The organism is Vibrio crassostreae, assembly GCF_041439375.1.
Classification (GTDB): domain Bacteria; phylum Pseudomonadota; class Gammaproteobacteria; order Enterobacterales; family Vibrionaceae; genus Vibrio; species Vibrio crassostreae_D.
The window spans coordinates 1-57,671 of sequence record NZ_JBGONY010000009.1; the positions used below are offsets into that span (position 1 = coordinate 1).

The following is a 57,671-nucleotide window of genomic DNA, read 5'->3' on the forward strand; positions in this document are numbered from 1 at the left end:
TAATAATCACCCATACTGGCCGTTTCTATCTGAGATCCAATTAGGAAACAAAGCCTCCGCGTACTTGAGTGATCCTATGGTAAGCCACTCTCATAAACAGTCCAGCGAAAGCGACTAATATTAAATACCAAGCCAAATTAGGAAGACCAATCGTTAATTCAAAGAGTTCTGTCGTCGTGACTAATGAGATGAGTGTCACACATAAAAAAGCAGCGGGTAAGGCTGACACCATATACAAGGTGAAGTTTTTTAGTGGTCTATAAAAGTACTCTCGCAATCGCTTTGCTTCATCAACGTATTGCTCTTTGAAGCGAAACTTCCCTTCATCACAAACCAAGTACTCACAGCCATCTTTATACAATTCGACCGTGCTAGTTGGCTTTTGACTTGATAACAAAACACAGATTTCATCATAGTTAGCTTCATACTTAAAAAGTAACCGAAACTGTTGTTCGACGACCAACTTTGTTGCAAGGTTAACTTCCTTATCAAAACTATGGAACAACAATTCTAAGTTCTTCACCTTGAACTGCTTGTGAGACGAAACAAGCTCATGAAAGAATTTCAAGAACGGTAACAGACCCACTAAAACAGCTATCGCAGCTCCAGTTGAAAACCAATCATTGTTCAATAAATCCATGTATTATCCTTTTGTTAGAACAGTTGTTGCTGAGGACTTTCTTTTTTCTCTTGAACTTCTTGTTCACTAATTTCAATTACCTTAATTTCAAATAATTTGCTTTCAATTGCCGGTCTAAAGCTCTCTCGTAAACGTTCAACGAAGTTTCGTCGTTCTTCTTTTTCATCGAAATCTGTGCTGGTTACTAATAGTAATAGTAATAGTAATAGTAATAGTTTTGCATCTACTTTCTTGGCTTGTCGATATAAGTTTACCTTGTTAAGCATTATGTATAGGCGATCCATATACATAATCGTGAGCATGTTTTTTTGCCTTACCTCAACAAACACCTCTGTTTCTGATGATTGGATATAACCATCAAAAACGGTTCTTCTATCCATTATTGGGTCAACTGCATGAAACGCACTTGTAAATTCAACTCGCTTAACAAAACGAGTATCCGATATAGGCAAGCTTTCAACATATTTTTTTAGTGTTAGTTCTTCAGCAACTTTCTTTTGAAAACGAATATCTTTGCGCATTCTACGGTCTGTCGCTTCAGAGTCCGTATCATCAACAAGATTCTGGTTACTTTGTGAGTCATCAACATCGTTTTCCTCTTCAATGTCTTCTTCGTCTTCATCTGCCTTAATAACACCAAGTAACTTTGACCATGCTTCCGGTGGAGCATTAAAGGTATTATTAACTTGAGACTGTTGAATATTAGAAACTATTTTAAAAAGCTCACTTTTTAACTCTTTATTCTCATTTGTGAGTTGAGTTTTTTTCTCTTTTTCATCATCTACTTTTCGTGACAAACTTAAGATCTTACCAAGACTCAGGTTATTAAATGACTCTGATAGAGTAAGTATTACAATAATTAGAACGATCGTAATTATACCATTCGAAATCTGATACTTAGGGGTTGCCAATATAAAACTAGCAATGGTAATCCCCATAAGTACGATACTTAGAGCAATGATTAAGGTTCTAACAAAGTAATTCGGTTTTTTTCCACGTAATTCCCTCTAAATACTTCCACCCCGCCTAAAGGGGTATATATGTGTAGCCACATATGAGTGAGTCGTAAATGGCACGCGTTTACGAAGCTCTCATGTATAAATTAACTTTTATGCATCTATCTCAATTTGAGCGGCTCGTGGTATATGACGGCGTACGGTTTTCACTTCATATTTTGAGTTTGTATAAATACCTGTATCTTCATCTCTAACTTGTGAAATAGTTAAAATCGCATCTAATGAGTCACCAGGAGCTACGGTAATTTTGTGAGCAAAGAAATCATCATAGAACTGATGATCTGATACTGGCGCTGATATCTTAATACCCCTCCAGATAAATTCCCATTTCCTTTTAGAACGTTCAAGAATTGCCCTTTTGATCTGAAGTTCAGCGACTTCATTGATTTCTCTCTGAGGTTCTTCAATTTCTATTGGTGTTGTTAGCAAAGCGAATTGACTACGAGAAATTTCAATATCAGGTGAACGATCATCAATATTACGAGTAAAACCAAAACTAACTATATGCTTGTCTTTATCAACAGCCTGTATTGATTTAGAAATACTTTTTCTGAACTTTTCGGATTTTTCTACTTCTTTTTGAGCGTCATATACTGTTTTAGGGACAATTATTGTCTTATTACCTTGTACGATAATAACTTGAGTGTCATCAACAGTCACTCTAACGTCTGAGTCTGGTGCTAAAGTATGCTGGTAGATAAATGATGTAACAATGCCTATAGCGACTGCTTCAACGCGGTTAACAGTGAAAATATTTTTTAACTCACCGTAAACGGTTTTGACTTTAGCTCTAAAGCTCCCCTCACCAAAAGCCTCTACGAGTATCTCAACCTCGTAGCCTGGATTGATAATCGCATTAGCTTCCTTGATTGCATCACTCAATGAAACTAAAGAAGTAGCAAGAGTGTAAGCATTGATTTTCTTGCGCTCACCACCAAAATGAAGAACTATTTCTTCACCATATTCTGCAATATTTACAACTTCCACTACAGTTCCTTATTCATTAAACGGTTCTTAGACAGAAAATTCGGGATTTAGGGAAGGGATTTTTTGTCTAGTTTGATTTATAGAAATGGATTATAACTATAAATTCCTTTTATAACAGTGATTTAAATCATTAGCTGTGAAACTGCGCGCCTAAAATTCAAAGGTTGAGGTAAAAATACAGAAAAAGACTACTTTCCTAGGAAAATAGTCCTTTCAATTAATGTAAATTATCGGCGTTTTTTGTAGCGTTTTCGTGTAGTGTTCGCCCTCACCACTCGCCCGTTCTTGAGCGTGTAACCTTTCTTAAGTTGGCCGTTTGGTCGGCGGCCTTTGCACTTGTATCCTTTCATTGGGTATCTCCAGTTTTCGTATCCGTTGCTCTTGGTCTTGCTGTACTCGCTTTATCCAGTTGATGTCCGTTTTCAAAGCCGCAATCGTGCCAAGGCTTGAGACTCCGCCGGTCATGAACGCAATAACCAATGTGTCGAGAAACCCCATCATTTGCCCTTCCATCGCGAGACGTAAAACTGGAGATAACGCACCATGGCACGCATCCCGAGCGTATCGACGACGACAGCACCCACCACAAACCAATACGGATTCGGGATACGCTGCAGCGCGTTAAAACCTTGCTCAACATAAGGGGCGTAATTGGGGATGAATGATAGGATTAGCGGCACAAACACCACTAAGAGAATGAACTCGTCTTTGAGTCCCCGCTCTCGAATGCTGACTTCATCGAGGCTACTGGCCTGCTCTTCACCATTCTGCAGTCGACGCACCCTCGCCTGATGCTTTTCATTTTCGAGTTCGTCTTTACGCTTTAACGCCTCAGCTTTGTTTTGATTGAGCTGCTTATACGTCGCTACACCGCCGGTCACAAGATTCAATAATGCGCCAATCATGGGTACACCAAACGATTCAATTCAACGTGTGGGCCGTCTCTTAGGCTCTTCCAGTCACCGCCCCAAATGATAGAGACTTCTAGCTCCCTAGCCGCTTGTTTAAAGGCTTTGCTAATTGCTTCGTAATACTTAAAGTCCCATGTCACCTTGCTGTTTTCATCGTAAGCCACGAAATCAATCGCATGGCCGGATTGATGGCGACTTGGGCGTTTGTGGCCGTCTAGTTGGCTCAAGCCCTCCTGATAGAGCTAATGTTGGTTGGTGTAGAGAACTTAGGTCATAAAGAGACATTTTCAGAACACTATAAAAGCCGATTGACATAAGTCACACAGAGCTTGACTGAGAAACACCAAATACACGGCTTTTTTACTCATCAATCTAATCAAAATAACTAATTAGATAGTTAAAATAACCATTTTAAATCAATGATATAAAATTAGTTGCAAGTTTCATCTATACTCCGCGCCTTTATTAAACGGAGCCCTAACTTTGCAAACAAACAATTATCAAAAACAAGCGATGATCTTATTTGCACTATTAACAATTGGGTCGGCTTTCGTTAACGCTTACGGAATGAACGCGACCATAGGTGAACAGCTCATAGCCTTCATTTCGTCGCTTATCAGTTATATTGTTATTGTCTCTCTGTTCTTAAGGTTCGCTAACGTAGACGTTATTAATTCCAAATATCGAACCTTGATTGGTGCAAGTTTTGTTTGCATAACCATCTTAGAGAATGTTTATCCTATGGTAATATTCAGCAGCCATGCACTTACTAGAGAGTACTATGTCATTTTTTCCATTAAGCTAGTCGTCAATAGCTATGTAGCGAACGTGATAGTTAATGAAATCAATGTACTTGGCCAGTTTTTAAAGGCACCACTATTAGATTCCATACTAATAAAGATCAAAGCACGTTTAGACTCAAAAGCGGATGCTAGTCGAGTATATAAAAAGCTATACCCTGTATTAGAGGTGCTTCTTGAGCAAGGCTATAGTTTTGATTCACAAGAAGTGAGTAGGATTGTCAACGTGTTGGGAGAACTGCCGGCATCAGGAACAAAACGAAAGAACTTCGCCAATTTATACTTAAGAGATGAAATCACTTTGCGTAAGTTGCCTCGTGATCCTTCATACTTCGACGGCCAAGCCCTTTGGCATTAAACTTCTTAAAAAAACACGCTCGATGTTCATGTGGTGGTTGATTTATAACTCGTTGAATTTGAGGGATTGATGTTTCTGTTAATAGCTATCTAATGGCAAGGAAAGATCTGAGCTTCGCCTTTTTATACAAAACTAATCAACTTAAACCTTATTCATAACTCCGTAATGGACAACATTCACCTCACAACTTTCAAATGCTGAAACTCAAGCAGTTAAGCCAAACATAAAAGTTACGTTGTATCTTATTTTCAACAAGCGAATGTTAGATTACTGTCGCTCAGCTGCCAGATAAACCACTTAAACAGGCTACTATTTCATGTTTAAATTTTGATCTATCAAACAGTTATATGAATATATTTGGTGATTAGGCAATCAAATGCTATGCATTCAGGTATCAGCTATGAATTAAAGTGTTAACATCAGGCAATTTTGTAAACTAGGTGTTTGATATGTTGCCTAAACTTTATAAGTTCAGATCCCTCCATGATAGAAACATACAGTCGATTGCCGAGTGTTCGCTGTGGTTCGATTATGCTAAAACTTTCAATAACCCTTTTGAATCTAACCACATATTCAAGAATGAACTTCAAAACAATTTCAAGGTTATGTGTTTTTCTCAATCCAGCGACCACCCTATACTATGGTCTCAGTATGGCGACAACTTTAAAGGTATGTGCATCGAGTATGACCTCAACTGCTATAACGGTGAGGCCAATCTCAACTGTTTCGAAGTCCAATACGAAGATGAGCCAAGCATGTTCCACTCAGCATCGTTGGGGGAATTGCAAGGATCTGAATTGGGATCTGAAATGTTCAAGGTTAAGCACTCTAATTGGTGCTACGAAAAGGAATACCGTTGGGTGCTATCTGATGAGGAAATGATCGGTAATAAGCTCTACCTTAATAGAGAATGCCTAAGCTCGGTGATTCTGTCAGAGCACGCTCCTGCCGACAGGAAGCTGAAAGTTCTGATGACTTGCCAGCGCCTTGGTATACCCGTTAAGCATGCAATTGCCAAGCAGGAGTCGTTTACATTCGAAGTGGTCTGTTAAACGGTATACAGCAAAATTTATATCAATAAGTCAGACACTTTCATTAAGTTACAGTGCAACGAAAAAGGGAGCCACATTTAATGTGGCTCCCTTTTTACATGTTCGTCGTCAGTTTTCCAGGCACTTTATCTTGCATCTGCTCAATCGTCGCTATAGACATTTGAACAGTTGAAAACCAATAAGGTCGGTGCTTAACGTTAAATAACTCACTATTCTCTAACGCTTCGAAAACAGAATACTTCCTACCTTGAGCCAAAGCTGCCCCATAAACCGTTCGCTCAAGTACAGGAATGTCATTCACTTCCTCTAGAAGTGCCCTCTTTATGAACTGGTTTCCAGGGCTCCAATCTATAAATTCAACGAGGTTTTTTAGTAGTTTAAGCTCTAACTGCTCGACCATCGCTTCGAGAAACTGTGTATTTGGCATCACCTCAGTACAAGCATAATATTCGTCATGTTTGTCACTTGCTTCACGATAACCAAGCATCGTTTTTACCAATGCGTCTTCAAACGTGGAAGAAAAGTGGTTACAAATTAGAAACAAAGGCAGAACTCGCAACACGCCAAGTAAAATTCCTACGTTTGGGTCTTTAACCGACGTTTCTTGAAGTCGAATTCGAGTCGCATTTGACGTCACGACCAAGTGCTGCCAAACCTTAGGTGTGATGTGTTTAATGTTGCCATCATTCCACTTGATCAGCTGTTGACTCATTAACAATGGGAACAATAAACGACAATTTTCAATACCTATCTGTCGTGCTGCAATTTTTGGATCGAGAATCACCTTAGATTTCTTTCCATATTTATCTGCAAACTCTTGATTGGAAACAAACTCGATTAAACTTGAGCTCAATGGCCTACTTTTCGCGGATATTTCATGGAGTTTGGAAAAGTTTAAAGATGGCGAATACGCAACACTAGCGAATTGATTGTAATCGGGTAAGTCTGAAAACAACGAACTTATTAAGGTACCTTGAAGCTTCTCAAGCATTAGCGCAGAAGCGGCATTGCTGACATCATCGATAACGTATCGTAAGGTTTGTTGCTTCGCGTCGACTTTCTCACGATGAGCATTGACTCTATCCTGCTCGCAGCGCAATAAAATACGTTGGTTGTGAGATATGCGGTCAGATTCATCAAATATGACGCTATCACAATACCTATTTTCCAAACTTAGTAACGTGTCTACTGTAGATTGTGCGAGCTTATATTCAGGTGAGATTAACCATCGATTAAAGCGAGCTTCAACGTTGATTGAGACCTTCCTTGAGATATCAACTACTTCAGGGGTATAACTTTTATTTGCTAACAACAACCGTGACTTTCCTTTGCCGTAAATGCTCTTGTATCGGCATATCCTGCCTTTATAACAAAACTAATATTAATAGAAATTAGAGATTGGTTCACGAAATTGTTTCAATAAAATTAAGGGTATTTAGTTATAGTGCGTTGAGAGTGGCTAGTGTGTGATATGTAGCCGGATATACTTTTCTGGAAAGCTGTATTTGAACCTTTTCTTCTTCGGTAGATATTTTTTCGCCTGCTTGCAAACTTTACTATCTCCAGACGTTCTCACCTTTTTGATTCTTGCGTAACCTTTAGAGTGCTTCATCTCAATCATCAGATCGCAATAACCCTCGAAATCAACATTACTCTTGTTGAGCCCTTTCATGACGGTGACTTTTATCTTTTTAGCTACAGGATTAACCAATGCATCGTCGGGAAAAGCGACTGGGGATAAAAAACATAATAGTAAGACTAGATATCTCATACTGCTCTCTCTTTGTTGAGGGTGAGAACAGTATGCGGAGATTTAAGAGAAATGAAGGATTAACTTAGTATGAAGATTGACTAGCTAGCGCGTAACTCTCAACGATTACGCTTTCTTTGAGCCTTTAGACTTAAAACCATTATGCGGGAACACGTTACGAATACGCTGCTGTACGTTTTTAGGTACATCTTTAGTGAACTTGAGATTGTAGCCAGAACGTTTTGCATACACTTTTAGCTCACCTTTAAAGGTATTGTTATGACCAATCTCTTGAAGGTTATGCTTAAAGCTCGGTGGAAGATGCCCTTTAACTTGTTCGATCGCCCCGTCACTAAATTTAATTTTCAACACCGGTCGATCGACTGCTACTAACCAAAAAACTAATACCGCACCGATTAAGATTACGTACATCATAATGTCACCACTACTGTTGATGGTTATTTATCGTCAGAAAGGAGTTTGCTTAAGTCTTCTTTAAGGCTAGTCACCGTCTTGCTGGCCTGTTCACTACGAGACGCTTCGCTAACCAAATACTCGATGGCGTCGGAAAGCGTACAACCTAGCTCGTTCGCTCGTTGAGATAGTTTTTCCCATACACGATAATCAAGGTCGATTGATTTCTTTTTGGTGTGAACTTGTTCAGCATTGAAGTGGCGCTTTCGCTTAGCTCTGATCGCTTGTTTAAGCTTGTTATCGAGCTCAGGAGACATGTTGTTAGAGATCCACTCAAGAACACCCGTAGGCTGGTGTTCCAGCTTCAATAAGGCTTGAACAGCAACATCAGCTTCACTTGAATCAATATGGCAAGTGATCGATTCACCTTCTTTCCATTTTTTGACCAGATAGTTCCATTTCCAACCACATTCCAAGTTTTCAAGTTGCTGATATTTCATGTCTAGTCTCGAGAGTTAATCCTAGTGACAGCGTAACCCAAAATAGGCTATTTAACAATTATTGTCTTGAAAGAATAGACCAAGATCATACTTATATTAGCTTAGTGATTAGTAACTACCACATAGAGCTACAAGCGAGATCGGTTTTTCTATATACTCCCTACCTCATTATCATAATCAGAAACTTAAATGACTCAAGTAGATTGGCGACATGTTACGCCTCAGTACGACGAATATAGCGCTCAATTAGAGCAATTCCCTGACATCTCGCCTTTCCCGTTTTCAGATATTCAACATAGATTCAAAGATGCGCTAACCCGCTTTGTCCGTTTGTCTAACCTTTCGCGTGTTTTACTTGTAAACGCTCCGGACAATTCGATCTATCGTCAAATGATTGTTGAATCTCTGGTCACTGCTTTAGATGATCACACTCTACCGGTTATAAAAACTGAATCTTTAAATGCTGCCTCTCTTTTTGACCAAGTTCAATCGAAAGACGGTAAGGTTGTTGCGACAAAACCTGGCCTCCTGGCTAGAGCAAACAACGGTTATCTGATCGTTTCAGCAAACTTGATCTTAGCAAACCCAGGAAGCTGGTTACTGCTTAAATCTGCGCTGCTTGGTGAAGCCGTAGAGCCTATCAGTAGTAATCCTGAGCACTTGAACCAATCTCCAACTTTGCCTCTTACCTACAACATTAAGTTGATTGTGGTTGGTGATAGAGCTCAATTAGGTGACCTTGATTATCTAGACAGCGATATTCAAACCGGTTTTTGCCTATTTAGCGAAATTGAGCAAGATATCAAGATCTCTGAAGAGAATTTGACTCAATATCTTGGTTACCTTAAGTGGCTTCAACTACGCTATGAACTGCCAACCATCACGCAACAAGCGTTGACGGGCATTCTTACTGCCGGAGCAAGAGAGACTGAAGATCAAAGCTATACTCCATTATGCCCTATTTGGCACAATGCGTTATTGAACGAAGCTTTGATTGAAGCTAACAATGGTGAGATTGATATTCACCATATCCAACAAGCTCAACAACACAAATACAACCGAGAGTCGTACCTACCAGAACGCGCTCTTGATGATATTCGAGATGGCCAAGTCATTATTGAAACTGAAGGTGAACAAGTTGGTCAGGTTAATGGCCTAACAGTCATCGATGTTCCTGGACACCCGATATCGTATGGTGAACCTGCACGAATTTCCTGTGTTATTCACTTTGGTGATGGTGATATTGCCGATGTTGAGCGCAAAGCCGAACTTGGTGGTAATCTTCATGCAAAAGGTATGATGATCATGCAAGCATTTGTGAGCAGCGCACTCAACCTTGAAGATCCGCTACCTTATGCCGCTTCTGTGGTATTTGAGCAATCGTATTGCGAAGTAGATGGCGATAGTGCTTCTCTTGCAGAGCTTTGCTCTTTGGTGAGTGCTTTGTCTGAATACCCTATCAATCAACAAATTGCGGTTACTGGTGCAGTGGACCAATTTGGTCGTGTACAAGCGGTTGGTGGGCTAAACGAGAAAATCGAAGGCTTTTACCATGTGTGTAAGCACAATGGCTTAACTGGCGAACAAGGTGTGATCCTTCCAAGATCGAATTTAAGGCACCTCGCACTGAAGCCAGACCTTATTGAAAGCATTAAGAATGAAGAATTCCATATTTGGTCTGTGTCTAATGTAGATGAAGCAATTCCTCTCATTATGAACAAACCATTTAGAGACGATGAACAAGAAAGCGTTCTGAGCAAAATCGCGGAACGTATTGAAAACTTTGAAAGACATGAGCACCCTATTGGAATCGTTGGACGCATTAAAAACTGGTTTGTCTAGTACTGATCGGACTTGTTTAGCGTACACCTGTTCACTAATATGCACCTATCAAAAATCGGAGTAATTGATAATGCAAAACAAACGTGATTCTTACACTCGCGAAGAGCTTCTAGCATCAAGCCAAGGCGAACTATGGCCACAAGGTCCTCAACTACCAGCACCGAACATGCTAATGATGGATCGCATCACTAAAATGTCTGAAACTGAAGGTGATTACGGTAAAGGTTTAGTTCTTGCTGAGCTGGACATTACTCCTGACCTATGGTTCTTCGATTGTCACTTCCCAGGTGACCCTGTAATGCCGGGTTGTCTAGGCCTTGATGCTATGTGGCAGCTTGTTGGCTTCTACCTTGGTTGGGTTGGCGGCGAAGGTAAAGGTCGTGCTCTAGGGGTTGGCGAAGTGAAATTCACTGGTCAAATTCTGCCTACAGCGAAAAAAGTAACTTACGAGATCCACATGAAGCGTGTTGTTAACCGCCGCCTAGTTATGGGCCTTGCGGATGGTCGCGTACTTGTTGATGGCAAAGAGATCTACGTTGCTAAAGATTTGAAAGTTGGCCTTTTCCAAGATACGTCAGCATTCTAATCTGTTAGTTAGATTTTTAATAAAGCAGCCCATGGCTGCTTTATTTTCACTCCAATAAATTTAGTTATAGTGCATTAAAGTATCACGTATTTAATTTGAAACAGAATAAATCCACCAGCGATACGCTTATGATAGCGAAACTAGAATGCTAAATAGCTCTGGGAATCTTTGTATTGTTCTGAAACTAACAAGGCTCCAGTTGTTGTATCAACAAACAATGGAGCCCTGACCTTTAATTCTTTGCGGCCTATCTATTTATAGAGACCTGATTGCTTATCATCTTTGGCATCACGCCAACCACCTAACCAATAAGACCGAGAATCCATTTGACTATATGGGCAAGCTTCTTGCGACCTACCATTTAAACCAGCTTTGTAGCCTTGAGATTGTGCTCGTTCTAGTCGATCACGCTTTTGTCTCTTCATAGTGCAGTCCTCATACGGGTGTTCCATTTACTAACATACAATGATTACAACTTTGCGGAGTTTTTGTGACTCCAACTTTAAGAATCGATCAGATTTTCACTTTTCTCAAGGCGAAAAAAAGCCCGAGTTCAGAATTGTGAACTCGGGCTCAAGAGATAAAATTATTTAAATTTTCTGCGGAACCCTAACAGACCAAGTACAGTCAAACCCAGCCAACCTAGGCTACCGCCTTGACGATCAACTTTTTCTGAGTCAGCGCTACGAGTTTGGATGTCGGCTTTCGTAGCACCAGCAATCGGAATCAGCTTAACAGCAACAACCTCTTCGACTGCATTAGATGATGCACCAGCACAGTATGAGTTGTGAGAGGTAGTATCGTAGGCTCGTTCATCGTTACCTCTACCGTCTCCATTTGTATCGATCATACATTTTATAGCTGTTGCCGAAATAACACCCGCGTCATTAATATCTGTTGCATCGATAATTCGGAACTTATTGTTTTCTCCAGAAGCGTTGCCATCATTCGTTAGATCATCTAACCACCAAGCTTTGCTCTCAAACAGCGCAATTCTTGTTGCGTCAGTACCAGTCGCTTGATACGGATAAATAAAACCACGATGACGACGCTCACTGCCATCTACTTCTCGGGTTGTTTCGGCGTCAATTTGACCAACAAACTCGTTAAAGTTGTTCACCGCTTTAGCTTCACCGCTAGCACCACCAAAGAAGATACCACCAGACAAGTACGTTGCAGTCGGGTTTTTAGCATCAGTGACAACAAAAATCTTGTTACCTGCACTACCGCTCTCAGGAACATAGCCATTACGCTTAGCATAGCCAACAGCAAACAAGTTCTGGTTAATATCAGTCGCAACGGAGTTACTGTATCTAGCATCGTCATTCGATGAACCAGACTTAACCTCTGCACCGCTAATCTGTTTAGTTGTCCATGTTGCGCTGGTAAGGTCAAGTGAATCGCTCACAAAAACACTGGCATTCATGTCTTGTAGGTCGCCATTACCATCTGCTGTATTATAGCCAACACCATAGAAAACAGAGTTTGATTCAACAATTGAACGCATACTGCCTTGAGCAAAGTATTCATCTTGTTGAGCATTTCCACTTCTGATCCAATCAATCTCTTTTGTTGTAGTACCATCCCAGATAGCAGCTTTTGAGCTAAATGTTGTATCCGAAGTATCTGTTTTTGGACCTGCCGTAGATACACTACCTACATTATAAACAGTACTGTTGCTTGCCGTAATCGCTTTCCATGCACGAGTTTCAGAGGTGCCAGTAGGCCCAGCCGTCGTCGTAAACATCGCATTATTACGGATACCACCTTCAGATTTAACACCTAGTGGTTGAGCATTATTATCTAGAGAGTTAATGACCGTATTACGAGTGTCAAATGTCGCGCCGCCTTCAACAAATGCTTTTGCATTGACGTAAGTTAGGTCGAACCTTTCCTTACTCCAAGTATCATTCCAACGGTTTTGCGCCCAACTCTCACATGTAGAGTATCTTAGCTCTCTATAACAATAGTTTTCGAAATCATCGAACTCTTGGATGTATTGGAACGGAGCGTCCATCGCGAATGGTACTTCTTCACGATAACTTACAGCCTCGACCGTATTGCGAGTTTCACCAGCCAATTTAAAGCTATCACATGCAACTCCGCCAACGGTACCAGTCGTAAAACAACTTTCAGTGTCTGTAACTGTTGCTGGCTGAATCGCTACACCAAAGATTTCAGATGCACCAGTAATCGAAGGCGTTACTTCAACTACTTTGTAAAGCGCAGCGTTGGCGTTAGTTGCAGCAAAAACTAATGCTGCAACTGTTGTTAATTTAAATTTAGTACAAGTCATTATTACTTCTTAACTTTCCTGTTGTAGTGCCTCGAGCTCTTCCCAGCGCTCAAAAGCAACTTCAAGCTCCTGCTCTGCTGCAGATAGCTTATCTAATACTGGTTGTGTCTGCTCTACAGATTTTGAAAAGAAGCTTGGATCGTTGACTTCTTCCTGAAGAGTTTCAATTTGAGTTTCCAATTCTTCCAAACGCATTGGTAGCGCTTCTAGTTCTCGTTGTAGCTTATACGATAACTTCTTAGGTTTAGCCTTAACTGGCGCAGTTTTGGGAGTTTCCTCAACTACTTTCTCAGGCTTTGATGGCTTTTCAACCTGTCGGTACTCTAATGCTTGCTTTCTTTGCTGCTGAGCATCGTGATAGCCGCCAACAAATTCTTCAATCACACCGTTACCTTCGAAGATCCAACTTGTCATAACTGTGTTATCAACAAACTGACGATCGTGGCTCACTAAAAGAAGCGTACCCTGATAGTTGGCAAGCAAATCTTCTAAAAGTTCCAAAGTTTCGATATCTAGATCGTTGGTTGGCTCATCGAGAATCAATAAGTTGTTCGACTTAAGGAAGATACGAGCTAATAACAGGCGGTTTTTCTCACCACCAGATAGTGCTTTAACAGGAGTACGAGCACGTTTTGGAGAGAATAAGAAATCTTGTAAGTAGCTTAGTGCATGACGCTCACGGCCGCCTACAGTGACTTCTTGCTTACCATCCGCTAGGTTATCAATTACAGACTTCTCAGGGTCTAGGATTTCGCGGTATTGGTCGAAGTAAGCGACTTCAAGCTTAGTACCGCAATGCAGACAACCTGAATCTGGCTTAAGCTGATCAAGAAGCAGTTTAAGTACCGTACTCTTACCACAACCGTTAGGTCCAATCAGAGCGATACGATCGCCACGCATAATGTTGAAGCTGAAGTCTTTAACAATCTCTTTGCCTTCGAAGCCAAAGTTAATGTTCTCAGCTTCAAATACAATCTTGCCTGAACGCTGGCCATCGTCGATTTGGATGATCGCTTTTCCTTGCACTTCACGACGATTCAAACGTTCTTCACGTAGCTTCTTAAGCGCACGTACACGGCCTTCGTTACGAGTTCGACGAGCTTTAATACCCTGACGAATCCATACTTCTTCCTGAGCGAGCTTCTTATCGAATTCCGCGTTCTGCATCTCTTCAACACGTAGCGCTTCTTCTTTTTCAACTAGGTAGTTTTCGTAATCACCTGGAAACGAGCTTAGTTTGCCGCGATCAAGATCAACAATGCGTGTTGCCATCGATTTGATGAAAGCACGGTCATGCGAGATAAAGATAATTGAACCACGGAAGTCTTTCAGGAAGCCTTCTAACCATTCAATAGTCGCAACATCCAAGTGGTTAGTCGGTTCGTCTAGAAGTAAAACGTCTGGGTCACATACAAGTGCACGAGCAAGCGCCGCTTTACGTTGCCAACCACCAGATAGATCCGTCAGCTTTGTTTCAGCAGTCAGCTTAAGTGCCGCTAATACGTTACTTACGCGATCTTCAAAGCGCCATGCATTCGCATGATCCAATTGCTCTTGAACGCGAGTAAGACGGTTTAGATTCTTTTCACTTGGGTCTGTCGCGATGAGATCCAGAAGATCATGGTAGATCTTCAGCTGTTCGCCGATTTCAGCAAGGCCACCAGCAACGTAGTCATAGACTGTACCTTGTTCATTACGCGGTGGATCTTGTTCCAAGCGAGACACAACCACATCTTGCGTGATTTGCATCTTGCCATCGTCCATGATGATGTTCCCAGACAGGATTTTCATCAACGTAGACTTACCAGCGCCATTGCGCCCTACTAAACACACACGTTCGTTTTCTTGCAGCGCAAAGTCCGCACGATCTAATAACGGGTGATCGCCAAACGCTAATTGCCCATTATGAATTGTAAGTAATGCCATTCTTCTTTAACCAATCATTAAGTTCTAACAAGCCAAATGGCCAGTTAAGTTCTGAGCTTTGAGAAAGATCAGAGCTTTCAAATTTGAGCACAGGAATAGTGACCCCGTAACGGGAAAAGAGCTCATCATCAAATGCAATGTCGACAACGTTGACGTGATGGCTAATATTTAACTGTTCCGTGAGTTGGAATGCCATCTCACATAGATGGCACCCTTCTGTACTGTAGAGAGTCAGCACTATATATCCTTATACAATCTCTTAACTACTTGTGAGTAATCAACCAGCAGTTATGAATGTGCTTATTGCGAGAGAAGTCCAATGGAAGCGTCTTAGCAGAGATGTTCTGAGCCTTAAGACCTAATTCATCCAGAGCTTCCAAGTCCATTTTGAAGTGACGCTTGTTGTTAGAGAACACAATCGTGCCTTCTTCACGAAGAAGACGCTTAAGGTTTTCCATCAACTGAATATGATCACGTTGAACATCGAAAGATTGATCCATACGCTTTGAGTTTGAGAACGTAGGTGGATCAATAAAGATCAGGTCGTAAGAACCCTGCTCTTTAACCAACCACTGTAAGCAGTCAGCTTGCACAAACTGATGTTGACGACCAACACGGCCATTAAGCTCCATGTTCTGTTTTGCCCACTCAAGGTAGGTGTTAGACATATCAACCGTTGTTGTAGAGCGCGCACCACCGACAGCAGCATGAACAGATGCACTGCCTGTGTAAGCGAACAGGTTTAGGAAATCTTTACCTGCGGCCATCTCACCGATGCGACGACGAGTGATCTTATGATCTAGGAACAAGCCTGTATCTAAGTAATCATGAAGATTAACAATCAGCTTAACGCCGTATTCGTTCACTTCTAGGTTAGATGAGTCTTGAGCCATCTTCTGGTATTGAGAACGGCCTTTCTGCTTCTGACGGACCTTAAGAACCACGTTGTTTGCTTCAACGCCTGTTACTTGGATAGAAGCACGGATGATATCGGTTAAGCGACGTTTTGCCTTCTCTTCCGGTACATCTTTAGGCGCTGCATATTCCTGAATCACAAGGTGACCTGGGTATACATCAATCGCTACATTGTATTCAGGTAAGTCAGCATCATAGATACGGTAACAATCTAATTGCTCTTTCTTAGCCCACTTGCCAATTTTACCGATGTTCTTTTTAAGACGGTTCGCGAAATCAGGTGCAATCAATTGTTCTTGTTCGCCTGTTGGGCGCTCTGACATCGGACGATCTGAAATTGAGTAGTTCTTTTGGTGACACGGTAACGCACCGTTATTCAATTTGAACTGTTTGTCTGCACGCATGCGTAAGCAGCTAAGTAGTTCGTCTGAACTAGAGAAGATAGACGCGTTGCAGCCACCGAACTCAGCTTTAAGTTGTGCACCGAATGCCGTGTAAAGTGCAATTAGACCCGGCTCTGTACCTAGACGCTCACCGTAAGGTGGGTTAGAAACAATCACACCATCAGTAAACTCTGTAGGACGCTTAAGTTTTGCAGCATCACCTACTTCGAATTCAATTAACTCTTCAACACCAGCACGGCGAGCGTTATCACGCGCTGTTTTGATCATGCGTTCATCATTATCGTAGCCATAGAACTTACATTCTACTTTCTTAACTCCACGACGGCCTTGAACGTTAGCTTCTGCTTTAACTTCAGCCCAAAGCTCAGGTTCGAAATCTTCTAGTGATTCAAAGCACCATTTCTGACGTTTAACACCTGGTGCTAGGTTTGCAGCCATCATTGCAGCTTCAATCACTAACGTACCTGAACCACACATAGGGTCTAAGAAAGGTTTCGTTGCATCCCAACCACTACGAAGAAGGATTGCAGCAGCTAGCGTTTCACGCAGCGGAGCACGACCTGATTCTGGACGGTAACCACGTTGGTGAAGACCGCTACCCACCATATCAACACCAAGAATCGCTTTATCACGGTGTAGACGAACGTGAATACGAACATCTGGGTTCTCTTTGCTGATAGAAGGACGAGGCAAAGACTTCTTCTCGAAGCAATCAACAACGGCATCTTTTACTTTCATCGCACCGTATTGGCTATTACGGATTTCGTTGTTCGTACCATTGAAGTCAACAACAAAACGCTTAGAGCTATGGAATTGATTTACCCAGTTAACCGCAGTGGTTGATAGGTACAAATCCATGTCATCCATACAAGTGAATTCAGAAAGGACACGTACAAATCGAGAAGCCAAACGGCTCCACAAACAACAACGATAAATTTGCTCATTGGTCGCTTTGAATTTAACACCTGCTTGAACAGGTTTTGCGTTTGAAATCCCTAGTTGGGTTAGTTCTTCAACTAATAAATTCTCAAGGCCGTTTGAGGTAACCGCTAGATATTGATTCATAGTGTTCTTTTATTGATAAAAATGAGCTCGATTATACCTGAATTTGTAACTAGAGCATCACACTAAACACGTCTTTTCATTGAATCTTTCGACTAACTGGCTAGCAAATGTACAGTCTTGAAGCGATCGCTTACCCACATCCCCTTAGAACACAAGACCTATCAAACCAACTCCATTTCGGACCATTTCTTAACCAAAGTAGCAGTGTGAATTTATATTCACCTCAAAACTGGTATATACCAATGGTAATTTATGGGTGAAATTTAGCTACAAAAGACCAGAAACAGGGAATAAAGACGGGGAATTTACTCTTCTGGTGATGAAAACAGGCAGAAATTAAGGTGAAAAAATAGTCGTAAGTTCACTATTTAAATGGTTAAGCAGTGATGTATTTATCAGGATGAGGTTTTTTAGGCACAAAAAAATCGGCTATTAAGCCGATTCTGAGGAAGGTTTATCACTTGTGTGCTGCGATGCGTGGTAGAAATGATGTACTAAATTGGAGGTTAACCCACCATCGCTATGTGTGCTTGATGAAGGATAGCGTTCGCGTCTACCATTCTATCGTGCATCACCTTGATTGAGTCTCCAAATCGCAGCCCTTTTGAAGGCGTTAATAGGAACTCTTCTAGGTCGACAAATGCACATAGGCTCGCACACTCTCCCACTTCTAATACAATGAAATACCCTAAGCTATGCTCGTTATTCATTTGTACAATATCCCCTTCTTGAGGATATTCATGGCCAGTGCCTTGTGAGTCGAAGAACCAACTCTTAGGCTGTACAGGCTTATGGAAGCGCTTTGCTGCCACACAATAGAGTGCAAGTTCAGCTTGGCGAGGCTCAGACAGTTCTAAGCCAGAAATTTGTTCTTTGAAGGTTTGGTATGAAGATGCGTCATCAACGGTGAATTCATTATCTCTAAACGCGCAGTCCACCAGCTTATTACGGACCAGATTCGTTTTGAAAATCATATCCTCTCCGAGGTTTAGCATTAATGAACATTGCTGCTCATCGTAATACCAACTCCATGTATCGCTAGGTTTAAGCATCATTTCGTCTCACACTGTTGAACCATTCCATTAGGTAAAACGCAAAATTACCTTCAATTACAGTAATTTTACTGAGCAATAGGCAAAAAAAAAGAGGAAATGAATTCCTCTTTCTTGTCGCTTTTCTCTACAACTCAGTGAGTTACAGTGTCTCTTTTATTAAGACGATGCCAGATTGTCGCTTTTCAGAAATAAAAGCGTCTTGCCGTTTAAAGATTTTTAACGATGTCGCCTACAAGACCTGGACCTTTGTAAATGAAACCAGAGTAAACTTGTACAAGCTTAGCGCCTGCCATCATTTTCTCTTTTGCAGCAACATACGAATCAACACCACCTACTCCAATGATCGGCAGTTTGTCACCCAGCTCTTCGTGAAGTTTACGAACTACTTCAGTACTGCGAGATTGAACAGGACGTCCACTTAGACCACCCGCTTCATCGCAATGTTTCATGCCTTCAACGATTGAACGATCCAATGTTGTGTTTGTTGCGATCACACCATCGATCTTATTTTTGATCAATGACTCACAAATTTGGCTAATTTCGTCGTCGCTTAGATCCGGAGCAATCTTAAGAGCAAGAGGTACATATTTACCATGCTTCTCTTCTAGTTCAGATTGTTTCGTTTTCAGTTCAGACAATAGATCGTCTAGTGCTTCGCCGTATTGAAGAGAACGAAGTCCTGGAGTGTTTGGTGAAGAGATGTTCACAGCAATGTAACCAGCGTATTGATATACCTTCTCCATACAGATCAAGTAATCTTCAGCGCCCTTTTCAATTGGTGTGTCTTTGTTCTTACCGATGTTGATGCCTAAGATGCCGTCGTAGTTCGACTTCTTAACATTCTCAACAAGGTTATCAACGCCTAGGTTATTAAAACCCATGCGGTTGATGATACCTTCAGCTTCAACAAGACGGAACAAACGAGGTTTGTCGTTACCCGCTTGCGGACGCGGAGTAACAGTCCCTACTTCTACGAAACCAAAACCCATTGCGCCAAACGCATCAATACATTCGCCGTTTTTATCTAGGCCGGCAGCAAGGCCAACTGGGTTTTTAAAAGTAAGACCCATGCACTCTACAGGTCGGTGAGGTAATTGTTGGCGATACAAAAGATCAATAGGCGTGCCTGTGAAGCGTTTGAAATTTTGAATTGCTAGATCATGTGCCTTTTCGGCATCAAGTTGGAAAAAGCCAGTTCTGGCTAGACGGTAAAGCATTGTGCCTCCGATAGAAAAAAGCCCCGTGTAAACGGGGCGATATTATTTACTTATTTACCCAACTATTCAATCTATTACTGTCTGTAAGGGTAAGATAATCGAGTTTGCTAACGAATGCGGTTCATTATTAAGCAAACGTTATCGTTTCTTCAGGTTATTAGCTCATTTCTAGCCTTTACCACATTACGGCCACCAGCTCACTTAACAACAAGCAACTCACTTAACAACAAACAACGTGTGCGTCGAGATTGCCCCTTCAAAAATCGTTAGACCAATGGATCCCACTTTACCGAAACGAAAAAGGCAGACCTTATGGCCTGCCCTCATTTTTTTCGTTTTATCTAGTGACTAGTCTTTTGACATGCAGTTTAGATTCAACAGCATCAATTCACGCAATGCTACTGAGAACTTAGCAAACTCATGAACCGAACCCACTTTGAATTCGTTTAAGATGCTTTCCCAACGATGTAGGGAAACAGAGTTACTTTCCATCCAGTCATCAAGCGCTTTAATTACATCAATATCTGAAGCACAACCACAGTTAAGTACTTGGCCAGTTAACTGACGTTGCTGCCAATCCAGATCTTCTCTGAATGCTGCACGCGCCAGTGCTTGCCAGTTGTTGTCTACAGCTTGGCCATTGATTTGCTTCAAGAACCAATGCAGTGACAAACGATCACCGAGGTTGAAGTAAAGCTTAGAAGCTTGTTGTACTGTTTTACCTGTTTCACGAGCCACTGTGGATATATCCAGTGCTGAGTACAAACTAGACAAACGAGCCACGGAATTAGCCAGCTCAGCGTTGACACCTTGGTCAATCCATAGTTGAGCCATTGCTTGATGCTCTTCTACTTCTGAAGCTACTAGGTTTTCATCCAGCTTCTCAGTAATCGCGACTACATCACCTTGGTAAAGCTCAATCAATGCATTCACTGACTGTTTACCCGTACGGTTTCTTAGTAACCAACGTGCTAGACGACGAAGCGTACGGCGTACATGGTAAAGCAATTCGTATTGAGCTTCAGAACTTGAGATGTTGTCCAGTTCACGGATGCTCTTCAATACCTTACCCAGGCCGTAGATTTCACGTGATGCCGCGTAAGCATTCGCAATATCAACAATGTTCGCGCCCGTCTCTTCTTGCAAGCGAGTCACAAAGTTACAGCCCATCTCGTTAACCATTTGGTTAGCAAGCGCAGTCGCAATGATCTCTGCACGAAGTGGATGGTTATCCATGTGCTGAGAATAGTTACGGCGTAACTCTGTTGGGAAGTATTGCATCAGTTGTTGAGCATGGAACTCATCATTCGCAATATCATCACTCACAAGATCTTCTTTTAGAACCATTTTACCGTAAGCGATCAATACTGATAATTCAGGTCTTGTTAGTGCTTGGCCCTGCTTCTCACGCTCTAGCAGCGTTTCGTCATCTGGGATGTATTCCAAACCACGGTCTAAGTATCCTGCTTTTTCCATTGTGTGGATAAAGCGGATTTGCTCTTTCACTAAGCCAACGCCTTGATGCTCAGTAACAGAGATAGATTCAGCTTGGCAGTATGCGTCGTCTAGTACGATTTCGCCTACTTCGTCTTCCATAGATTCTAGAACTTGGTTACGTTGCTTAACGGTCAGATCACCATTAGACACCAAGCCATTCAAGAAGATCTTAATGTTAACTTCGTTATCCGAGCAATCTACACCACCAACGTTATCAACAAAGTCAGTATTAACTCGACCGCCCGTTAGAGCGTATTCAATACGACCCAACTGAGTCATACCCAAGTTACCACCTTCACCAACAACCTTAGCTTTCAGGTCACGGCCATCAATACGTAGCACGTCATTTGCGCGGTCACCCACATCAGTATGAGTCTCGTTAGAAGACTTAACGTAAGTACCGATACCGCCATTCCAAAGTAGATCAACCTGCATAGACAAGATCGTTTTGATCAAGTCATTGGGTGCCATTGATGCTTTCTTGGTACCAAGCATTTTCTGAATTTCAGGCGTTAAAGAGATAGACTTCGCTCGACGAGAGAAGATGCCACCACCTTGAGAAATCAGCTCTTTATTGTAATCTTCCCAGCTTGAACGAGGCAGATTAAACAGACGGTCACGCTCTACCCAACTGGACGCTGATTCTGGATTCGGGTCAATGAAGATGTGCATGTGGTTAAACGCAGCTTGTAAGCGAATATGCTTAGATAGCAGCATGCCGTTACCAAATACGTCACCTGCCATATCACCCACACCAATGGCAGTGAAGTCTGTGCTTTGACAGTTGATGCCCATTTCACGGAAGTGACGTTTAACAGATTCCCAGCCACCTTTCGCCGTGATACCCATAGCTTTGTGGTCGTAACCGTTAGAGCCACCAGAGGCAAACGCGTCACCTAACCAGAAGTTGTACTCTTCAGCTACTGAGTTCGCTAGGTCTGAGAATGTCGCTGTACCTTTATCGGCAGCAACAACCAAGTACGGGTCATCTTCATCGTGACGAACAACACTCTTAGGTGGGATAACCTCACCTTCAATGATGTTGTCTGAAACGTCTAGCAATGCACGAATGAATCGCTTATAACAACGTTGACCTTCCGCGAAGATCTCATCACGGCCAGACATGGTGTGTTGACGCTTACAAACGAAACCACCTTTAGCACCGACCGGTACGATAACCGTGTTCTTAACTTGTTGCGCTTTAACTAGGCCTAGAATCTCAGTACGGAAGTCCTCTTGACGGTCTGACCAACGTAAACCACCACGTGCTACTTTACCGCCACGTAGATGCACACCTTCAATGTCTGGTGCGTAAACGAAGATCTCAAACGCAGGAACCGGCGCTGGGATATCTGGAATCTCGCTTGGTCTCATTTTCAGAGCCAACCAAGGCTTAGACTGTTTGTTTTCGTCTACTTGGTAGTAGTTAGTACGAAGCGTTGCAGTGATCATTTCCATGTAGCGACGAATGATACGATCATCATCCAAGCTCTCTACATGATCCAACTGTTCAGTGATCTTCTTAATAAGATCTTGTTGGCCTTTTGCGCTGCCCTTCAGTTTCGGGTCAAAACGCTTGCCGAATAGGCTTACTAACCCTTTCGCTAACTCTGGGTAATGAGACAATGTGTCTTCAATGTATTGTTGGCTAAATGGGAAACCAACTTGACGCATGTAACGAGCATAAGCACGTAAGATTGAGATTTCACGGCCAGAAAGACCAGCGCCAAGCACTAAGCGGTTGAAACCATCGCTGTCTAACTCACCCGCCCAAATTGCCGCAAAAGCTTGTTGGAAAAGATCGCGCGCTTCACGAAGATCAATGGTCTTGTCGCTCTTGTGCAACATCGAGAAATCAAGGATCCAATATGTCACACCATTAGTTTTACGCACTTCATAAGGTGATTCACCAATAACGCGTAGGCCAAAGTTTTCAAGCATTGGCATAACATCAGAAAGGTGAATTGGCTCATCGCTGTGGTAGAACAACTTCAAACGAACTGCTTTTGAATCTGCCGCCTCTTCTTGAGGACGGTAGAAAAGCATACCCAATTTGTTGTCTTCACTTAGTGCTTCTAAACGTTCAATATCCGCAACTGCAGAACCTGGCATCATGTCTTCTTTGTACGAACGTGGGAATGCACGCATGTACTCTTTCGACAATGGAAGACCTTTGCTCTCACCGAAGTTTGCAACGATTGATTCAGACAGGCGGTCATCCCACGTAGACGATACTTCCATTAAATTTTGCTCAATTGTTTTCACGTCCACATCCATGTTGTTGTTATCAACACGAACAATATAGTGCGTTCTCGCCAGTGGGCTTTCAGAGAAGTAAGTTGTGAATTCAACCTCTTCTTCACAACCAAAGTACTGCTTCAAGATGCGTTGTGTTTGGCGACGAAGCTCAGTGTTGTAACGATCTTTTGTTACGTAAACCATGCAGCTAAAGAAACGGCCAAACGGGTCTTTGCGAACGAACAGACGCAGAAGATCGCGATCTTGCATTTGTACTACGCCTGTACCCACTTCAAGTAACTCTTCTTCTCGAGCTTGAAGCAGTTCATCACGTGGGTAGTTTTCAAGAATGTTGTGCAGTGCTTTGTAAGAGTATGAACCCTCACGGTAACCACTCGCGTCTAAGATTCGGTCTACTTTCTCACGAACAAGAGGAATCGTTTCAACGGTTTGGTTATAAACAGCAGACGTGTAAAGACCAGTAAAGCGGTGCTCACCAATGACCTTACCGTTCTTATCGAACTTCTTAATACCGATGTAATCGTTGTAAGCTGGGCGGTGAATGCGTGAAGCCGTGTTGCCCTTGGTTACAATAAGTACATAAGGCTTTTTCGCTTCAAGTCGTGCCGAATCAGAAAACTCAGACAACTTAACGTTGCGTACACGATCTGAATTCGCAAACAAACCAAGACCTTGCTCCTTGGTCGGTTGCAGTTCAGTGTCGCCGTTAACTGAAACTAGGTCATATTCCTTATAACCCATGAATGTAAAGTTGTGTTCACCTAACCAACGAAGAAACGCCAACGTTTCATCAAAACGTTGGCCATCTACAGGAATGCTCTCTTTCTGCTTTTCTACTTGATTGGTTACTTCTTCAAGTCTTTCAACCATCTTCAACCAATCGTTCACAACTAAGCTAGTATCGGTAAAGATATCCAGTAGCTCCGTTTTAAGAGCTGTCATTTCAGCTTTACTGCTAAGACGGTCTACTTCGATATGGAAAAGCGATTGGAATGCACCTTCGTTATTGCTAACACCCACAACACTGCCCTTATCTGAGCGAGAGATTTGTGTTGGGTTATGAAGCATAAGGTGAGAAGAAAGGTCTAGGCGAGTAAGTGCCATTTTTACAGAATCAACAAGGAACGGACTGTCTGGAACGACTATCTCAACGATAGTATGAGTAGACTGCCAACCTTGACGACTTACCGTCGGGTTGAAAACGCGTACAGAGATTTCGTCGGCTTTCTTTTCATTGATGTGATGCCATAAGCTAACTACAGCACCATATAAATCGGATTCGTTTCTCTGAGTCAGATCGTCGTGAGAAACGTTACTAAACAAGTGTTGAGCAAGTTGAGTTACGAGAGGTCGATGAGCAAGGTCAAGTTTGTCTTGAATCAGCTTGTAAACTTTTTCAAGTAAAACTGGAACCACAGTTTCACGTGCGGTCATAGTCACACTCCACAATTAGAATTATATTTTATTATTAGGGGGATCACTTAAGCTAGTGTTTGAAACGTGCCGCTGAGCGCTTTTCTACTAACGAGTTAAGCAAAGGTAATGCATTCATTTATTGTAAAAGCATTATTGAAAAATAGTTAATTGTTTTGGAGGTGGTAAGAGGTGAAATGTTTGATTATGTGATTAAGATTCCTTTTAACTCACTAGGCACGCCAAGGTTTACAGAGCTTCCAACTTAATAAACTTATTTTTTTGGTCAGTTGTCAGCCTAAACTGCCCTCTAACCCCTATTTGTGTAAGAAATGGTCTGAATCGAGTTGCAGGTAACTGTAAACGTAAACCTGTTGTTGTTATCACTTGAACTTTACTTGCCACACCAGAATAGCTGGCTAAAAACTGCTGATATGAGATGTTAAGTTGGAAAATATAGCGATTCATACGATACCTGTATAAATATACAGTGCCAGTATTTTTTGGCACTTGACGATGTCTGACTGTGAAACCTAGCTTGAAACTGAACTTGAAACTGCTCTAGCTTATCGAAAATTCGATGAACCAGAAACAAAAAATCAGTGGCAGATATTCTCTACCACTGACGACTTTTCTTGATAAGTAAACAGATTTAAGTAAACCGTTACTTGAGAACGTTGAACTTAAGCTTCTAGTGCCTTCGTTACTTTCTCAAATAAGTCTTTAGCTAGGTTGTCCATCCCCTTTAAAGTCTCAAGTTCTTTCTTGATCAGAGCTTGGCGTTCATCATCGTACTTACGGAATTTAAGAAGCGGGTCAATCAGACGTGAAGCAACTTGCGGGTTACTGCTGTTAAGCTCACGCAAGATCTCGCCAGCAAACTCATAGCCCTGACCTGACTTGTCATGGAACTGTACCGGGTTCATGTTTAAGAATGAACCAACCAAGTTACGAATTCGATTCGGGTTCTTCAAACTAAACGCTTGATGTGACATCGATGCTTTGATCACTTCAAGAGCATCGGAACTTGGGTTTGTACCTTGTAGAGCAAACCACTTATCCATAACCAGACCATCGTGTTTCCACTTGTCGCTGTAATCCGCCATCAAGGTTTCACGACATGGTAGTTGCGCACTGTTTGCCGCACCCATTGCTGCCATTGTATCGGTCATGTTGTTTGCTTGTTGGTACATTGCAACAACCAAATCGTTACCCTGTTCTGTGTGCGCTAAGTAACTTAGGCAAACTTTACGTAAAGTGCGCTTACCAATCGAATCGTGATCGATTGTGTATTCAGTGAGAGCATTGCTGTGATAAACCGCAGCTAACTCGTCTTCAAGTTCAGCGGCCAATGTTACTTTCATTGAGTTAAGAACAGATGCGACCGCATCAATATCAACACGCTCGTACCAACCTGATACTTCATTATGGCTTGGCAGTGAAAGCATTTCTGCGATAAACGCAGGCTCTAGTGAATCACTCAGCAGTACGCCACGGAATGCATCAACAACAGAATCAGAAAGCTCAAATGCTTGACCCTGTTGAACCTTCTCAACGTTGCTGCGAATGTACTTAGCCAATAGCATTTGACCAGCATCCCAACGAGAGAACTCATTGCGCGCATTCACCATCAAGAAGATAAGCTCTTCATCTGAATAGTCGTACTCCAATTTCACTGGCGCAGAGAATTCACGAAGTAGTGATGGGATTGGTTGTTCAGAAACGTTTTCAAACACGAAGGTTTGTTCCGCTTCTTTGACATCTAATACGTTATTAACTGGCTTTCCGTTACATTGTAACTCAACAACATCACCTGAAGCCGTGTACAGCTCGATATCCAGAGGGATATGCAAAGCCTGCTTTTCAGTTTGCTCATGCGTTGGTGCCGTTACTTGGCGAGTTGTTAACGTGTATTGTTTGTTTTCTGCATCGTAATGGCTTTCAACAGATAGCGTCGGCGTACCAGACTGGCTGTACCATAAACGGAACTGAGACAGATCAACACCCGATGCATCTTCCATTGCGGCAACAAAATCTTCACACGTTGCTGCCGTGCCATCGTGACGTTCGAAGTACAGTTTCATGCCTTTTTGGAAACCGTCTTCACCCAACAATGTGTGGATCATACGGATCACTTCACTGCCCTTTTCGTACACGGTCAATGTATAGAAGTTATTCATTTCTATCACTTTTTCAGGACGAATTGGGTGAGACATTGGGCTTGTATCTTCGGCAAATTGTGGACCGCGAATGATACGCACATTGTTGATACGGTTTACTGCGCGAGAGCCAAGATCCGATGAGAACTCTTGGTCACGGAATACCGTTAGACCTTCTTTCAAACTCAGCTGGAACCAATCACGACAAGTCACTCGGTTACCTGTCCAGTTATGGAAGTATTCATGGCCAATTACCGCTTCAATACCTAAGTAATCGGTATCCGTTGCGGTTTGGTCGTTCGCCAAAACAAACTTAGAGTTAAATACGTTCAAGCCTTTGTTTTCCATCGCACCCATGTTGAAGAAATCTACCGCGACGATCATGTAGATATCTAGGTCGTACTCTAAGTTGAAACGCTCTTCATCCCACTTCATTGAGTTAATCAAAGACACCATTGCATGGTTTGCACGGTCTAGGTTGCCTTTATCAACAAAGATTTCTAGGTCAACTTTGCGACCCGATTGCGTGGTGTATGCGTCACGAAGTACATCGAAGTCACCGGCTACGAGTGCAAACAAGTACGCTGGTTTTGGATGCGGGTCTTGCCATTTCACCCAATGACGACCATTTTCTGCCTCGCCTTCATCTACACGGTTACCATTACTTAATAAGAATGGGTTCTCTGCTTTGTCTGCAATTACCGTTGTAGTGAATTTCGCCAACACATCTGGGCGATCCATGTAGTAAGTGATACGGCGGAAACCTTCAGCTTCACATTGAGTGCAGAACGCGCCACCCGACTTGTACAAGCCTTCAAGTGCACTGTTCCCTTCAGGGTTAACTTCGGTAACGATGGTTAGAGTAAATTCTTTTGGAAGGTCATTCAGCGTAAGTTGAGTTTCAGACTGCTCGTACTGAGTCCATTCGTTGCCTTCAACCAAAACAGAAACCAACTTCAAGCCTTCACCATCAAGTACTAATGTCGTGCTGTCTTTCTCCTGCTTAACACTAGAAACAGCCGTAACAATGGATGCTGAGTCGTACAAATCGAAAGTAAGATCGATTTCAGAAATCGTGTGAGATGGTGATTGATAATCTTTACGATACTTGGCTTGAGGTGTATGTGCCATGACGGGTTCCTTTTGATCGTTATACGTAATTATTTTTTAACTGTATATATCTAAAGGTTGAGCGCCAATAAAACAAGGGGAATATTAAAAAAAGGAGGCATTGTAAGAAAATGCCTCCATGTTTTGCTATTTTATCAATCAAATCAGACAGGAACGCCTAAGAAATGAACTGTGCACAATATTATCAACGAGTACGCCGTTACTGCTAAAACTCACGATTATCGAATGCGATTGAGTACCGCAAACATATCTCCCTCTTCACCTTGCAGCGTTAACACATCGCTGTTCAGTGTATATCGAGTGCCGTGTTCACCGTTCTCATAAAGTAACACTAGTTGATCGCCTTCTGTGTAATACACCCCGCGACGAATGACTTCACCACCTTCTTCATCTGATACTCGGAACATGAATATAAAGTCCGGCTGAAGGACTAAATCCATTTTTTGAATGTTACTCGCACGTAGATCGCTTCCAGACAGTTGGGCACTTGACCAGATTCCCGCCAATGCATTTGGCAAGGCCTTGGTGAACATAACACCGTTAAGATTCAGCATGTTGTGATTACTGCTGTACGCGTAAACCTGAGGTTCTGAGGTATTCAAACCCAAAATAATCGTGTCTTCATTGGCGTTATACAAACCTTCCCAATGATCGACACTGTAGTCTTTCTTTTGGATATCGATAGTGAATGAGTAGTTTGAATCAAGAGTGAGCTTGATCGCTCTAAAGTTTTCAGTGCCTTGCTCAGGATCAGGATTCATCAAATACCAATCACCAAGCAACAGAGGAAGGTCAAAATGAGATAGATTACTATCACTTTTTGATTGTTGGCTACTCGAAGCGACCTCGCTCCCAAAAGCCACAAAACTTAAACAAGATAAAAATAGTAGAATCCATTTCATAAGCGTCCCCTCGTTTTCTTTAAGCTTAGGCACGTAATGAATAGAAAGCGAAAAAATATGATCTAAGTCACTAAATTTTAAGTGCGAAGTAACTTAAATGTCATTATCACTCGAAAAATAATACTTAAGTTTAGTTATTTTTACAGTGTACTTCACAGCCGAAAATCAAATAACAATGGTTCTGCAGCAAGTTAAAAAGCGAGGAAGCATGCCGTTAACATGACATTATTCGAGGCAAGAACACAGGTACAAAAAAAGCGAGCCTAAGCTCGCTTTTCAAATAGTACGTCTTTAAACAATCACCTTATAACAGGTATTTTGTTTATTTCTTGATCATATCCAGCATGATAGCAACTGATTCATCAAGATAAGCATCCGGGGCTTCGTAGTCTTTTGGAATATCATCCAACGTTTTAAATGCCTCTAACTTAGCGGCTTTTTGACGTTGGTTAATACGCTCTAGACGAAGCGCATCCGCATCATCACTCTCTTGTTGACGAACCTTTTCATTCAGAGAAAGGTCATTGTCGTCTTTATCTGCCTTATATTTTTCAATATCTTGCGCGATAAAGCCAAATTCCATGTCTGTTGCGATACGAGCTTCGTGTTTAGCCGTCAACGCTGCGATCTGCTCATCGTTACGCTGTAACACTGAGTACTTCGCTTTGTCGATGCTGTCCCAAGGAAGAGCGTTGTCTTCAACACTTTCACCAGTATCTGCAGGATCAATTGGCGTTGGGTAAGCAATATCAGGTACTACACCCTTGTTTTGCGTACTACCACCATTGATGCGGTAGAATTTTTGGATTGTGTATTGAACGTAGCCTAACTCTTTATCGAACAAATCATAAATATGATTCAAAGAGCGATGCTGTTGCACCGTACCTTTACCGAAAGAGTTTTCACCTAGGATGATTGCACGGCCATAATCTTGCATCGCTGCTGCAAAGATTTCAGACGCTGAAGCACTGTAGCGATTCACCAATACCGTTAACGGGCCTTGGTAACTGATTTGACCATCAGTATCGCTGTTCACTTTGACACGACCGTAGCTATCACGAACCTGAACAACAGGTCCTTCTTTGATAAACAAACCAGAGAGTTCAGTTGCTTCAGTCAGTGCACCACCACCGTTGTTTCGGAGGTCAACAATAATACCTTCAACACCTTGCTCTTTAAGCTCGGTGATCAGTTTATCGGTATCTTTAGAAAGGCCAACGTAGAAACTTGGTACTTCTAATACACCAATTTTCTTGCCGTCTTTCTCGATCACTTCTGATTTAACAGCGCGGTCTTCTAAACGAATCTTATCGCGAACAATTGTGACAACGTGACTTTTTGCATCTTTACCATCTGGCAAGATCTGTAGCTTAACTTTGGTCCCTTTAGGGCCTTTAATAAGTTGTACTACATCGTCTAAACGCCACCCGATAACATCAACAATTTCTTCGCCATCTTGACCAACACCAACAATGCGGTCTCCATCACTCAATTGTTTGCTGTTTGACGCAGGGCCACCAGCAACTAAAGATCGAATAACGGTGTAGTCGTCTGTCATCTGAAGTACAGCACCAATACCTTCTAGAGATAGATTCATCTCGGATTGGAATTGCTCTGCATTTCTTGGAGAAAGGTAACTGGTGTGCGGATCAACTTCTCGCGCGAATGCGTTCATGTAGATTTGGAAAGCATCTTCGTTGTGCGATTGCGTAATACGCTTCATCGCATTGTTGTAACGCTTTTCCAAAACTTCTTGAATCTCTGGCCACTCTTTACCAGTAAGTTTTAGATTCAACGCATCGTATTTAACGCGTTTTCTCCAAAGCTCATTCACTTCAGCGATATCTTTTGGCCATTCCGCTTCGCTACGATTTAGCTCAATACTTTCATCGGTATCAAACTTAATCTCTGTATCTAGCAAAGACAATGCATATTGAAAACGTTCAAAACGCTTCTGCATAGACAAATTATAAACATCGAATGCAATCTGGTTATTACCCGCTTTCAGTTGATCATCAATTTGTGTAGATGACGCAGCGAAAGAGTCAATATCAGCTTGAGTGAAGATATTACGATTATAATCCAGCATCTCTAAGTAACGATTAAAGATAGCTTGAGAGAAATCATCGTTGAGATTGAAGTGTTTATAGTGAGAACGAGTAAATCGAGAAGTAACACGTTTACTAGCAGTTTCGTGTTGGACCTCAGGAGCGAGTAGAGGTAAATCGTCCTGATCTAATTTGGCTTCGAGAGCCTGAGCTGAAGCTGCTAGCCAAAAGCTAGCAGCAATCAGTGTCAATTTTGAACGGCATTTCATGCGTAGGAGTATCTCCTTTAAGCGCGCAAGTGCTCCGCTTTAACAACCATTTGTAGGCCGTTTGCTAACTGAACACGCACATCTTCCTTATTGATTTCAACAATGGTCGCAGCCATGTTTCCTTTACCCATGTTCACATTTACTTCTTTGCCAGCGATGAATTCGTCAGCGTTCAAAGCGCGTGTTTCTACAGGCTTTTCTACTTTTGGTGCTTTAGGCGCTTGACGACGAGGCTGTTGAGCTTTCTTCGCCTTAGGTTTCGCTTTGCCTTCTTCACGAGCTTTTTGTGCTTGTTCTTTACGACGAGCCTGAACTTTCGCTTTGCTTTCTGCAAGTGTAGCTTTAGCGTGTTCAACGTGCTCTTCTTCTAGAGTGCCACACGCGTTGCCGTCTAAGTCAACACGTTCTGCGCCAGCTTTTACGCCGTGCAGGTAACGCCATGATGATGTGTACTGTCTTAACGCTGCACGAAGCTGAGTCTTACTTACTTTTTCATCTTCATTAAGACGTTCAGCAAGATCTTGAAAAATACCAATTTTAAGTGGCTTCGCTTCACCTTCTAGAGTAAAGCATTTAGGGAAACATTCAGCAATATATGCGATAACTTCTTTGCTGTTTTTTAACTTTTCAGTGTTTTCCATGTGGGTTCCTGGTTTTTGCGGTTTTCCGCGAGCATTAAGAAAATATTTTTACGTATTATAGAGAGATGCTTGGGAAAAACCACAGTAAGAGAATAATTTATGCCTTGTTCGCGTGCGAATTAAGCAGCTTTTCCACTTCTGCCATGAAAAATGTCAATCCGTCCTCGTCAATTTGAGAAAAACGGCCAACATTTGGGCTATCGATATCAAGAACACCCGCTATTTTTCCACCAATAGAGAACGGAATTACGATTTCTGAGTTACTTGCAGCGTCACAAGCGATATGACCTTCGAACTCATGAACATCATGAATGCGCTGAACTGTATTCGTCGCAACCGCAGTTCCACACACACCACGCCCTACCGGAATTCGCACACAAGCAGGTTGACCTTGAAAGGGACCCAGTACAAGTTCGTCTTTTTCCTTAGCTTGATCTTGCTTCATTAAATAGAAACCCGCCCAATTCAAGTCATCCAATTCCATGAATAATAATGAACTGATATTAGCAAGATTAGCAGTTAGATCGATTTCTGATTCAATTAATGCAACGGCTTGTTTGGTTAAGCGTTGGTAATGTTCTATTTTCATATTAACTTCCAATTAAATTGAGACTTCCATTATCAAGAGAACGCAGTAGAATGCGACCATCAAACTAAATAGGACTTATTCTCATTACAATGAACGATTCAGAAGACACTATTAGCCGTTCTTGGTTAATAACTCAAGTAAAAAAACACAAGTCCAAATTACTGTTTGCTAACATTATTGCCATACTTGCAACTCTCATCAGTGTCCCTATCCCGTTGCTCATGCCATTAATGGTTGATGAAGTATTACTTGATAAGCCGGCTTCTGGCTTAGATATGATGAACCACCTACTTCCAACATCGTTGCAGACACCCACTGGCTATATTGCACTGACTTTACTGTTAGTCATTATCATGCGTACCGTTAGCCAAGCGTTGAACATTCTACAAGGGCGTCAATTCACGCTCGTCTCCAAAACAATTACCTATCAAATGCGTAGCAAGATGATAGATAAACTTGGCCGTATTAGTATTCGACAATACGAGACCAAAGGCAGCGGCGGCATTAATGCTCACCTAATAACAGACATAGAGACAATCGATAAGTTCATTGGCTCAACGCTCTCTAAGTTCCTCATCAGCTTCTTAACTGTGTTCGGTACCGCGATCGTGTTGTTATGGTTAGAGTGGCGTTTAGGGTTGTTCATTCTACTGGTCAATCCTGTTGTTATTTATTTCTCTCGTAAACTAGGCAGCAAGGTTAAGCACCTTAAAAAGTACGAGAACCAATCTTTCGAACGTTTTCAGAATCGCTTGGTGGAAACCTTAGATGGTATTTACCAACTGCGTGCAGCGAATAAAGAACGCATTTTTCTCGATGAGCTTAAGATTCAAGCAAACCAAGTAAGAATCGATGCCGACAAATACGCTTGGCAATCTGAAGCTGCTGGCCGCGTTTCATTTCTCCTCTTCTTGTTAGGTTTCGAGCTTTTCCGCGCTGTCGCTATGCTAATGGTTCTATTCAGTGACTTAACCATTGGTCAGATTTTTGCGGTATTTGGTTACTTATGGTTCATGTTGGGCCCGGTTCAAGAGCTGCTAGGGATTCAATTCTCTTGGTATAGTGCAAAAGCGGCACTGCAACGCATCAACGATCTACTTCAATTAGAAGAAGAGAAGCGCCCGATTAGCAAAGTAAACCCGTTTTATGAAGATCAAGAAGTGACAGTCGACATCGAAGACGTTACATTCTCTTACACATTAGAAAACACTGTTTTAAATAGGCTATCACTACACATCCCTGCAGGTAAGAAAGTCGCTTTGGTGGGTGCGAGTGGTGGTGGTAAATCTACCTTAATCCAGTTGCTAATTGGGGTTTACCAAGCGGACTCAGGTTGCATTCGCTATAACGGTGAAACAACCGACGACATCAGCTTTGATGTAATACGTAATCAAATTGCCGTTGTTTTACAACAACCTATACTCTTTAACGATACATTGAGGCATAATCTGACCCTTGGTGCTGAATACGATGAAATGTCGTTGTGGCGTGCGCTTGAAGTCTCTCAAATGCAAGATGTCATCAAGCAACTCAGCAATGGCTTAGATACACAGATTGGTAGGAATGGCGTCCGACTGTCTGGCGGTCAACGACAACGCTTAGCAATAGCTCGTATGGTGCTGAGCAATCCTAAGTTTGTTATTCTTGATGAAGCGACATCTGCACTCGATACAGCAACAGAGTCAGCACTGCATAAAGCGTTGAGCGAGTTTTTGAAAGATCGCACAACTTTGATAGTGGCTCATCGATTATCAGCGGTGAAACAAGCCGATCTAATCTATGTTTTAGAAGATGGGCAAGTCACACAAACGGGAACACATGGTGAATTGGTTGAACAACAAGGACTTTATCAAACACTCTACGGCAGTGTGCAATCGCACGCCTGATGTTTGTAGTCCTAAGCATTTAAATCGGGCATCGAGCCTAACTGACGTTTCAACTTGGGAGGTCGCGTGACCTCCCCATTCCCCACCAACCCTTTATCAACTCAGCATCAATGCGATAGTAGCTCAGTGCGCCTTTGTCAGGGCTGCGAACTCCCCGTTGATAAAATGGACATCCCTTTAGGGAAATCAGCTTACTGCCCAAGATGCGGAACTCAGCTTTATAGAGGCGGTACCCCTAGCCTCTCTGGAAACCTAGCAATCGCAATTACCTGCTTATTGCTGTTTATCCCATCGCACTTTTTTGAATTCATCAGTATTCGCCTGATTGGCGTCATGATACCCGCGACGTTACCATCGGGTGTTTTTACCTTAATGGGCGAAGGCTTTCCTCTACTTGGTTTGCTGATCCTGTTCTGCAGTTCGATCGCTCCGTTGCTCGTGTGCACCTCGGTACTCATCACTCATGCATCACTGCGTCTTAAGATCTTCACACCCTTTCGTTATGCATTAGCCATTATTCAGACTCTCAAACATTGGATGATGTTGGATGTGTTTCTGGTAAGTTTGGCGGTCTCATGTTTCAAACTGCAAGATTACTCTGACATTTTCGTCGGCCCTGGTTTGATTGGCCTGATTCTTCTGCAGCTTTTCAGCGTATTACTAGTAAGCCGTATCAGTGTACGTCGCTACTGGGAAGCTTGGGCAAAAGAATCTGACTACTCTTTTGCTGAAAGTAAGAACATACACTGTCACAACTGCCACCTATCTCAACCGGATGGACATACTTGCGTGCGTTGTCACCATGACTTATACCACCGCAAGCCCTACTCTATACAGAAGACATGGGCTCTGCTGTTTGCCGCATCAGTGGCTATTGTGCCAGCCAACGTTATTCCGATTTCTATCCTTATCACCAACGGACAAAGGCTAGAAGACACAATAATTTCTGGTGTCGCGTCGCTGATAAATAGCGATATGTACGGCATTGCAGCGATCATTTTCATTGCCAGTATCGTCGTGCCCGTCGCGAAAATACTCGGCCTCGCGTACATCTTAATCTGTATCAAGATGAAGCGCGCCGTTTACCACAGACAACGCATGACCATCTATTTCATTGTGAAATGGGTAGGGAAATGGTCGGTGATGGACCTGTTTGTTATTTCGATCATGATGACCTTGGTCGACCGTGGACAGATTTTAAACTTTACACCAGGTTATGGTGCAGTCGCTTTTGGCGTCGTAGTTGTTCTCACGATGCTGGCAGCGGAAAGCTTAGATCCTAGGCTAATTTGGGATAACTACACCTCTAAAGATGAGTCAGTGAATGAACAACGATAACCAATCACAAACGTCATATTCACCAGAAGTAAGGAAAAACAAAGGCATCTCACCTTTGTGGATTCTACCGATATTAACCGTTGCATTAGCCGGTTGGTTGGTCATGAAATCGATACACGATGCTGGGCAACGTGTGCAGATATACTTCTCAGATGCCGCAGGTTTAGTCGCAGGTCGAACAACGATTCGTTACCAAGGCTTAGAGGTGGGTATGGTGCGTGACATCACCTTGTCCAAAGATTTATCGAGCATCTACGTTGATGCTGACATCTACCCAGAAGCTAAGAAGCTTCTCTCAAAAGGCACTCGTTTCTGGCTTGTAAAACCGACAGCAAGTTTGTCGGGTATCTCAGGATTAGACGCACTTGTTTCAGGTAACTATATTGCTATCCACCCGAGCGAAACCAAACAAGACCCAGAAACCATTTTCCAAGCGTTAGAATCCTCCCCTTCTGATTTACTGGCTTCTGAAGGTTTGAATATTTCACTGACGACCAAAGATCTGGGTGGCGTATCTGTTGGTTCTCAAATCGTTTACCGTAAAATCCCAATTGGTGAGGTTTACAACTACCAGTTAAACGACAACGCGAAATCCGTTACGATTCAAGCGTCGATTAAAGATGAATACAGCCATATCATTACCGACCAAAGCCGTTTTTGGAATGTCAGTGGCTTAGGTGCCAGTATTGGCTTTTCTGGTGTTGATGTTCGCTTAGAGAGCCTAAGTGCATTGCTTGGCGGTTCAATTGCGGTCGACTCTCCAGGAGAAGGCCAACCGGTTGAGATGAATACTAAGTTCAAACTCTACCCAGATCTGAAAACAGCGGGTCGAGGTATCTCTATCAAGATTGCCGTTCCCGATGATAATAAAATCAGTGCAACGGGTGCTCCGATCATGTATCGCGGCATTGAAATCGGTCAAATCACTGATTTATCGCTAAGTGAAGGGCGTGAAAACGTCGTTGCATCTGCCGCTATCCAACCGGCATTCAGTGACTTTTTAAACAGCGGCAGTAAATTCGTTCTAGAAGAGGCTGAACTGTCGCTTACTGGCATGAAAAACATTGCCAATTTAGTGACAGGTAACTTTTTAACCTTGGTACCGGGTGAAGGTGAAAAGGCGCGTCGATTTACTGCAATCCGCAAAAATGAATTCAGTCAGGAACAAGAGAAATCCGTTGCGATTCGCTTAACGTCGAACAATTCGTTCGGGTTAGATGTCGGTACACAACTTCTCTACAAAGGCATTGCCGTTGGCTCTATCATCCATGTGGGATTAGTTGATGGTGTTGGTACGGGCTCTGATAAACACGAAGTCTTCATGGATGCACTTATCGATAATGAGTACGCGCACCTTATCAAAAGCCACAACCGTTTCTTTGTGACAGGTAGTGCGACTGCAGAGCTAACCGAATCAGGCTTGAGTGTTACGGTCCCACCAGCAAAACAGCTTCTTACCGGCTCGATTAGCTTTGTGAGTGAAGGTAAATCTGAAGCTCGAACGGACTACCAACTTTTCCAAAGTAAGTCGTTAGCAGAAATTGCTAAGTTTAATCAGTCTGGTTCAAAGACACTTTCTTTGTTTGCCAGTGAGTTACCTTCAATTTCTAAAGGCAGTCCACTCCTCTACCGCAACCTACAAGTGGGTAGTATTTCTGATTTTCAGCTTGCCGACGGTGGCGTAAGAATCAAAGTCACAATCGAAAATCGTTACACGCACTTACTCAACAAGCACACTGTTTTCTGGAACCGATCAGGCGTTGAGGTTGATGCGTCGCTATCGGGTATCAGCATTAAAGCGGCACCAGTTAAAACCCTTATCCAAGGCGGTATTGCTTTTGACTCTCTGCCGGGAATCGACAACAAACTTGGTGACGTGTGGAAGCTTTACAAAGATTCAAAATCTGCTCGAAAATTTGGCCGCGCGATTACTATCACCTCTTCTGGCGATCAAGAAGTCAACAAGGGCATGGCGATCAAATATCAAGGTGTCACTGTTGGTGAGGTTACTTTGGTGATTCCGAACTTCAACAAGGGCGGCATTGAAATTACTGCGCGTATTTTACCTGAGTACGTCGACAAGATTGCCGTGACGAACAGTCACTTCTGGTTGGCAGAACCTGAGATTGGCCTTAATGGCATCAAAAACGTCTCTGCGCTGCTCTCTAAACACATCAACGTAGACCCGGGCAAAGGTGAAAGAAACACGAAATTTGAGCTTAGCAAAGGACCTGTGCAGCCTGAAGGCAAGATATTCCAACTGCAAAGCGAAACGCGCGGCTCAGTATCTGAAGGTACACCTATCCTATTCCGTGAACTAGAAATTGGCAGTGTTATAGATGTTCAGCTGGGCGAGTTTGCTGATCGCATCATATCTACGATTCAAATAGAACCTGACTACGCGTATCTAATCCGCGCAAACACCGTGTTCTGGAACGTGTCGGGCGTCGATGTCTCTATCGGCCTGTCAGGCGCAAACATCAAAGCCGGAACGGTAGACAGCTTGTTAAGAGGTGGTATTACATTCTCAACGCCACCGACAAATGAACTTCAACCAGTAGCAAGCGAAGATCAGTCTTTCTACCTCTATCCTCAAGCCGAAGATGAGTGGAAATCATGGAGAACCGCAATTCCTCGTCCATAGAGTGAACTCTCTGACGTTTCTGGAAGATTAATTCTTCATCAAAATGCAGCCATTAGGCTGCATTTTTGTTGTTTGCTGCAAATATGGTTTAGGACGGCCTCATTTTGCTTTAAACTCCCCGCATTAATGCAATAAATCGAGATACTCTTTTGCACGCTAACGTATATATTCCTGAAGAATTCCTAACGCACATCGAAGCAATCATGCCTAGTCATCTAGATATGGCTTCTTTTGTTGCGTCATGCCAAAAACCACTTCGTAAAAGTATTCGAATCAACACATTGAAAATCAGTGTTGAAGACTTCCTAGTACGAGCAAAAGAGAAAGGCTGGGAACTGGAACCTGTACCTTGGTGTGAAACGGGCTTTTGGATTACAGCGGACGAAAGTGAAGCGCCACTAGGTAATACGGCAGAACACATGTCTGGTCTTTTCTACATCCAAGAAGCCAGCTCGATGATGCCACCCTCGGCACTTTTCCAAGGCGAAGCTGATTACCAAGCGGTGCTAGACACTGCGGCTGCACCCGGCTCTAAAACAACACAAATCGCTGCGCTAATGAATAATCGCGGTGTATTGGTTGCCAATGAGTATGCAGCAAGCCGTGTGAAAGTCCTTCACGCTAACATCGAACGTTGTGGCGTTCGTAATGCCGCTCTAAGTAACTTTGACGGTCGAGTTTTTGGTGGTTGGTTACCAGAACAGTTTGATGCTGTGTTGCTAGACGCACCCTGCTCTGGCGAAGGCACCATTCGTAAAGATGCCGATGCGATGAAGAACTGGACGTATCAATCAGTGGTCGACATTGCCGACACGCAAAAAGATCTGATTGAAAGTGCATTCCACGCGCTTAAACCTAATGGTGTTTTGGTTTACTCAACGTGTACGCTTAGCACCGAAGAGAACCAACAAGTGTGTCATCACCTAAAAGAAACCTTTGGTGATGCGGTTGAATTCGAATCTCTGGAATCACTATTCGACAACGCAAAAGCAACCACGACAGAAGAAGGCTTTCTTCACATCTTCCCACAGGTCTATGACTCTGAAGGTTTCTTTGTTGCACGTATCCGTAAACTAGCGTCTGTTACTCCACCAGAAGTTAAAAAACGTATGGGTAAATTCCCATTTGAAAAAGCATCAAAGAAAACTCAGCAAGAAGTCGCTGAACAACTAATGAGTACTCTCGATATCGAATTGCCAAGCGATACTCAGGTTTGGATTCGCGACAAAGACGTTTGGCTATTCCCAGAAGCGCTAGAGCCGATGATCGGTGAGTTCCGTTTTTCTCGCATGGGAATCAAGATCGCTGAAACCCATAAAAAAGGTTACCGCTGGCAGCACCAAGTAGCGACAACGCTCGCAACAGGTAATGAAGCTAATGTTGTAGAGCTTAGTATTGAAGATGCTCGTGAATGGTTCATGGGCCGCGATGTTCGCCCTGAAAACTTGTCAGGAAAAGGTGAAGTACTAGTGAAGTACAATGGTGCAATCATCGGCCTTGGTAAGTGGGTTGGCAACCGAGTGAAGAACGGTTTACCACGCGAACTCGTGCGCGATAAGAACCTTTTCTAAAAGCGTTCGCACTGAATACACCTTAATAAACAAAAAGCCCAAACAACGTTAATTGTTTGGGCTTTTTCTATTCTATCGGCCATATAAGTCAGTGTGCGAGCGCTTGTAAATCAACAGCTAATTATATAAATATCAATTCAAATCACTATTTCCAAAAAGAAAAATCGCACTTTAGAGAATCTAAACTAGACTTCAATCTAACAGTCAAAAGATTAAAACGATTAGCGTAGGCTCTTCGGAGCCCTTTCCCCTAAGCCCAAACAGGAAGGTTTGGGCTTTTTTTTGACCGAAAGGACCGCTTACTTAACTAAGCTGATACCTTCTTTGTCGATAGTGATCTTGCCAGATTTGTATAGACCACCAATTGTCTTCTTGAACGTACCTTTGCTGGTTCTGAATGCAGAGAAAATAACTTCAGGAGAAGACTTATCATTCAAAGGCAGGTAACCGCCTTTCTTCTCAAGCAGGTCAAGAACCTTAGTGCTTAGGTCATCCATCTTAGCCACACCAACCTTCTGAAGAGACAAATCAATCTTACCGTCTTCTTCACGAACGTTTTTAATGTAGCCTTTTAGTGTTTTACCAATGAACAGCTTACCGATGATGTCAGATGGGAAAATCATACCCCAGTGTTCACCGTTCACGATCGCTTTGTAACCTAACTGGCTGCGCTCAGCGATAATGAGATCGACTTGCTCATTTTGCTTATAAGTTGCAGGCGTGTTGTCTAACCATTTGTTGAACTTCGTTGTACCAACGATACGGCTCGATGCTTTATCGATATACACATATACTAAGATTGACTGACCTTCGTTTAAACGGCCACGTTGCTCGCTGAAAGGAACAAGAAGATCTTTACCTTTCACGCCCCAGCTCATGAATGCACCGGTGCTGTTTACGCCTTCAACCGTCATCAAGCCAAATTGCCCCACTTGAGCAATTGGTTTTTCAGTCGTTGCAGCGATCTGGTTGTCAGAATCAATGTATAAGAAAACATCCAGTTTTTGACCAATTTCAACACCTTCAGGAGTAAATCGTTTTGGCAGCAACACGGTTCCATAGTCGCTAGCGTCAAGGAATACACCGAAGTCGGCTTGCTTTACTACTTCTAAGTTGTTTATTTGACCAATATTAATCATCAAGATTTTCTCTACTTTAAATTTGGCGGTGATTATACGTGATCTCTGATATGCTTTCGCTAGTTTCATTCATATTTTTACATTCTAGGAGACATCGTTGATCACCGTTGATAAACAAGATGCGATAACACTCAAAATTAACCATGCAATGGCGAAGACCAAAAAGCTCGACATGGACGTTTATCTATTCATTCCCGGTGAACTCGGACTCACTCCCGAAGTACTTTCTGAAAGTGCCTTTTTCTACAGCTCAATTACTCAAAAGCGCGCCTACTACAGTGACAAGACACTGTTACCTTTGGTACACAGTCGCTTGGCAAAACGTGGACGCTTATCAACGACACAGTATCGTGTGAGTTTGAGTTTGTTCGCATATCAATATGTTATTGCTTTAGATAAAGCCGTGAGCAGTTTAAATAAGACTGATAGTGACGACGTAACAGCTGATGAGGTTGATGAAGTCATTGAGCTCGCGTTAGACATCTTGAAGAAGCTTCGCCGAAGTATTCCTTATGAAGAAAACCTCAAACGCTACTACGCAAACATTGATAACTATCTTTCTTGGTACACAGAGCAAAAGTTCTTATCTCTGGTCTCTCATATGCCGCGTGGCAGTGAGTACTCGACGATAAAAGAACGACTCTTAACGCTTTGTGATAAAGAGACCGCGCACCGTAAACTGAACCGCTACAACTCAGCAAGAGTTCGAGAGGACGTTACCCGCTTGAGTAACAAGATGCGTTTGCTGCGTCGTTTGATTGAACACCCTATCGTGCTTAAAGAAAAGACAACGTCGATGGGTAAGAACGTTAAGCGTGCCGTGAAAGGCATCGCGACCGGTTTGGTGATGGTTGTCGTGACCACTACTGTGATCTTGGCTCGTGACTTTCTTGGTGAGATTACCGCCTCTTTCATCGTGGCAATGTCTTTCATTTACGCACTGCGTGAGATCTTTAAAGATGACTTGAGAGACATCCTTTGGCGCTGGCTGCGTAAAGGCAAGCCAAAATGGAAGCGTCGTTACTATGATCCAACGACCAACAAGTCAGTAGGCCATAAACTGGAATGGTTGGACTACGCAAATTTTTCTAAGCTTGCAGATCGCATTCAGTCGATCCGTAAAAAGCGTGTGGTACAACGTGAAGAGCAAATCTTGCATTACCGCTCTCATACTGAGATGTCGACATCGACCTTTATGAGTGGTTATGAGGAGACTCGTGAAACTTTATCCATCAGCTTAAGAGCGCTGACACGATTAATGGATAAGGGTTCAAATAAGGTATATCGCTTGAATGAAGGGCAAGTCAGCCGTGAATCAGTAGAAAAGCGCCACTTACTCAACCTGATCATTAAAGAAAATAATCACGATAACGAACCGACCTATTACCGTTGGAAAATCGTGATGAACCGTTCAAAGATCGTCGACATCGAGCAAATCACTCAAGAATCTTAATCTTGTTACGGTATGTGGATATTCAATTCACATACCGTTCTTGTCACTAATTCAACGGTTACCTTTTACTTTCAAACTATTTTCGAGACGGGACTTTCTTAATCGAAAGCGTTAGCGTGAACTCGGCCATCGGCTCGTCGCCATGCAAAGATGGGCAAGTCGCGATAATAGTTACGGGTTGATTCACTCGCTCCCCAGTGGACATGGTTTCTGCAAGCATAGTGTTGATCAACTCACCGTCGTTACAAGTGAAATGCACATCGCCTTCTGGACGCTTTAAGAAGTTACCCGTCACCTCTTTAAATGCCAACGAAATCTTTTCACCTTGCTGCTGAGATTTGCTCATCGCAAGAAAGCCCCCCGCCACATCAGCACCCACAGCCAATACGCCAAAGTACATGCTATTAAGATGGTTCTTCGTTCGTCTTTTAAGAGGGATTTTGACCTCAACATGTTGGTTATCCAGTGCGAGCAATTTTGGCCTGCACAGCCAGATCAGAGGCACTTTGAAAAAACCAAACATGCTCAAGTAGAAATTTGCTTTTTGTAGAGGGGTCAACATTCGGATTACCTAGTCAAATCAGTCATCAGACCAGTTAATCGATTAGCGATAGGGATGTCAAAAAAATGTTACAAAAAAGAGATATCATCGCATAATGATATCTCTTTCATTCTCAAAGCTTTAGCGCTTCAAGCAAGTTGATTTAACTTAAACAGCAAGCCGATTTATGCAGTCACGACCGTTTCTACGCCTTCAAGATCGGCAATGTAACCTTGTAGACGCGGGTAATCCACCAAGCCTTGAGTCACCAGCAGTACAGGCTTCTTCGCATGCAGCGTCGCTTTAACAATCATATCTAACAAGGTAATAACAGCCTCGTTTTGTGGATCGAAAGCGTGTTTCTGAGCTTCATTGTCCTTATCTACACCTAAAGTGAAAGACGCTAAGCTATCAACGTTTACCACAACACCATCAAAGTAATGTAGTAGACGTTCGCTCAGTAACACTGCAGACGGCACATCACACGAGAACAGTACTTTCAAACCATTCAGGCCGCGTGGTAAGCCTTGCTCTGCAAGCAGATCAATAATCTTAGCTGCATCGCTTAATGCTCGTACATACGGTACAACCACTTCAACGTTAATGCCCTGCTCTCGCAACGTTTTAATGACCTGGCACTCTAAAGCGAAAGCCTTGCTGTACTCTGGTGTCGCGTAACGAGCAACGCCACGAACGCCTAGTGCTGGGTTAATCTCTTCAGCTTCACAGTTACCGCCAAGCAGCGAACGGAAGCCATAACTGTCTGCACTGCTTAATGCGATACGAACAGAAGTGTGATTTGGCTGAACGGCAGCTTGAATCGCAATCACCAAGGTCGAAACAAAATGCTCATCAACTGTTTTATCACCAAGGATCGCATTTAAAGACGTTTTTTCGATATCAGTAAGTGTATCTAAATGACTTTCAATACTTGGGTGGTAGAAGACGCGGTCCATTACCAATTCGGATAATGAAACGTATAAGTGGTTGGAATTATTATTATCGTTGTAAGAAGGCAGCACATCACCTAAAACAAGTTCTGGGTGCAAAGTGCTTTGATTTTCTTGAGTCATTGCTGCTCCAGCATTTTTATGTTGTGTTCAAACGAAAATACCGATAGCTGCCTGTTAATACAAGTGAAAATCCCTTATTTGACGCTGGCCTGCTGATAAAAATAAGAATATTAGCAATAACTGAGATAACTTTGACTCAATAGAGTTTATTCCTCTGTTCAATTCCGTTATCTTAGCCACTTCGCAATAGAATAAAAAAGCTATCACATGCCATTAAAAACTGATGAGTTGAGAACCCAAGCTCTGGGTCCTATGCCAACTCCTGCCGAACTAGGCAATGCACACCCTATTACTGACGACGTTGCTGAGCGCATTAAAAATTCTCGCCGCCAAATCGAAGACATCCTAACTGGTCGTGATAACCGCCTATTAGTTATCGTAGGCCCTTGCTCTGTTCACGATACAGATGCGGCACTTGATTACGCTGAGCGCCTAAGCCAGATTCAAGACCAGTACAAAGATGAACTGTTCGTTGTAATGAGAACCTACTTCGAGAAGCCTCGTACGGTTGTAGGTTGGAAGGGTTTGATTACCGATCCAAACCTTGATGGTTCATACGCACTTGAAACGGGCTTAAACAAAGCTCGTAAGCTTCTGTTAGACATCAACAAGCTTGGCTTAGCAACAGCAACTGAATTCCTTGATATGATCACAGGTCAGTACATTGCAGACCTTATCACTTGGGGCGCGATTGGCGCTCGTACAACTGAATCTCAGATTCACCGTGAAATGGCTTCTGCACTGTCTTGCCCAGTTGGCTTCAAGAACGCGACCAACGGCAATATCAAGATTGCTATCGATGCAATTCGTGCAGCGCATGCGTCACACTACTTCTACTCTCCAGATAAGAATGGCCGCATGACGGTTTACCGTACTTCTGGCAACCCATACGGTCACGTTATTCTACGCGGTGGTGATAAAGGCCCTAACTTCGACGCTGAATCTGTAGATACCGCATGTAAACAACTGGCCGAATTCGACCTGCCTCAACGTTTGGTTGTAGACTTCAGCCACGCTAACTGTCAGAAACAGCACCGTAAGCAGTTAGAAGTTGCACAAGACATTTGTGAGCAAATTAAATCTAACAAGAACCAAATTGCAGGCATCATGGCAGAAAGCTTCATTGTTGAAGGTAACCAACCAATGACCGACATCAACAACCTAGAATATGGCAAGTCAATTACTGACCCATGCCTAAGCTGGGAAGATACGGCAACAATGCTAGACATGCTTGCAACAGCAATTAAAGATAGAAACTTAGCTTAAGGAAACAACACAATGCCATCATTTGACATTATCTCTGAAGTAGAAGCAGTAGAACTGCGTAACGCGGTAGACAACGCAAACCGTGAACTATCGACTCGTTTCGATTTCCGCGGCGTTGAAGCAAGCTTTGATTACAAAGATGAATCAGTAAAATTGACTGCTCAAGACGATTTTCAACTGAAGCAAATGCGCGATATCCTTCGTAGCAACCTAACAAAGCGTAATGTTGATCCTAACGCGATGGAAGCAAAAGCGGCAGACCAAACAGGTCGCACTTGGCACCAAACGGTTATCTTTAAGCAAGGCATTGAAACTGATGTAGCGAAGAAGATCGTTAAACTAATCAAAGACAACAAAGTTAAAGTTCAAGCTTCTATCCAAGGCGACAAAGTTCGTGTAACAGGTAAGAAACGTGATGATCTACAAGCTGTTATGGCTCTAGTTCGCAGCGGTGAGCTTGGTCAACCATTCCAGTTTGACAACTTCCGCGACTAATTTTTGAGTATGAGCGACCGCTTGTTTCAGTTGCTCATTCATCATCACAATGTCGTGTATGAAATAGCAGAAAGCCACTTCTTTATCGGAAGTGGCTTTTTATTTATCAGGTCCAGTTTTAGTTTTATTCCGAACCTCTAGCCGATTTAAAACAACCAGAAAGCTCTTATTTCAACTAGAAACAACTACCTCAACTGAGTACTTGGGCTGCTGACAATTTTAGGTCTTTACCGACCAACAGATTAAACTCTACGCTTGCTGGTGGAATAAAGACACACACTCGTAATTTCTCAGCTCTTGCCTGCTCAAGCTTGGTTGATAGCTCTCCGCTGTTAGCATAGCTCTCTCTTTCTGCGTCTCGACGGCACAGGTCGATAAATTCAAATGGACAATCGCTCGGTGAAAGTACGAGTTCTGCCTCTTGCATCAAACGTAAAGCCTTCATAGACAGCAACTCAACGTCCTGCTCGAATTCAATCCAAGTCACCTGTCCTTCGCTATCAATGCCTTCCGTTAGCGCTTGCTGATAGTAAGACTCTAACTGCTCTCTGTCAGTCACCTGCTCGATAAAACTGGATGACAAGAAACGCTCCCAAAACTTACGACGCTCGTCGACGGTTGGGAATGACTCTTTGATCGAATTGCGTTTTGATGCACCGAAATCTGCTATCAAACCTATATTTTGTGGCAATACCGTTTCGAGTTTTTCTCTAATATTTCTCACCAAAACAGGTGATGCACCGCCACTAGAGATGGCAATTTGGATCCTTCCGCGATTAATCATTGATGGCGTAATGAAGTCACAATAAGGTAAATCATCAACCACATTGACAAGAATACCCAATTTTTTTGCATCATTATGTACTTGATGATTCAAGCTTGGGTTGTCTGTCGTCGCCCACACCTGCAGGTAATTATTCGATATGATCTGTGACGAGTAAAAATTTTGTACCCAGTGAAGTTTATTTTCATCAACAAGCTGCTTTAAGTAAGGTGCGACCTTGGGAGATACCAAAGTCACATCAGCCCCAGCGCGTAACAAGCTGTCGACTTTACGGCAAGCAACCTCACCTCCACCAACCACTAAGATTGGCTTATTTTCTACATCCAAAAACATTGGGAAATAACGCATGTTCTTCCTTGAGATTACTTCAATAACTATTCAGCCATGCTACCAAATTTGGAGCATATTCATAACTATCGAAGTGCAATAAAAATATTTATTGACCAAATTTCAATCTTTTTTAAGGTTAATGCTCCACAACTGTGACATTCATTCAGAATATTTATCTAGTCAATTATCAATATAAAACTCTAAATCTCGTTGACCCAACAGTGTGAACTGTTGCACTATTTACATTCAGTTAACATTTGGTCATTCTAATTGTGTTCGGATTTGTGATTTCATTCAAAATTCTTTTTAAATTATACATTTGTGAAACTACGGATCCTTTCCTAACCTTATAAACAGTTGCTTAAATCGCACACAGTTTCATTTGCAAAATGCAACTCTTGTAATTTGAGCAACAAGGTCATAGAAAACGCAACACATAAGAGACACTCAAACGAGCACGAGTATCAGGTGTCACCTGGTTAACAAGGAAGGATACAAATGACAAATAAACTAACACTTCTTGCTTCAGTAGTAGCTGCATCAACTGCGATGATGGCAACATCAGCATCAGCGGCAGAAAGCACTCTGGACAAAGTCACATCTCAAGGTTTTCTAACTTGTGGTGTAAGTACAGGTCTTCCAGGGTTCTCTAACCCTAACTCAAAAGGTGAATGGGAAGGAATTGATGTTGAGTATTGTCAAGCTCTTGCAGCGGCTGTACTCGGTGACAAGACTAAAGTTAAGTATGTACCTCTAACCGCAAAAGAGCGTTTTACTGCGCTTCAATCTGGCGAAATCGACGTACTATCTCGTAACACAACATGGACACTACATCGTGACACTGCTTTAGGTCTGAACTTCGTAGGCGTTAACTACTACGATGGTCAAGGCTTCATGGTTAAGAAAGAGCTTGGCCTAACAAGTGCTCAAGAGCTTGATGGCGCTTCTGTATGTGTTCAATCAGGTACAACAACTGAACTTAACCTAGCCGATTACTTCCGTAACAGTGGCATGTCTTACAAGCCAGTGGTATTCGATACGGCAGCACAAACATCTAAAGGCTTCGACGCAGGTCGTTGTGACGTGCTAACGACTGACCAATCTGGTCTATACGCACTTCGCCTAAACCTCGCTGACCCTAAATCTGCACAAGTACTTCCTGAAATCATCTCTAAAGAACCTCTAGGTCCTGTTGTTCGTCAAGATGATGACAAATGGTTTAACGTTGCTAAGTGGACACTTTCAGCAATGATTAACGCGGAAGAATACGGCATCTCTTCTAAAAATGCAGACGAAATGCTTAAGTCAAAAGATCCAAACATCAAACGTATTCTTGGTGTAGACGGTCCTAAAGGTAAAGGCCTTGGCATTCGTGACGACTGGGGTTACCAAGTAATTAAGCAAGTTGGTAACTACGGTGAGAGTTTTGAGCGTACTGTTGGTACAGGTTCTCCACTTCAAATCTCTCGTGGTGTAAATGCATTATGGAATGCGGGCGGCTTTATGTACGCTCCACCAATCCGTTAATAAATTTTCAAGCATCAATTAGGGCGGAGTTTTCCGCCCTATTTATTAAATGGATTTGAGGTTATAGTAGTATGAAACCTAATGAAACTATTTCTCCAGCGCAGGCAAAGCCACAGCCCAAAAGTGCCAACTTATTTTACAACCCCACTTTTCGCTCCATCATTTTCCAAATTATCGCCGTCGGGGCGCTTTGTGCTTTCTTTTACACGATTGTAAATAATGCGCTCACTAACTTAGATTCCCGTGGTATCGCCACTGGTTTTGATTTTCTCTCCCAAGAAGCTGGTTTTGGCATCGGCTTAACACTAATTGAATACGACGAGACCTTCTCATACGGTCGTACATTCTTTATCGGTCTTCTCAATACCGCTTTAGTTTCAGTACTAGGCATCATGCTAGCCACGATACTGGGCTTTAGTATGGGTATCGCTAGACTCTCTTCAAACTGGCTAGTTAGCCGATTTGCAGCTGTCTACATTGAGATATTCCGAAATATCCCTCTTCTTTTGCAAATCTTTTTCTGGTACTTCGCCGTTCTGCAAGCCTTGCCTTCTGCTCGTCAAAGCATGAGCCTAGGTGAAGCAATTTTCTTGAACGTACGTGGATTGTACTTCCCTGCACCAGTGTTAGAGCAAGGCAGTAGCATTGTTATCGCATCATTGATTGTTGGTATTATCGCTACGTTTATTATCAACATTTGGGCGAATAACAAACAGAAACTTACCGGCCAACAAACACCGATGTTTCGAATTGCTGCAGCGTTGATTTTAGGCTTACCGTTGGTGACTTACTTTGTTATGGGTATGCCGATCTCTGCGGATTACCCTGTTTTAAAAGGGTTTAACTTCAAGGGTGGTATTAGCATAATCCCGGAGCTTGCTGCATTGATGCTTGCTTTAAGTATCTACACAGCAGCGTTCATTGCCGAGATTGTTCGTTCAGGTATTAACGCCGTAAACCATGGGCAAACAGAGGCTGCTATGTCTCTAGGAATCCCACGATCTAGAACCCTTAAGCTTGTCATTATCCCACAGGCATTAAGAATTATTATCCCACCACTAACCAGTCAGTACCTAAACCTGACCAAAAACTCATCACTTGCGATGGCCATTGGTTACCCTGATCTTGTCTCTGTATTTGCAGGAACAACATTAAACCAAACTGGACAAGCTATCGAAGTAATCGCGATGACAATGGGCGTCTACCTGACCTTGAGCCTATTAACATCAGCTCTAATGAACATATACAACCGCAAAGTAGCGTTGGTGGAGAGATAAGATGAGTACACATCAATTTCAACCTGATCTTCCGCCTCCAGCGAATACCGTTGGGCCAGTCGGTTGGTTAAGAAAAAATCTATTTAATGGACCAATTAACAGCGTCGTCACTGTGGTTCTTGCTTACTTTGCTTTTACCCTTATATGGGCAGTAGCGGATTGGGCATTCATCAGTGCCGACTGGATAGGAACCACACGCGATGCCTGCACTAGCGAAGGCGCTTGTTGGGTCTTTATTAGCGTTCGTTGGGAGCAATTCATGTATGGCTTCTACCCAGAAGCTGAACTGTGGCGACCTCGCCTCTTCTACGCTACGTTAGCCATTTTTGTGGCCTTACTGGCCTACGAAAAAACACCTAAACGTACGTGGATCTGGTTGTTCTTCGTAAACATCTACCCAGTTATCATTGCTGGCTTGCTATACGGTGGTGTCTTTGGGTTAGAAGTTGTCGATACCCATAAATGGGGTGGTCTACTGGTCACACTGATCATCGCACTTGTTGGTATTGTAGTGTCACTCCCTATTGGTGTTGCACTTGCGCTTGGGCGTCGTTCAGAGATGCCGATCATTCGTAGTATGTGTACCGTATACATCGAAATTTGGCGTGGCGTACCGCTCATTACCGTTCTATTCATGGCCTCAGTTATGCTCCCGCTCTTTTTATCAGAAGGAACAGAAACCGATAAGCTGATTAGAGCACTTGTTGGGGTAGTACTATTCAGTGCAGCCTACATGGCAGAAGTAATTCGTGGTGGTTTACAAGCAATACCAAAAGGCCAATACGAAGCGGCTGATGCTCTGGGACTAAGCTACTGGAAAAAGACAGGGCTTATCATTCTTCCTCAAGCTCTTAAAATCACGATTCCTTCAATTGTGAACACCTTCATTGGTTTGTTCAAAGATACCAGTCTTGTTTTAATTATTGGTATGTTTGATGTGTTAGGAATTGGCCAAGCCGCGAATACCGACCCTGAATGGCTTGGGTATTCAACAGAAAGTTATGTATTTGTCGCGTTAGTGTTCTGGGTGTTTTGTTTTGGCATGTCGAGATATTCGATATGGCTAGAAAACAGACTTCACACCGGTCACAAACGATAATTAACAAGATCAAGGACGTATTATGACGCAGCAGACAGAAAACAACTCTCAAGGTCTTATGATCGAGTTGAAAGACATGAACAAATGGTACGGTGAATTCCACGTACTTAAGAACATCAACCTAGAAGTTAAAAAAGGCGAGAAAATCGTTATCTGTGGCCCTTCCGGCTCAGGTAAATCAACGATGATCCGTTGTATCAACCGATTAGAAGAGCACCAAAAGGGTCATATCTTTGTTTCAGGTAATGAATTGACGGAAGATCTCAAGAACATCGAAGCCGTTCGCCGAGATGTAGGCATGTGTTTCCAGCACTTCAATCTGTTCCCACATCTGACGGTATTAGAGAACTGTACTTTGGCCCCTATCTGGGTCAAAAAGATGCCGAAAGAAGAAGCTGAAGCGATTGCGATGAAATACCTAGAGCGTGTGAAAATTCCTGAGCAAGCAGACAAGTTCCCAGGTCAACTTTCAGGTGGTCAACAACAGCGTGTAGCTATCGCTCGCTCTTTGTGTATGAACCCTCAAGTGATGCTGTTTGATGAGCCAACGTCGGCACTCGATCCAGAAATGGTTCGTGAAGTATTAGACGTAATGGTTGAGCTAGCGGAAGAAGGCATGACAATGCTTTGTGTGACGCACGAGATGGGCTTTGCTAAAGAGGTAGCAGATCGCGTTATCTTCATGGATGCCGGTGAAATCATAGAAGAGAACAACCCTGTCGACTTCTTTGAAAACCCACAATCAGACAGAACGCAGAACTTCTTAAGTCAAATCTTACACCATTAATGTGTTATGATGCATAAACTATAGAGGCGGCTTAGGTCGCCTCTTTATTTTTCAAGGTTATAGATGGTTTTCTAAAGTTCTAAATAACTGGCTATGACGACTAAAGGTTGAAGATCGTATTTTAGCTATACTTAATTACAGCCTAAAGAAATACTTTGTTACACCTTCAGAAACACTTAACCGACTATTTTTATTATTATTTTACGTATACAGGAGGAATGAAAGACTTGATTTTTCGAACTTTCACCCCCATAAATGTACTAATAACTATTGAAGTCACCTTACGAGGAAGATTATGAACAGCCCTATGTTTTCACGCACAGCATCTCAAGAAAGTGCTCTGCAAACCAATAAAGTGTTGCGTAACACCTACGCATTACTGTCTATGACACTACTTTGGTCTGCTGTTGTAGCAGGCGTATCCATGGCGATGAACCTTCCTCGCCCGGGTCTTATTATCATGCTTGTTGGCTTCTACGGCCTACTTTTCCTAACAGAGAAGAACCGTGACAACAGCATGGGTCTAGTCTTCACATTCCTATTTACAGGTTTCTTAGGCTACACCATTGGTCCAATTCTTAATATGTACGTTGGCGCAGGCATGGGTGATGTCATCCTAACTGCACTTGGCGGTACAGCACTGGCGTTTATGGGCGCATCAGCTTACGCGCTAACAACTAAGCGTGACCTGTCGTTCCTTAACGGCATGCTATTAGCTGGTTTTGTAGTACTGCTTGTAGGTATGGTTGCAAATATCTTCCTACAGATGCCTCTACTATCATTGGCAATGAGCGGTATGTTCATCCTATTCTCGACTGGTGTTATCTTGCTTACAACGCAAAACATCATTCGTGGCGGTGAAACAAACTACATCTCTGCAACGATCAGCTTGTACGTATCAATCTACAACATCTTCATCAGCCTGCTAAGCATCCTAGGCATCATGGGCAACGACGACTAATCGTTCCCATCATTGAAGAATATCTAGCCCAAGAGCCTACCTCTTGGGCTTTTTTGTATCTATAAGTACGATATTTCTATGGATAGCTACAATTTCAGTTGAGAAAGATAAACTTGGTCATGTACCCTACCCGCATAGTTAATTGGATTCTGGATTAAACATGTTTGAATATAACGGCAAGCAAATCGAAACCGACGCTCAAGGCTACCTATTGGATTACACGCAATGGGAAGAAGGTATGATTGAAATACTTGCTCAAGATGAAGCTATTGAACTTACGGATGCACACTTAGAAGTCGTCCATTTTGTAAGGAGCTTTTACGAAGAGTTCAATACCTCACCAGCGGTTCGTATGCTAGTTAAAGCGATGGAAAAAGCGCACGGCCCAGAAAAAGGTAACAGCAAGTACCTATTCAAGTTATTCAAAAAAGGGCCGGCAAAACAAGCAACCAAGCTCGCCGGTTTACCTAAACCAGCAAAGTGCTTGTAAAAACCTAACCCGCTTTAAGTTATTTAATTACGCTCGATATAAATACTGTAGTGCCATAACTACAGTATTTTAAACGTCCCTACACGTACGTCTTGGCGCTCACTATCTTTAACTTGATGCATCTCTACGTTGTCTACGATTGCACTCGAAGGGCCTATGTTGAGCCAAGCATGCAACTTCTCTATTTGCTGACTCTCTCCGACAGCTAATACTTCAACTCGACCATCATTTAAGTTCTTCGCATAGCCTGAGAGACCCATAGCTTGCGCCTGCCTACTGGTGTGGTAACGAAACCCAACACATTGAACTACGCCTGACACGACAAAAATATATTGTGAACTTTCCATAACGTTGCCTCATAATTTATATGAATGATATAGTTGAGCTTCTATTCATTCACCACTTATTGGTGGACTTACTTCGAGTATAACGATTATGAAAGAAATCCCATTTCGTTGGATTGACAAATATCTCATTCACCTAAAAATCCAAGAAAAGTTCTATCTACTCTTCTTATTACCTCTTCTCGCCCTAGTTATATTAACTCTCGTTTTAGATAGCGCCGCGGACTCTTTGCTTGCTCACCTTTATCAAGAAGAAATGCTCTTGATGAAAGGACTTATCGAAGCAGGTCAACTCACTAAAGATCAAGTCGCTCAACTTGTCAGCAGCTCTGAAACCATCTCTTTGGGCTACGGTGCTGGTTCTGTTTCGGTAATGAATGGTGCATTCAGCCTAGTTGCTAACCATGACCAAAACCTTTGGTCTGCTCTGTCTACGACTCAGGTTTCTATCATCGCTGTAACCCTAACGCTTATCGCGCTGGGTGTTTACTACATCATGACCTTCATCGGTGGTGCGATGTTCTCTATGAACAAAGCTTTAAACACACTGGCTAATGGTGACCTAACTTGCCGCATGAACTACTTCTTAGTTCGTGATGAGTTTAGTGAAATCGCTATTACGATCGACAAAGTAGCAGAGCGTGAACAAAACATGGTTCTGTCAATCCAAGAGTCTGTCGCTCTAATGCAGCAGATCAGCTCGGACTTAAACCAGTCAACACAACAAAGTTCAGACATCTCTGGTAACCAACAAGAACACCTGAATAGCTTAGCAAGTGCAACGGAGCAAATGGCTGCTACGATTCGCGAAGTCGCTACCCTTGCTCATGAGTCTAGCTCACAAACGATGGACGCTCGCGGCGTTGCTCAGAGCGGTCAAGTCAAGGTTTCAAATACATTGGAGTCTATCTCTAGCCTATCTCAAGAGATCCAATCCGCTTCACAAGCAGTAGAAGAGCTGGATGCCAACGCAGCGCAGATCGATGAAGTCGTCACTACCATCAACGGTATTTCTGAACAGACTAACCTGTTGGCGTTGAACGCCGCTATCGAAGCCGCACGTGCTGGCGAGCAAGGTCGTGGGTTTGCTGTTGTTGCCGATGAAGTTCGTGCCCTTGCCGGTCGTACTCAGCAAGCAACGGTTGAAATCCAAAGTATGATTGAGTCATTACAACGTAACAGCCAATCACTGACCAAGCTGATGGAAGTCACGGTGAACAATGCTAATGAAGGCCAAACACTGATGTCAGAAGTGAACGTTGAGATCGGTTCATTAGCGGAAAAGAACCAGTCTATTTCAGATAGCAGCACTCAAATTGCTACCGCGGCTGAAGAACAAGGCGTAGTCGCTGACAACATTGCACAGAGTGTTGAAGAGATTCGTCATCAGTCAGACAGTATCTGCGAGATGATCAGTAAGAGTAATTCCAATGTTGACCAACTTCGTAAACAAAGCGATACGATGGAAGGTTTGCTGACAGGTCTTAAAGCTTAATACTGATATCCACCACAATGTGTTGATTAATCATTACTAGGGCTGCTTCTGCAGCCCTTTCTTATTTGCTTTTCACCTGTACTTCCCCGACAATACCCCTCCTTCAAATTCAACAAACAGAGTAAATTATGACTCCTTCAATTCATCTAGCTAAAGGCCGAGATAAATCACTACGCCGCAAACACCCTTGGGTATTTTCACGCGGTATCGATAAGGTCGAAGGCGAACCAAAACAAGGTGAAACTGTAGACGTATATGCTCAAAATGGTCAGTGGCTTGCAAAAGCGGCTTACTCACCAGAATCTCAAATTCGAGCTCGTGTTTGGACATTTGAAAAAGAAGAGATCAACAAGGCGTTCTTCGTAAAACGAATTCAAGACGCACAGTCTTTACGTGAAGACATCATTGAGCGTGATGGTCTAACGGGCTACCGCCTAACGGCCGCAGAGTCTGATGGCTTGCCAGGTATCACAATCGACAAATACCAAGACTTTCTTGTTTGCCAACTGCTAAGTGCTGGCGCTGAGTTTAACAAAAGCGTGTTGGTTGAAGCGTTAATCGAGTGCTTCCCTGACTGCAACATCTACGAGCGTTCAGACGTAGCGGTTCGTAAAAAAGAAGGCCTAGAACAGGTTGTCGGCGTACTTCACGGTGAAGAACCACCTAAGTCAATTGTGATTGAAGAGAATGGCGTTAAAATCAGTGTAAACATCATGGAAGGCCACAAAACGGGCTTCTACATGGACCAACGTGATAGCCGCAAAGAATCTATGAAGTACGTTAAAGGTAAAGATGTCCTTAACTGTTTCTCATACACAGGTGGTTTTGGCCTTTACGCACTAAAAGGCGACGCGAAGCGTGTTATCAACGCTGACGTATCTCAACTTGCTCTTGATACCGCTAAGTTCAACGCTGAACTTAACGAGTTTGATATCTCGAAAAAGCGCGCTGTATTCCTAAACGCTGACGTTTTCAAACTGCTTCGTGAATATCGAGACCAAGGTACTAAGTTTGACGTAGTAATCATGGATCCACCAAAGTTTGTTTCAAGCAAGAATAACCTGACTTCAGGCGCTAACGGCTACAAAGACGTTAACATGCTTGCGATGCAAATCCTGAAACCAGGTGGTACTCTACTCACCTACTCTTGCTCTGGTTTAATGGGTACTGATTTGTTCCAGAAAATCATCGCCGACGCTGCATTAGACGCAGGCCGCACTGTTAAGTTCGTAGAACGCTTCGAGCAAGCAGCCGACCACCTAACGGACACGGCCTACCCAGAAGGCTTCTACCTAAAAGGTTTTGCTTGTAAGGTGCTTTAATTTTCGTGCTTTAGAATCTAGCTTTTATAGCAAAACAGACGTAATAAAAAAGGGCCTTTCGGCCCTTTTTTATTATTTTAATCTTGCGGTTTATATATAACATCATTGAGTAAGTTGCTCAATGCTTGCCCTGTTATATCACCAGAGTTGACATCCACATAACCTAGCTGGTCTACAGCATCTTCTAAATTGATAGTTTGATGATTACCATCACGATCAATATGGAGCTCAACATCATTGCTATCGACAACTTTCGCCGTCACGTCACCTAACAGATCATCCATATTCTCGCCATTGTGTAGCAAATCAGAAAGATCAATATGATCTTCAGTTACAGTAAAGTCAGTGATCACATCTAATGAGTTAACAAAATCAGCCTCACCTATAACGAATAGATCATCACCCTCACCACCGGTTAATAGGTCATTACCGGAACCACCGACTAGTATGTCATCACCTTTCCCACCTTCGAGAACATCATTGCCGCCATGACCAAATAGTATGTCGTTACCATCATCCCCATAGAGGTAATCTGTCTTGTCACCTTGGTGATCTTGGTTAAACTCTTGAATGTTACCCTTCACGTAGTTGTGTATATCTTCTGCATCAACAGTTGATACATCTTGACTAGTTTCGCTGGCAACATGTGATTGAATAGCACTCAGCCCCTGTTCGTTTGAACCAAAATCAATCAAATCACCAAATAGAATATCGTTGCCATCTCCACCATGAAGGGTATCAGCCCCTTGTTTTAATGGTACATCTTGGCCCAAAATAGTTTCAGCAAGCTTGGTCACATCGATATTTGAGTCAACAACGCCATCTGTATCATATTGCTGTAGGGTATTCGCGTTGACGCCACTACCCAGGCCAATTGCTTCGACACTCGAAAGACCAGCTAGCACTTGATACATGTGTTGAGCTTGAACAGAATTTCCACCTTCGTCATCGTAATACAGGCTACCATTTGATCTGTCAATATCACCAATTTTCTGAGTAGTAGACGGGGAATAAATTCTTCCTGAAGAGTCAATAAGAACGTTTCCTTTATAGTTCACAGTCTGACCGTAGGTATAGTTATAGTCATCGACAATATCTTCTAACGTCACTAACTGGCCGCTTGAATCAACATCTAAAATCACTTTAGAAAAATCACTCTGAGGCAAATTATCTAGATCGGTATGTCTATTAGGTTTACCGTCAGTGA

48 protein-coding genes and 1 pseudogene (1 of these 49 running past the window's edge) are annotated in these 57,671 nt (G+C 42.7%); 19 read left to right on the forward strand and 30 right to left on the reverse strand.

What is annotated here, in order from left to right:
- Positions 1–40: 40 nt before the first annotated feature.
- The 6 genes and pseudogenes from ACED45_RS05930 to ACED45_RS05955 form a co-directional block, all read right to left on the reverse strand.
- Positions 41–640: a hypothetical protein gene (locus tag ACED45_RS05930; RefSeq protein WP_371713500.1), complete on the reverse strand. Its 600-nt coding sequence runs from the start codon at positions 638–640 to the stop codon at positions 41–43.
- A 14-nt stretch (positions 641–654) separates the two neighbouring features.
- Complete coding sequence (locus tag ACED45_RS05935; RefSeq protein WP_371713501.1) at positions 655–1,578, reverse strand: hypothetical protein; 924 nt, start codon at positions 1,576–1,578, stop codon at positions 655–657.
- A gap of 171 nt (positions 1,579–1,749) precedes the next feature.
- The gene (locus tag ACED45_RS05940) at positions 1,750–2,643 is read right to left on the reverse strand and encodes a hypothetical protein (RefSeq protein WP_371713502.1); all 894 of its coding nucleotides are present in this window, start codon (positions 2,641–2,643) and stop codon (positions 1,750–1,752) included.
- A 303-nt stretch (positions 2,644–2,946) separates the two neighbouring features.
- Positions 2,947–3,144, reverse strand: coding sequence for a hypothetical protein (locus ACED45_RS05945; RefSeq protein ID WP_371713503.1), 198 nt, complete (start codon positions 3,142–3,144; stop codon positions 2,947–2,949).
- Positions 3,141–3,548: a hypothetical protein gene (locus ACED45_RS05950; RefSeq protein WP_371713504.1), complete on the reverse strand. Its 408-nt coding sequence runs from the start codon at positions 3,546–3,548 to the stop codon at positions 3,141–3,143. The genes ACED45_RS05945 and ACED45_RS05950 overlap by 4 nt, the downstream gene beginning before the upstream one ends.
- Positions 3,545–3,796 (reverse strand): annotated as a pseudogene (locus tag ACED45_RS05955) (M15 family metallopeptidase); the annotation flags it as partial. The pseudogene ACED45_RS05955 and the gene ACED45_RS05950, both read right to left, overlap by 4 nt.
- Before the next feature lie 241 nt (positions 3,797–4,037).
- Between ACED45_RS05955 and ACED45_RS05960 the strand changes: the two are divergent.
- A complete protein-coding gene (locus tag ACED45_RS05960) occupies positions 4,038–4,712 on the forward strand; it encodes a hypothetical protein (protein ID WP_102333349.1) in 675 nt (224 codons plus the stop codon).
- A gap of 449 nt (positions 4,713–5,161) precedes the next feature.
- Entirely contained in the window at positions 5,162–5,764 is a 603-nt protein-coding gene (locus tag ACED45_RS05965; RefSeq protein WP_048661961.1) for a DUF2971 domain-containing protein, read from the forward strand.
- Positions 5,765–5,858: 94 nt separating this feature from the next.
- Here the strand turns inward: ACED45_RS05965 and ACED45_RS05970 are convergent, their stop codons facing one another.
- From ACED45_RS05970 to matP, 4 genes are all read right to left on the reverse strand, one after another.
- Positions 5,859–7,079, reverse strand: coding sequence for a hypothetical protein (locus ACED45_RS05970; protein WP_371713505.1), 1,221 nt, complete (start codon positions 7,077–7,079; stop codon positions 5,859–5,861).
- Positions 7,080–7,223: 144 nt separating this feature from the next.
- A complete protein-coding gene (locus tag ACED45_RS05975; protein WP_253821012.1) occupies positions 7,224–7,535 on the reverse strand; it encodes a hypothetical protein in 312 nt (103 codons plus the stop codon).
- Between the two features lie 105 nt (positions 7,536–7,640).
- Entirely contained in the window at positions 7,641–7,949 is a 309-nt protein-coding gene (locus ACED45_RS05980) for a DUF3634 family protein (RefSeq protein WP_017059672.1), read from the reverse strand.
- A gap of 23 nt (positions 7,950–7,972) precedes the next feature.
- Entirely contained in the window at positions 7,973–8,428 is a 456-nt protein-coding gene (gene matP, locus ACED45_RS05985) for a macrodomain Ter protein MatP (RefSeq protein WP_010440786.1), read from the reverse strand.
- 189 nt (positions 8,429–8,617) lie between these two features.
- Between matP and ACED45_RS05990 the strand changes: the two genes are divergently transcribed.
- Positions 8,618–10,270 (forward strand): AAA family ATPase, encoded by a 1,653-nt coding sequence (locus tag ACED45_RS05990; protein WP_048660791.1) that lies wholly within the window; start codon positions 8,618–8,620, stop codon positions 10,268–10,270.
- Positions 10,271–10,340: 70 nt separating this feature from the next.
- Entirely contained in the window at positions 10,341–10,856 is a 516-nt protein-coding gene (gene fabA / locus ACED45_RS05995) for a bifunctional 3-hydroxydecanoyl-ACP dehydratase/trans-2-decenoyl-ACP isomerase (protein ID WP_017059675.1), read from the forward strand.
- A gap of 251 nt (positions 10,857–11,107) precedes the next feature.
- On the opposite strand, the gene rmf is transcribed toward fabA, so the two are convergent.
- From rmf to ACED45_RS06065, 14 genes are all read right to left on the reverse strand, one after another.
- The gene (gene rmf / locus ACED45_RS06000; RefSeq protein ID WP_017059676.1) at positions 11,108–11,281 is read right to left on the reverse strand and encodes a ribosome modulation factor; all 174 of its coding nucleotides are present in this window, start codon (positions 11,279–11,281) and stop codon (positions 11,108–11,110) included.
- Positions 11,282–11,442: 161 nt separating this feature from the next.
- Positions 11,443–13,152, reverse strand: a complete 1,710-nt coding sequence (locus ACED45_RS06005; protein WP_371713506.1) for a DUF3466 family protein — start codon at positions 13,150–13,152, stop codon at positions 11,443–11,445.
- Positions 13,153–13,161: 9 nt separating this feature from the next.
- Positions 13,162–15,078, reverse strand: a complete 1,917-nt coding sequence (locus tag ACED45_RS06010; protein ID WP_371713507.1) for an ABC transporter ATP-binding protein — start codon at positions 15,076–15,078, stop codon at positions 13,162–13,164.
- Entirely contained in the window at positions 15,056–15,316 is a 261-nt protein-coding gene (locus ACED45_RS06015; RefSeq protein WP_019823251.1) for a glutaredoxin family protein, read from the reverse strand. The genes ACED45_RS06010 and ACED45_RS06015 overlap by 23 nt, the downstream gene beginning before the upstream one ends.
- A 25-nt stretch (positions 15,317–15,341) precedes the next feature.
- Entirely contained in the window at positions 15,342–17,462 is a 2,121-nt protein-coding gene (rlmKL, locus tag ACED45_RS06020) for a bifunctional 23S rRNA (guanine(2069)-N(7))-methyltransferase RlmK/23S rRNA (guanine(2445)-N(2))-methyltransferase RlmL (RefSeq protein ID WP_371713508.1), read from the reverse strand.
- Positions 17,463–17,968: 506 nt separating this feature from the next.
- Positions 17,969–18,517 (reverse strand): cell division protein ZapC, encoded by a 549-nt coding sequence (locus tag ACED45_RS06025; protein ID WP_285955041.1) that lies wholly within the window; start codon positions 18,515–18,517, stop codon positions 17,969–17,971.
- Between the two features lie 206 nt (positions 18,518–18,723).
- Positions 18,724–19,734, reverse strand: coding sequence for a quinone-dependent dihydroorotate dehydrogenase (gene pyrD, locus ACED45_RS06030; protein WP_017059681.1), 1,011 nt, complete (start codon positions 19,732–19,734; stop codon positions 18,724–18,726).
- 348 nt (positions 19,735–20,082) lie between these two features.
- Positions 20,083–24,924 (reverse strand): NAD-glutamate dehydrogenase, encoded by a 4,842-nt coding sequence (locus ACED45_RS06035; RefSeq protein ID WP_371713509.1) that lies wholly within the window; start codon positions 24,922–24,924, stop codon positions 20,083–20,085.
- 228 nt (positions 24,925–25,152) lie between these two features.
- Entirely contained in the window at positions 25,153–25,371 is a 219-nt protein-coding gene (locus ACED45_RS06040; RefSeq protein ID WP_081090229.1) for a DUF2835 domain-containing protein, read from the reverse strand.
- A 215-nt stretch (positions 25,372–25,586) separates the two neighbouring features.
- Positions 25,587–28,193 (reverse strand): aminopeptidase N, encoded by a 2,607-nt coding sequence (gene pepN / locus ACED45_RS06045; protein ID WP_371713510.1) that lies wholly within the window; start codon positions 28,191–28,193, stop codon positions 25,587–25,589.
- A gap of 218 nt (positions 28,194–28,411) precedes the next feature.
- A complete protein-coding gene (locus ACED45_RS06050) occupies positions 28,412–29,095 on the reverse strand; it encodes a hypothetical protein (protein ID WP_017059686.1) in 684 nt (227 codons plus the stop codon).
- A 322-nt stretch (positions 29,096–29,417) separates the two neighbouring features.
- Entirely contained in the window at positions 29,418–31,412 is a 1,995-nt protein-coding gene (gene prc / locus ACED45_RS06055; RefSeq protein ID WP_017066965.1) for a carboxy terminal-processing peptidase, read from the reverse strand.
- 17 nt (positions 31,413–31,429) lie between these two features.
- The gene (proQ, locus tag ACED45_RS06060; protein ID WP_017057223.1) at positions 31,430–32,053 is read right to left on the reverse strand and encodes an RNA chaperone ProQ; all 624 of its coding nucleotides are present in this window, start codon (positions 32,051–32,053) and stop codon (positions 31,430–31,432) included.
- 97 nt (positions 32,054–32,150) lie between these two features.
- Positions 32,151–32,642 (reverse strand): GAF domain-containing protein, encoded by a 492-nt coding sequence (locus tag ACED45_RS06065; protein ID WP_057622357.1) that lies wholly within the window; start codon positions 32,640–32,642, stop codon positions 32,151–32,153.
- An 89-nt stretch (positions 32,643–32,731) separates the two neighbouring features.
- On the opposite strand from ACED45_RS06065, the gene ACED45_RS06070 reads away from it, so the two are divergent.
- From ACED45_RS06070 to rsmF, 4 genes are all read left to right on the forward strand, one after another.
- Positions 32,732–34,528 carry an ABC transporter ATP-binding protein gene (locus ACED45_RS06070; protein ID WP_102432715.1) on the forward strand — a complete coding sequence of 599 codons (1,797 nt, stop codon included), beginning with the start codon at positions 32,732–32,734 and terminating at the stop codon, positions 34,526–34,528.
- 54 nt (positions 34,529–34,582) lie between these two features.
- Positions 34,583–35,866, forward strand: a complete 1,284-nt coding sequence (locus ACED45_RS06075) for a PqiA/YebS family transporter subunit (RefSeq protein ID WP_371713511.1) — start codon at positions 34,583–34,585, stop codon at positions 35,864–35,866.
- Entirely contained in the window at positions 35,853–38,510 is a 2,658-nt protein-coding gene (locus tag ACED45_RS06080; RefSeq protein ID WP_017071903.1) for an MlaD family protein, read from the forward strand. The genes ACED45_RS06075 and ACED45_RS06080 overlap by 14 nt, the downstream gene beginning before the upstream one ends.
- Before the next feature lie 149 nt (positions 38,511–38,659).
- Complete coding sequence (gene rsmF, locus ACED45_RS06085) at positions 38,660–40,081, forward strand: 16S rRNA (cytosine(1407)-C(5))-methyltransferase RsmF (protein WP_017063836.1); 1,422 nt, start codon at positions 38,660–38,662, stop codon at positions 40,079–40,081.
- A 299-nt stretch (positions 40,082–40,380) separates the two neighbouring features.
- Here rsmF and ACED45_RS06090 read toward each other — a convergent pair whose 3' ends face one another.
- Entirely contained in the window at positions 40,381–41,289 is a 909-nt protein-coding gene (locus ACED45_RS06090) for a CvfB family protein (RefSeq protein WP_170962340.1), read from the reverse strand.
- A 28-nt stretch (positions 41,290–41,317) separates the two neighbouring features.
- Here ACED45_RS06090 and ACED45_RS06095 point away from each other — a divergent pair, with 28 nt between their 5' ends.
- Complete coding sequence (locus ACED45_RS06095) at positions 41,318–42,673, forward strand: hypothetical protein (RefSeq protein ID WP_048610915.1); 1,356 nt, start codon at positions 41,318–41,320, stop codon at positions 42,671–42,673.
- A 76-nt stretch (positions 42,674–42,749) separates the two neighbouring features.
- On the opposite strand, the gene ACED45_RS06100 is transcribed toward ACED45_RS06095, so the two are convergent.
- Complete coding sequence (locus ACED45_RS06100) at positions 42,750–43,235, reverse strand: PaaI family thioesterase (protein WP_017082222.1); 486 nt, start codon at positions 43,233–43,235, stop codon at positions 42,750–42,752.
- A gap of 164 nt (positions 43,236–43,399) precedes the next feature.
- Positions 43,400–44,287, reverse strand: coding sequence for a putative PEP-binding protein (locus ACED45_RS06105; RefSeq protein WP_102432718.1), 888 nt, complete (start codon positions 44,285–44,287; stop codon positions 43,400–43,402).
- A gap of 207 nt (positions 44,288–44,494) precedes the next feature.
- Here ACED45_RS06105 and ACED45_RS06110 point away from each other — a divergent pair, with 207 nt between their 5' ends.
- Together ACED45_RS06110 and ACED45_RS06115 are read left to right on the forward strand one after the other, a co-directional pair.
- Entirely contained in the window at positions 44,495–45,553 is a 1,059-nt protein-coding gene (locus tag ACED45_RS06110; protein WP_048661946.1) for a 3-deoxy-7-phosphoheptulonate synthase, read from the forward strand.
- A 12-nt stretch (positions 45,554–45,565) separates the two neighbouring features.
- Complete coding sequence (locus ACED45_RS06115; protein WP_004733632.1) at positions 45,566–46,048, forward strand: YajQ family cyclic di-GMP-binding protein; 483 nt, start codon at positions 45,566–45,568, stop codon at positions 46,046–46,048.
- Between the two features lie 190 nt (positions 46,049–46,238).
- On the opposite strand, the gene ACED45_RS06120 is transcribed toward ACED45_RS06115, so the two are convergent.
- On the reverse strand, positions 46,239–47,180 hold the full coding sequence (locus tag ACED45_RS06120) for a precorrin-2 dehydrogenase/sirohydrochlorin ferrochelatase family protein (protein WP_102432719.1): 942 nt from the start codon (positions 47,178–47,180) through the stop codon (positions 46,239–46,241).
- A 480-nt stretch (positions 47,181–47,660) separates the two neighbouring features.
- Between ACED45_RS06120 and ACED45_RS06125 the strand changes: the two genes are divergently transcribed.
- The 6 genes from ACED45_RS06125 to ACED45_RS06150 all read left to right on the forward strand — a co-directional run bounded on the left by ACED45_RS06125 (position 47,661) and on the right by ACED45_RS06150 (position 53,303).
- Positions 47,661–48,689, forward strand: coding sequence for an amino acid ABC transporter substrate-binding protein (locus ACED45_RS06125; RefSeq protein WP_004733634.1), 1,029 nt, complete (start codon positions 47,661–47,663; stop codon positions 48,687–48,689).
- Between the two features lie 71 nt (positions 48,690–48,760).
- Complete coding sequence (locus ACED45_RS06130; protein ID WP_048660775.1) at positions 48,761–49,966, forward strand: amino acid ABC transporter permease; 1,206 nt, start codon at positions 48,761–48,763, stop codon at positions 49,964–49,966.
- Between the two features lies 1 nt (position 49,967).
- Positions 49,968–51,065, forward strand: a complete 1,098-nt coding sequence (locus ACED45_RS06135; protein WP_371713512.1) for an amino acid ABC transporter permease — start codon at positions 49,968–49,970, stop codon at positions 51,063–51,065.
- A 22-nt stretch (positions 51,066–51,087) separates the two neighbouring features.
- Positions 51,088–51,852 carry an amino acid ABC transporter ATP-binding protein gene (locus ACED45_RS06140; protein ID WP_017059704.1) on the forward strand — a complete coding sequence of 255 codons (765 nt, stop codon included), beginning with the start codon at positions 51,088–51,090 and terminating at the stop codon, positions 51,850–51,852.
- Positions 51,853–52,147: 295 nt separating this feature from the next.
- Positions 52,148–52,813: a Bax inhibitor-1/YccA family protein gene (locus ACED45_RS06145; RefSeq protein ID WP_102432721.1), complete on the forward strand. Its 666-nt coding sequence runs from the start codon at positions 52,148–52,150 to the stop codon at positions 52,811–52,813.
- A gap of 160 nt (positions 52,814–52,973) precedes the next feature.
- Positions 52,974–53,303, forward strand: a complete 330-nt coding sequence (locus ACED45_RS06150) for a TusE/DsrC/DsvC family sulfur relay protein (protein ID WP_017057205.1) — start codon at positions 52,974–52,976, stop codon at positions 53,301–53,303.
- A 59-nt stretch (positions 53,304–53,362) separates the two neighbouring features.
- Here the strand turns inward: ACED45_RS06150 and yccX are convergent, their stop codons facing one another.
- Positions 53,363–53,650: an acylphosphatase gene (gene yccX / locus ACED45_RS06155; RefSeq protein ID WP_048660773.1), complete on the reverse strand. Its 288-nt coding sequence runs from the start codon at positions 53,648–53,650 to the stop codon at positions 53,363–53,365.
- A gap of 88 nt (positions 53,651–53,738) precedes the next feature.
- Between yccX and ACED45_RS06160 the strand changes: the two genes are divergently transcribed.
- Both ACED45_RS06160 and ACED45_RS06165 read left to right on the forward strand, forming a co-directional pair.
- Positions 53,739–55,142: a methyl-accepting chemotaxis protein gene (locus ACED45_RS06160; protein WP_017068925.1), complete on the forward strand. Its 1,404-nt coding sequence runs from the start codon at positions 53,739–53,741 to the stop codon at positions 55,140–55,142.
- Between the two features lie 128 nt (positions 55,143–55,270).
- Positions 55,271–56,464: a class I SAM-dependent methyltransferase gene (locus tag ACED45_RS06165; protein WP_017059708.1), complete on the forward strand. Its 1,194-nt coding sequence runs from the start codon at positions 55,271–55,273 to the stop codon at positions 56,462–56,464.
- Positions 56,465–56,541: 77 nt separating this feature from the next.
- Here the strand turns inward: ACED45_RS06165 and ACED45_RS06170 are convergent.
- The coding region annotated (locus ACED45_RS06170; RefSeq protein WP_371713513.1) for a Calx-beta domain-containing protein crosses the window boundary (this coding region is incomplete at its 5' end): on the reverse strand, positions 56,542–57,671 show 1,130 of its 5,286 nt. 4,156 nt of the annotated region lie beyond the right edge of the window.

Bases quoted from the DNA above. Each gene is read 5' to 3' on its own strand.
- ACED45_RS05930 (WP_371713500.1), bottom strand. From the start codon at position 640: ATGGATTTATTGAACAATGATTGGTTTTCAACTGGAGCTGCGATAGCT.
- ACED45_RS05935 (WP_371713501.1), bottom strand. From the start codon at position 1,578: ATGGGGATTACCATTGCTAGTTTTATATTGGCAACCCCTAAGTATCAG.
- ACED45_RS05945 (WP_371713503.1), bottom strand. From the start codon at position 3,144: ATGATGGGGTTTCTCGACACATTGGTTATTGCGTTCATGACCGGCGGA.
- ACED45_RS05950 (WP_371713504.1), bottom strand. From the start codon at position 3,548: ATGATTGGCGCATTATTGAATCTTGTGACCGGCGGTGTAGCGACGTAT.
- ACED45_RS05965 (WP_048661961.1), top strand. From the start codon at position 5,162: ATGTTGCCTAAACTTTATAAGTTCAGATCCCTCCATGATAGAAACATA.
- ACED45_RS05975 (WP_253821012.1), bottom strand. From the start codon at position 7,535: ATGAGATATCTAGTCTTACTATTATGTTTTTTATCCCCAGTCGCTTTT.
- ACED45_RS05980 (WP_017059672.1), bottom strand. From the start codon at position 7,949: ATGATGTACGTAATCTTAATCGGTGCGGTATTAGTTTTTTGGTTAGTA.
- matP (WP_010440786.1), bottom strand. From the start codon at position 8,428: ATGAAATATCAGCAACTTGAAAACTTGGAATGTGGTTGGAAATGGAAC.
- ACED45_RS05990 (WP_048660791.1), top strand. From the start codon at position 8,618: ATGACTCAAGTAGATTGGCGACATGTTACGCCTCAGTACGACGAATAT.
- fabA (WP_017059675.1), top strand. From the start codon at position 10,341: ATGCAAAACAAACGTGATTCTTACACTCGCGAAGAGCTTCTAGCATCA.
- rmf (WP_017059676.1), bottom strand. From the start codon at position 11,281: ATGAAGAGACAAAAGCGTGATCGACTAGAACGAGCACAATCTCAAGGC.
- ACED45_RS06005 (WP_371713506.1), bottom strand. From the start codon at position 13,152: ATGACTTGTACTAAATTTAAATTAACAACAGTTGCAGCATTAGTTTTT.
- ACED45_RS06010 (WP_371713507.1), bottom strand. From the start codon at position 15,078: ATGGCATTACTTACAATTCATAATGGGCAATTAGCGTTTGGCGATCAC.
- rlmKL (WP_371713508.1), bottom strand. From the start codon at position 17,462: ATGAATCAATATCTAGCGGTTACCTCAAACGGCCTTGAGAATTTATTA.
- ACED45_RS06025 (WP_285955041.1), bottom strand. From the start codon at position 18,517: ATGATGCTTAAACCTAGCGATACATGGAGTTGGTATTACGATGAGCAG.
- pyrD (WP_017059681.1), bottom strand. From the start codon at position 19,734: ATGCTTTACCGTCTAGCCAGAACTGGCTTTTTCCAACTTGATGCCGAA.
- ACED45_RS06035 (WP_371713509.1), bottom strand. From the start codon at position 24,924: ATGACCGCACGTGAAACTGTGGTTCCAGTTTTACTTGAAAAAGTTTAC.
- ACED45_RS06040 (WP_081090229.1), bottom strand. From the start codon at position 25,371: ATGAATCGCTATATTTTCCAACTTAACATCTCATATCAGCAGTTTTTA.
- pepN (WP_371713510.1), bottom strand. From the start codon at position 28,193: ATGGCACATACACCTCAAGCCAAGTATCGTAAAGATTATCAATCACCA.
- ACED45_RS06050 (WP_017059686.1), bottom strand. From the start codon at position 29,095: ATGAAATGGATTCTACTATTTTTATCTTGTTTAAGTTTTGTGGCTTTT.
- prc (WP_017066965.1), bottom strand. From the start codon at position 31,412: ATGAAATGCCGTTCAAAATTGACACTGATTGCTGCTAGCTTTTGGCTA.
- proQ (WP_017057223.1), bottom strand. From the start codon at position 32,053: ATGGAAAACACTGAAAAGTTAAAAAACAGCAAAGAAGTTATCGCATAT.
- ACED45_RS06065 (WP_057622357.1), bottom strand. From the start codon at position 32,642: ATGAAAATAGAACATTACCAACGCTTAACCAAACAAGCCGTTGCATTA.
- ACED45_RS06070 (WP_102432715.1), top strand. From the start codon at position 32,732: ATGAACGATTCAGAAGACACTATTAGCCGTTCTTGGTTAATAACTCAA.
- ACED45_RS06080 (WP_017071903.1), top strand. From the start codon at position 35,853: ATGAACAACGATAACCAATCACAAACGTCATATTCACCAGAAGTAAGG.
- ACED45_RS06090 (WP_170962340.1), bottom strand. From the start codon at position 41,289: ATGAAACTAGCGAAAGCATATCAGAGATCACGTATAATCACCGCCAAA.
- ACED45_RS06100 (WP_017082222.1), bottom strand. From the start codon at position 43,235: ATGTTGACCCCTCTACAAAAAGCAAATTTCTACTTGAGCATGTTTGGT.
- ACED45_RS06105 (WP_102432718.1), bottom strand. From the start codon at position 44,287: ATGACTCAAGAAAATCAAAGCACTTTGCACCCAGAACTTGTTTTAGGT.
- ACED45_RS06110 (WP_048661946.1), top strand. From the start codon at position 44,495: ATGCCATTAAAAACTGATGAGTTGAGAACCCAAGCTCTGGGTCCTATG.
- ACED45_RS06115 (WP_004733632.1), top strand. From the start codon at position 45,566: ATGCCATCATTTGACATTATCTCTGAAGTAGAAGCAGTAGAACTGCGT.
- ACED45_RS06120 (WP_102432719.1), bottom strand. From the start codon at position 47,180: ATGCGTTATTTCCCAATGTTTTTGGATGTAGAAAATAAGCCAATCTTA.
- ACED45_RS06125 (WP_004733634.1), top strand. From the start codon at position 47,661: ATGACAAATAAACTAACACTTCTTGCTTCAGTAGTAGCTGCATCAACT.
- ACED45_RS06130 (WP_048660775.1), top strand. From the start codon at position 48,761: ATGAAACCTAATGAAACTATTTCTCCAGCGCAGGCAAAGCCACAGCCC.
- ACED45_RS06135 (WP_371713512.1), top strand. From the start codon at position 49,968: ATGAGTACACATCAATTTCAACCTGATCTTCCGCCTCCAGCGAATACC.
- ACED45_RS06140 (WP_017059704.1), top strand. From the start codon at position 51,088: ATGACGCAGCAGACAGAAAACAACTCTCAAGGTCTTATGATCGAGTTG.
- ACED45_RS06145 (WP_102432721.1), top strand. From the start codon at position 52,148: ATGAACAGCCCTATGTTTTCACGCACAGCATCTCAAGAAAGTGCTCTG.
- ACED45_RS06150 (WP_017057205.1), top strand. From the start codon at position 52,974: ATGTTTGAATATAACGGCAAGCAAATCGAAACCGACGCTCAAGGCTAC.
- yccX (WP_048660773.1), bottom strand. From the start codon at position 53,650: ATGGAAAGTTCACAATATATTTTTGTCGTGTCAGGCGTAGTTCAATGT.
- ACED45_RS06160 (WP_017068925.1), top strand. From the start codon at position 53,739: ATGAAAGAAATCCCATTTCGTTGGATTGACAAATATCTCATTCACCTA.
- ACED45_RS06165 (WP_017059708.1), top strand. From the start codon at position 55,271: ATGACTCCTTCAATTCATCTAGCTAAAGGCCGAGATAAATCACTACGC.